This window comes from Kitasatospora sp. NPDC040550, assembly GCF_055594965.1.
Window position 1 is genome coordinate 1 of the sequence record NZ_JBVIWC010000047.1, and the last position, 42,371, is coordinate 42,371.

Sequence of the window (42,371 nt, forward strand, 5' to 3'; positions counted from 1 at the left end):
ACCCCGATCGGACGATCGAGGCCGGGGATGTCAACATATCTGGCGTTGACTTTTGGCACGCTGTTGAGTTCTCAAGGAACGGACGCTTCCTTCGGGCCGCCTTCCAGCGGGCCCTCCGGGCGCTTCGTTCTTTCGTGTTTCCAGCTTACCAGATGTTTTCCGCTCCGTTTTCCGGAGTTTCATTCATCCGATTCCCACTGGCGGGATTTCCTGCGAACTTCGTTCCGAAGCCTATCAAAGCTTTCGGAGCGTTCCGTCCGTGGGATTTGCTTCGTCGGAGGGCGCGCATTTCGTGAAACGCGCTCGCCTCGATTTCGGCGGTGTCGTAGACACTAACGCCCGGGGCCGACCGTTGTCCAGTCGGTCCCAACCGTTCAAACCTACTAGCCCACCCACACCACGTCAATGGTTTGGTCGGGATGCGAGAAGACTAGCAGGTCAGCGGCCTGTCGATCACATCGACTCAGGCCGCGACGGGCTGCAGGTCCGCCCGGTCGGCCGCATCCACATCGCCGAACTCCCCGCTCGCCGCGGCCTTCCGGCCCAGTACCAGCGCATAGGTGAGGAACGCCGCCTCCGCCACGACACCGATGGAGATCCGGGCCCAGGTCGGCAGGCCGGACGGGGTCACGAAGGCTTCGAGCACTCCGGCCACCGCCAGCACGGTCGCCAGCCCGATTCCCATGCCGATGATCGAGCGGCCCTGTTCCGCCAGCGCCACCCCGCGGGTGCGCGGGCCGGGGTCGATGAGGGTCCAGCCGAGGCGCAGGCCGAGGCCGCCGGACACGAAGACCGTGGTCAGCTCCAGCAGGCCGTGCGGGATGAGCAGGCCCAGGAAGATGTCGAGCCGTCCGGCCGAGGCCATCAGTCCGACGCCGAGGCCGAGGTTGACCACGTTGACCCACATCACGACGAGCACCGGTATGCCCAGCGCGATACCGAAGAGCAGGCACTGCACGGCGATCCAGGCGTTGTTCGTCCAGACCTGGGCGGCGAAGGAGCTGGCCGGCCGGTCCGAGTAGTACGCCTCGTACTGTCCGCCGGGGCGGGTCAGCTCGCGCAGCTCGTCCGGCGCGATCAGGCTGTTCCGGACCTCGGGGTGGGTGGCCATCCACCAGGCGATCAGCACGGTGAGGACCATCGACACCGCCGCGACCGGCATCCACCAGCGGCGCGCGCGGTACAGCGCGGCCGGGAAGCTCACCGTGTAGTAGCGGGCGACGTCCTGCCAGCCGTTGGTGCGGGCACCGGTCACCGCGCTGCGGCCCCGCGACACCAGGCCGGTCAGCCGGCCGATCAGGGCCGGGTCCGGTGCGGCGGCCTGCACCTTGGCCAGGTGGCCGGTGGCGCGCTGGTAGAGGGTGACCAGCTCGTCGGCCTCGTCCCCGTTGAGCCGGCGCCTACGGGCGAGGGCGTCCAGCCGGGCCCACTCCCCCTGGTGGGTTGCGACGAAGACGTCCAGGTCCATTCGGCGGCTCCATGGTCGGCGATGGCGCGAGGCGCGCGTGCGCGGGTCGGGCGGGTACGTGCGGACACGTGCGGGCCCAGCATGCCAGGAGCCGTCGCCGCCCCGGCCGCCGGGATCTCACTTCCCGTGCGACCACCGGGCGCCGTATGTTGGCCGCTGCGGATCAGACTGCGGAGAGCGGGCAGTGGGGGCCGGTCCAACCGCGCTCCCACCTGCTCGCATGAGCGTGAACGGACAGGTGTCTTGAGCGACCTGGTGACGGGTGAGGCGGTCGTCCTCGACCTGCAGACGGCGAAGCTTCCGAGCAGGGCGTTGGCGATCGTGCTCGACCTGCTCATCGAGTTCGCCGCCCTGTTCGTGTCGACGCTGGTGCTGAGCGTGGCCCTGTCCGACCTGGACAGCGCGGCGCTGGCCGCGACGATGCTCGGGATGACGGTCTTCTTCCTGGTCGCCCTGCCGGTGATGATCGAGACGTTCAGCCACGGTCGCTCGGTCGGCAAGGCCGCGCTCGGCCTGCGGGTGGTGCGCACCGACGGCGGCCCGGTCCGGTTCCGGCACTCGCTGGTGCGGGGGCTGGTGGGCTTCTTCGAGCTGATCGCGATAACCGGCGCCCCGGCCGTGATCACCTCCACGCTGAACTCGGACGGCAAGCGGCTCGGCGACATCTTCGCCGGGACGGTCGTGGTCCGCGAGCGCACCCCGGCCGGAGCCGGGGCCGCCGGCCCGATGCCCCCGGTGCACCCGCAGCTGCTGCACGACATGGGTCGTGAGCTGGTCGCGATGGACCTGTCCGCGGTGCCCGAGCCGCTCTGGCTGGCGATCCGTCAACTTCTCGTCCGGGTCGGCCAGTTGGAGCCCAGCGTGACCTTCCGGATGGCCACCGGGCTGGCCGAGGACCTGGCCGCCCGGATCGGGAACCCGATCCCGCCGGGGCTGCACCCGGCCGCCTACCTGGGCGCGGTGCTCACCGAACGGCAGCGCCGGGAGTGGATGCGCGCCCAGCAGCGGTTCGCGGCCGCGGCCCCCGTCCAGGCACCCGCCCCGCACCCGGCCGCCGCCCCCGTCCCCACGGCCGACGGCCGCCCCCACCGCGTCCTCGGCGTGCCCGCGGCGTACGCACCCGCGCCCGTACCGACGCCCCCGGTCCCGGTCCCGACGCCGGCCGCCCCCGCCGCCCCGTCCTTCGTCAAGCCCTCTCAGCCGACCCCGCCCGCCCCCGACGCAGGCTTCGCCCCGCCCGCCTGAGCCCGCCCGCCTGGGCCCACCCCCCCCTGAGCCCGCCCGCCCGAACCGCGCGCGCCTGAGCTGCGCCGGCCCGAGCCGAGCCCAGGCCCCGCCGCTACTCCCCCGCCGACCAGGTGTTCGGCGGCGACTGGAGCTCCTCCAGCTCGATCCCCGCCGCCGCCAGCACCACGTCCCCGGCGAGGTGCACCACCTGCTGCTCCCCCGTCTCCAGGTCCGCCACCTGGTACCGCTCGACCAGCAGCGGCCCCGAGTCCGTCCCGTGGGTGTCCACGCCCTCCAGCAGCCACCCCTGGTCGAAGGTGCGCGGCGCCAGCACCGGCTCGGTGAACGCCACCAGCCGCACCCGCGCACTCGCCCCCTCCCGCAGCCGCAGCATCCGGGCGGTGGCGACCAGGAAGCCCGGCGAGCGCCCGGCGAAGCCGTGCGCCCGGTCGTGCCCCTCCGCCGCGTGCTCGCCGCCCGGGTCGGCCGCGTCGGTGCGGACCCAGGCCACCCCGTCCACCGCACCGCCGCGCACCTGCCAGCCGCCGGCCCGCAGCTCCATCCGCAGCGGCCGGGCCCGCGAGTCCAGCGTCAGGTCGACGCTGCCGATCACCCGCCCGTCCGGCGCGTAGGTCTTGGAGACGTACCGCCACCCGGCCGCCCCGGGCGCGCAGCTGAACCGCTCCTCGCCGAGCAGCACGTGGTCATGGGTGTCATGGAGCGAGTACCGACCGTTGGGCATGCCCGAAGCCTACGCACCGGCGTCCGCTGCAACGTTCCGGGCCGGTGCCCGCATCAGAGGGTCGGGCGGCGCGGGAGACGCCGCCCCGACCACGAAAGCCGGACCACGGGAGCAGGACGACGAGAGGGGGTGCGGATGGCGAAGCAGACGCGCGACGAGGAGTTCACGGAGTACGTGGCCTCCAGGGGCGGCTGGCTGCGGAAGGTCGCCTATCTGCTGTGCGGGGACTGGCACCGGGCCGACGACCTGGTGCAGGAGACCATCACCAAGCTGTACGTGCACTGGTCCAAGGCGAGCCGGGCGGACAACCGGGACGGCTACGCCCGCCGCACACTGGTCAACACCTTCCTCGCCGAGCAGCGCACCTCCTGGTGGCGCCGCACGGTGCGGACGGACCTCGACCCGGACACCGCGGCCGCGGTCCTCGACCTGGACGCCTCGCTCGACCTGCGCCGGGCGCTCGCGGCCCTGCCGCCCCGGCAGCGGGCCACCGTCGTCCTGCGCTACTACTGCGACCTGTCGATCGACCAGGCCGCCGAGGCCCTGGGCTGTTCGGCGGGCAACGTGAAGAGCCAGAGCTCACGGGCCCTGGAGACCCTGCGCAGCAGTCTCGTCCCCGTTCCCACGACCGTGGAGAGGACCTCATGAGCATCCTCGAGAATGCTGAACTTGCCTTCCAGCTCCGTGACTTGGCCGAGGAGTCGGCCCCGCCTCCGGCCTTCGACGCCACCGTGTCCATCGCCCGGGGCCGCGCCCGGCTGCGCGCCCGGCAGGGGGCGGCGATCGGTGCGGTGGCCGTCGCGACGGCGCTCACCATCGGCATCACGGCGATGGCGCCCCGGACCGGGAACACGACACCCGCCGTGTCCCCGGCCTCCGCCACGACTGCGGCCGACCCGGACCCGTCCCCCGCCGACAAGGCCGTCGACGGTATCCCCGCACTGACCTCCGAGCTCAAGGTCGGCTGGCTGCCCGACTGGGTGGACCGCGAGCACGGTATCGGCTACTCCGCGGGCACCTTCGGTTCCAACCTCACCGCCGTCGAACCGAAGCCGGCCTACCGGCGTCTCTTCATCGTCCTCCTCGCCCCCGGCCCCGAACCGGCCCTCGGGACCCTTCCGGACGAGGCCAAGGTCCCTGCTCCCCCGATCAACGGACGGACGGCGTACTGGGTCGAGCACCCGTCCGAGCCCCGCTACGACAGCAGCGACCGGGTCCTCCGCTGGCAGACCGCCGACGGCCGGTGGGCGGTGGTCAGGGCGACGCACCTCGAGAACAAGGTCATCCCGGACGGGGACCTGATCCGGATCGCGGAGTCCGTCACGGGCGGCAGCCGGGACGTCCCGATGCCGCTCTGGCTGAGCGGGCTTCCGGTGTGGATCCGGCCGGACTCCGCCTCCGTGCTCCGCTACACGGGGTCGGTCCCCTGGGAGGCGCGGATCGCCCTCGCGGTCGACGGCAAGATCGTCACCGTCACCGCGGCCCCGGAGGGAGAGCTGAGGGACCTCCCGCCCCTCGCCCAGTGCCGGCACGAAGGCGGCCTGCAGGTCTGCGCGTCCACGGGGCCCGACATCCTGCCCCGACTCGACCCGATCGGCGGCCTGGCGGGCCTGTTGAAGCTGGCGCACGTCACCGGTGCGGACGAGAGCACCTGGACGACCAGCAACCTGCGCTGAGCCCGGACGCGCCGGTGGCCGGCACCCACGGGGGTGCCGGCCACCGGCGTCAGCGGGAACTCTCCCGCGTCGCGGAACTCACCGCATCAGTAGCGGTACTGCTCCGACTTGTACGGGCCCTCGACCGGGACGCCGATGTAGTCGGCCTGCTCCTGGCTCAGGGTGGTCAGCTTCACGCCCAGCGCGTCGAGGTGCAGGCGCGCGACCTTCTCGTCCAGGTGCTTCGGCAGCACGTAGACGCCGATCGGGTACTCCTCGGTCTTCGTGAACAGCTCGATCTGGGCGATCGTCTGGTTCGCGAAGGAGTTGGACATCACGAAGGACGGGTGGCCGGTCGCGTTGCCCAGGTTCAGCAGGCGGCCCTCGGAGAGGACGATGATGGTGCGGCCGTCGGCCTTGCGCCACTCGTGGACCTGCGGCTTGACCTCGGTCTTCACGACGCCGTCGAGCTTGGCCAGACCGGCCATGTCGATCTCGTTGTCGAAGTGGCCGATGTTGCCCACGATGGCCTGGTGCTTCATCCGGGCCATGTGCGAGGCCATGATGATGTCCTTGTTACCCGTGGTGGTGATGAAGATGTCGGCGGTCTCGACCACGTCGTCCAGGGTGGCGACCTGGTAGCCGTCCATCGCCGCCTGGAGCGCGCAGATCGGGTCGATCTCGGTGACGATGACGCGGGCGCCCTGGCCGCGCAGCGACTCGGCGCAGCCCTTGCCGACGTCGCCGTAGCCGCAGACGACGGCGACCTTGCCGCCGATCAGGACGTCGGTGGCGCGGTTGATGCCGTCGATGAGCGAGTGGCGGCAGCCGTACTTGTTGTCGAACTTCGACTTGGTGACCGAGTCGTTGACGTTGATCGCCGGGAACAGCAGCTGGCCGTCACGGTGCATCTCGTACAGGCGGTGGACACCGGTGGTGGTCTCCTCGGTCACGCCCTTGATGGTGGCGGCGACCTCGGTCCACTTGTTCGGGGTGTCCTTAAGGGTGCGGTTGAGCAGCTCCAGGATGATCCGGAACTCGTCGTTGTCCGCGGTGGACGGGTCCGGAGCGGCACCGGCCTTCTCGAACTCGACACCCTTGTGGATCAGCAGGGTGGCGTCACCGCCGTCGTCCAGGATCATGTTCGGGGTCTTGCCGTCGGGCCAGGTCAGCGCCTGCTCGGTGCACCACCAGTACTCCTCCAGGGTCTCGCCCTTCCAGGCGAAGACCGGCACGCCCTGGGGGTTCTCCGGGGTGCCCTCCGGGCCGACCGCGATGGCGGCGGCCGCGTGGTCCTGGGTGGAGAAGATGTTGCAGGAGCACCAGCGGACCTCGGCACCGAGCGCCGTCAGGGTCTCGATCAGCACCGCGGTCTGGACGGTCATGTGCAGCGAGCCGGTGATCCGGGCGCCGGCCAGCGGCTGCGCGGCGGCGTACTCGGCGCGGATGGACATGAGGCCGGGCATCTCGTGCTCGGCCAGCTGGATCTCCTTGCGGCCGAACGGCGCCAGGGAAAGGTCGGCGACCTTGAAGTCACCGGTGATGTCGGTCGACATGCGTCTGCTCCTCGCTGATGGGGTGGGGCACGGGCCGAGGTCCGGATGTGCGATGCGCATGGCGGGCCGTACGGGTGCACGGCTACGCCGGAGCCACCGGATCCCGCGGTGGCGGACCGGCTCCCTGCTGCGCAGCACAAACCGTCGGAGGACCTCTCTCCCTCGACCGGCGCACACCCTACGGGCGCGGACCGCCGATCGACCGCCATCAGCAGCGACGTTCTGGCTCTGGTGACGAATCTACACCGATGGCCCCATCGGGCGTCCGCGGATGACTGATTTGGGCCGCCGGATCCGGCCGTCGCCCGACCGCCCCGCCGGACGCCCGTCAGTGCGCGGCGCCCGGCCCGGGGCCGCCCGGGGTGGCCGCCGGGTCCTCGCCCGCGGCGGCCTTCTCGGCGCTGTAGACGTCCGGTTCCAGGTAGATCGCGCGGGCGATCGGGACGGCGGCGCGGACCCGCTCCTCGGCCGCGTCGATGGCCCGCGCCACCCGGTCGGCGCTGTCCTCCGCGTTGACAGCGATCTTGGCGGCGACCAGCAGCTCCTCCGGGCCGAGGTGCAGGGTGCGCATGTGGATCACCCCGGTGACCGCCTCGCCGTCCACCAGGGCGGCGCGGATCCGCCGCACCGAGTCCTTGTCGGCGGACTCGCCGAGCAGCAGCGACTTGGTCTCCAGCGCGAGCACCACCGCGATCACCACCAGCAGCACGCCGATGCACAGGGTGCCGACGCCGTCCCAGACGCCGTCGCCGGTGATCACGGTGAGCGAGACGCCGAGCAGCGCGAGCACCAGGCCGATCAGTGCGCCGGTGTCCTCTAGCAGCACCACGGGCAGCTCCGGCGCCTTGGCGGTGCGGATGTACTGCACCCAGCCCTGGCCGCCCTTGGCCTTGGCGGACTCGCGCACCGCGGTCAGGAAGGACCAGCCCTCCATCGCGACGGCGAAGACCAGCACGCCCACCGCCCAGCCCCAGGAGTCCAGCGCCTCGGGGTGGTTGACCTTGTGCCAGCCCTCGTAGACCGCGAACAGGCCGCCGACGCTGAACAGCACGATCGCCACCAGGAAGCCGTACACGTAGCGCTCGCGCCCGTACCCGAACGGGTGCTCCTCGTCCGCCGCCCGGCGCGCCCGCTTGCCGCCGATCAGCAGCAGCACCTGGTTGCCGGAGTCGGCCACCGAGTGCACGCCCTCGGCCAGCATCGAGGAGGAGCCGGTGAAGCCGAAGGCGGTGAACTTGGCCGCCGCGATCGCCAGGTTGGCGGACAGCGCCGCGACCAGTGCCTTCGTCCCGCCCTCTGTGCTCATGGGCAGAGACTAGCGGCCTCAGGACTGCGCGGCGGCCAGCCCCAGGTAGACGGCGGCGAAGTCGGTCAGCGCGATCAGGTCGGCCAGCGCGTGCAGCGGGTCCGCGAGGGTGCTCGCGTACTCGGTGAGCCGTACGTCGTGGGCGGCGGCCAGCCGGTGGGCGCGGCGCACGCCGAAGCTGCGCGGTCGTTCGTCGTCCTCGGGCACCTCGGCGGGGCCGTCCTGCTCCTGCGCCGGGTCCGGCGTGCCCGTCCCGGGGACGTGCCGCAGCAGCAGCACCTGGAGGTGCAGCGGGTCGGGCTCCTCGACCCGGTCGCGGAAGAAGTCGTCCGGGTCAGCGCCCGCGCCCAACTGGCCGGTGAACATGCCGCGGTGGACGGTGAGCGCCTGCGGCAGCAGGCCGGTCAGGGCCGGGCGGCCGGCCCGCTCGGCGAGCTGGGCGGCGAACCGGCCGGCGGCGGCGCCGGCGACCGGGCCCTCGGCCCACAGCAGCGGGACCGTCCCGGCCAGCCGCGCGGCCAGGCCCTTGGCCGGGTTGGTGTACGCGGCGGCGTCCGGGCGGCAGCGCACGGCGGCGGTGTCCAGCAGGTCGGCGACGGCCGGCAGCGCGTCGTAGGGCAGCTGGGTGAGGCCGAGCTTCTGGGCGAGCGCCAGCAGCGGGGTCAGGTGGGACCACAGCGCGGCCGGGTCCTCGGCCGGCAGGTCCGGCTCGGCGGCCGGTGCGGCGGGCAGGCCCTCGTCGGGCAGCACCGTGCCGATGTAGGGCAGCGGCAGCGCGCGCACCTGCAGCGCGGCCTCGGCCAGCGGGCTGCCGGGCGGGGCGGTGACGACGACGGAGCAGCCGCGGGCGTAGGCCTGCTCGGCGAGGCCGATCAGGCCCTGCTCGCCGCCGTCGGCGGAGCTGATCACCAGCAGGTCGAGCGGTCCGGCCCAGCCGGGCAGCTGCCAGCCGAGCCCGGCTGTGAAGGCGGGCGGGGCGCCGGCCCGGTCGGCGCGCGGGGCGACGGCCTCGGTCGGCGGCAGCGGGACGACGAGGGTGGCGGTCCCGGCCAGCGCGGCGAGGATCTCGGCGGCGGTCAGGGCGCTGCCGTGCCCGGCGACCAGGACGGCGCGCGGGCGGCCGTCGGGGCGCAGCCGGTCGAGGCCGGCCGCGTCGGCCTGCCGCAGCGCGGTGCGGACCCGGGCGCCGGCGCCGGCCAGGGCCAGCAGGGCGCGGTCGTGGTCGGCGCGCTGGAGGGCGGCCGGGTCGTCGAGCAGGGTGTCGTCGAGCATGCGGCGGGCCTCCGGCTGTCCTGTGGTCGGCGGGCGCGGGTGGGGCGTCGGCCCCGGGGCGGGTGGACCCGCCCCCCAGGATCAGGCCGGGCGGCGGGCCTCGTCCACCAGGAGGACCGGAATGCCCTCGCGGACCGGGTACGCGAGGCCGCAGTCCGCGCCGGTGCAGATCAGCTCGGGCTGCTCCTCGGTGCCGCCCTCGGCGAGCGCGGCCCGGCACTGCGGGCAGACCAGGATCTCCAGCAGGAAGGATTCGAGCTTCATGGGGGCTCTCCAAAGTTCGGTGGTGGCACGGAGGTGCCCCGGCCGATAGGCAACCCTACCGGCCGGGGCACGGTGCGCTCCGGTCAGGCGCGGTCCGGTCAGGCGCGCACGAGGGCCAGCACGCCGTCGCGCAGTTCGGCCATCCGCGCCGGGTCCTTGGCCTCGACGTTCAGGCGCAGCAGCGGCTCGGTGTTGGAGGCGCGCAGGTTGAACCACCAGTCCGGGCCGGCCACGGTGAGGCCGTCCAGCTCGTCCACCGTGGTGCCCTCCAGGCCGGCGTAGGCGGCGCGGACGGCGGCGGTGCTGGCGGCCTGGTCGGCGACGGTGCTGTTGATCTCGCCGGAGGCGGCGTAGCGGTCGTACTCGGCGGTCAGCTCGGAGAGGGTGCCCGGCTGCCCGCCGAGCGCGGCCAGCACGTGCAGCGCGGCCAGCATGCCGGTGTCGGCGCGCCAGAAGTCGCGGAAGTAGTAGTGGGCGGAGTGCTCGCCGCCGAAGACGGCGTCGGTGACGGCCATCTCCTGCTTGATGAAGGAGTGGCCGACCCGGGTGCGCACCGGGGTGGCGCCGAGCTCGCGGACCACCTCGGGGACGGTCCAGGAGGTGATCAGGTTGTGGATGACGGTCGGCTCGGCCTCGCCGGCAGCCTGGGCGCGGGCGATCTCGCGGGCGGCGACCAGGGCGGTGATCGCGGACGGGGAGACCGGCTCGCCGCGCTCGTCGACGACGAAGCAGCGGTCGGCGTCGCCGTCGAAGGCCAGGCCGATGTCGGCGCCGACCTTGCGGACCTCGGCCTGGAGGTCGACCAGGTTCTTCGGGTCGAGCGGGTTGGCCTCGTGGTTGGGGAAGGTGCCGTCCAGCTCGAAGTACATCGGGACGAGCTCGATCGGCAGGCCGTCGAAGACGGTCGGCACGGTGTGGCCGCCCATGCCGTTGCCGGCGTCCACGGCGACCTTCAGCGGGCGGATCGCGCTGAGGTCGACCAGGCCCAGCAGGTGGTCGGCGTAGCCGCGCAGGGTGTCCTGGGCGGAGAGCCCGCCGGGCTTCACGTCCTTGGCCGGGACGGTGACGGTGTCGTCCTCGGCGGTCCAGGACTCGACCAGCTCGCGGATCTCGGACAGGCCGGTGTCCTGGCCGACCGGGGCGGCGCCGGCCCGGCACAGCTTGATGCCGTTGTACTGGGCCGGGTTGTGGCTGGCGGTGAACATCGCGCCGGGCAGGTCGAGCTTGCCGCTGGCGTAGTAGAGCTGGTCGGTCGAGCAGAGGCCGATCTCGACCACGTCGGCGCCGTAGGCCGCGGCGCCCTCGGCGAAGGCCCGGCTCAGCGACGGCGAGGAGGGGCGCATGTCGTGCCCGACCACGATCGCGGTCGCCCCGGTGACCTGCACGAACGCGGCGCCGAAGGCCCGGGACAGGCTCTCGTCCCACTGGTCCGGGACGACACCTCGGACGTCGTACGCCTTCACGAGCTGCTTGAGGTCGCGCACTGCGGCTCCACCCTGGTTCTGTGCTGATCGATACGTCGGGCCACCGACGCGTCCGGTCGACGGATCGCGGTGGTGTCAGACGGGCAGCGTACCCGGGCCGGGCGGACGCACCGTGCGGGGCGAGGTCCTAGTTGTCCGGCGAGCGCAGGACCCGGAGGTGGCCGCGGCGGCCGCCCTCGGTGGACTCGCCCTCGGGGCCGCGGCCTTGACGGGGGGTCTGCGGGCGGGCGGCCTCGCGGACGGCGTTGGCGAGGGCCTCCAGGTCGTCGCTGCTGCGGCGCAGCGGTCCGGCCTCGGCGGCGAGCCGGACGACCTCCCAGCCGCGCGGGGCGGTGAGCCGCTCGGCGTGCTCGGCGCACAGGTCGTAGCAGTGCGGCTCGGCGTAGGTGGCGAGCGGGCCCAGTACGGCGGTGGAGTCCGCGTAGACGTACGTCAGCGTCGCGACGGCCGGTCGGCCGCACGCGGTCCGCGAACAACGACGTACAGAGCTCACGAGGGTGGACGGTACCGCACTCCCCGCCGGGGAGCGAAGACCGCCTGTCCGGCGGGGGTGCCGTGTCGCGGTCCGGGTGCCCGCCGGCGCCCGCTCACCGGGGCTCCGCCGGGCCGTGGGGGCGCCCCGGGCGCGCCGCCCGGCTCCTGTCGCGCGGCTCGCTCCGGCCGCTCGGGCACGCGCCGTCGCACCGGCGATTCCCCCGTCGGAGTGGTCCACTTCCGACCCGCCAAGGACTACTCTCGGCAGTGATATGGACAGCTCCGCACCGCAGTCATCGACAGGCCCCTCGCGCCGCCCCCGGCACCGCGACCGGCACGGCAGGGGGCTGCGCGGCCCGCTGGCCCCGCCCCAGGTGCCGATCTCGCTCACCCGCTCCGAACTGTTCGACGACTACGTGCGCGAGTCGGTGGAACGGCTGGAGCGGCGGTGGCCGCAGCTGATCGAGGTGGAGTTCGCCGTGCAGGAGGTGCCGCTGCACGAGCCGGACGGCGCCGACACCGAGGACGGCGTGCCGCTGGGCCGGGTGTCGCCGGGCCAGAAGGGCCACAAGAGCCAGATCGTGGTGTACCGGCGGCCGGTGGAGATCCGGGCGAAGACCCGGGAGGACCGGGCGGCGCTGGTGCACGAGATCCTGATCGAGCAGGTGGCCGAGCTGCTGGGGCTGTCGCCGGACGCGATCGACCCGCGCTACGACGAGGATTGACCTTCCGGGGCCCCGCGGGGCCCCGGAAGGGTTGTTCAGCGCAGCACCACGCCCGGGTCCTGGGTGGCCTGCGGGACCTGCACGGTGCTGTGGTCGTCCCGCAGTGCCTGGACGGTGAACATCGGCACGTCCTTGGCGGGCAGCGAGAGCATCCGGGCGGCGACCACCGGGCCGCCGGACTCGGTCTCCACGGTGACCGCGAAGACGCCGTTCAGCCCGGCGGGCTCGGGTGCCGGGATGGCGACCGTCCCGCCGGCCGGGAGCTGGACCTCCTTGGTCGCCGGGGTGCCGCCGCCGCTGCCGGCCGAGCCGGTGACCTTGACGGTGGCCGCGTCGCCGGCGGAGGTCAGGAAGATCGTCGAGGCGCCGGCCCGGTTGTCGGCGACGGTGGCGCGGGCGCCGACCGGGGCGCTGCCGGTGAGCCAGGCCGCGTCGCTCTTGCCGTTGCCGCCCGTGCGGTCGACCCGCAGGCCGGCCACGATCTTGGTGGGGTGCCGGTCGTCGGTGGGCGACAGCCGCAGCCCGGCGACCTCCTCCCGGGTGACCTTGCCGAGGTCGACGGCGGCCACCATGCCCGCCTTGACGTGGATCGACTCGTTGCCGGCCGGGGTGAACCAGCCGTTCTTGCCGGACAGCTGGATCTTGAGGTCGGCGTCGTCCTCCGGCGGCGCCCAGACCACCAGCCGGGCCGCGGTGGTGTCGGCGGGCAGGCCGGGCAGCACCTGGGTGGCGGCCGGCTCGGCCGAGGCGGGGACCCAGTCGGCACCCTTGGCGCCGTCGGCGGCGTGCAGCGCGGCGCTGATCCGCCCGGAGCGCACCACCACGTGCACGGCGAGGTCGGTGACGGCGCCCTTGCTGATCGTCGACAGCAGGACGGACTGCGAGCTGCCGGGGGCGACGGTGATGCCGTTGGCGGCGTCGTTGTCGATCAGGCCCTTGTCTCCGTACAGCTTGATGTCGACCACCGCGGCGGAGGACTCGGGGTTGACCAGGCTGACGTAGTCGACCCGGTCGCCGGCCGTGCTGGCCCCGGCGAACCAGAAGCTGGTGCTCTCCGGGGTGCAGGTCAGGCCGGACAGGCCGGTGCCGCGCTGCTCGGTGACCACGGTGGTCTGGGTGACGGTGAAGCCGGGGGCGAGCGCGCCGGTGGCGACCGCCCCGGTGCCGGGCGCGGCGTCGCCGTTGCTGGCCGGGCCGGTGGCCGGGGTGCCGGGCTTGCTCAGGGTCAGCTTGGCGTCTGCGGGCGCGGCGTTCTTGTCCGGGACCGGGGTGGCCGGGGCGCCGGAGCCGCTCGGGGCCGCGCTCGGCGCGGCGGTCGGCGATCCGCTGGGCGCCGGGGCCGCGCTCGGCGGGGTGGCCGGGGCCGCCTGCTCGGAGAGCCAGCCGGCGCCGCCGGTGGCCGAGCCGGTGCCGGGCGGGGTGTAGGCGGTGAGCGTGGTCGAACCGGTCAGGCCCTGGAAGGGCTGCGGGCAGACCGCCGCCGTCCGCTCGACCTGCGCGGTGCTCGGGGCGGCCCCGCCGTCCGCCTTGGCCGGGCCGGCCGGCGGGCGCACCTCGGCGATCCCGAACACGGCCGCCAGCACCACGGCCGCGGCCAGCAGGGACTGGGTGGTCTTCCCCGCGGACCGGCCGGGGGCCGTCCCCGGCGCGCCGGCGGGCTCCGCGGCCCCGGCCGGAGCGGCGGCGGGCTCGACGGGCTGCTCGGCCCGGGCGGCGGACTTCTTCCCGAATGCGGGCTTCTTCATGGCGGGTCAGCTCCCCGATCCGTGCTGGTGGGGGCTGTAGTTCCCGGAAGGGTGACCGGTGCCGCCCGGTTCGTTGGGGTCGTAGTACGGCTCGCCCTGCTGCTGGCCCGGCAGCCAGGTCTGCTGGGGCTGCCCGGGCTGCTGCTGGTAGGGGTCGTAGCCGTACTGCTCCTGCGGGTACTGCTCGTACCCCTGCTGGTCGTACCCCTGCTGCGGGTAGCCCTGCTGGTGGCCGTCGTACCCGTGGCCCTCGTAGCCCTGGGTGGTGTACGGCCCGGCCACCGGCTGCTGGGCCGCGTACTGGTCGTAGCTGTACGGGTCGGCCTGCTGGTACGTCTGGTACGGGTCGGTGTACGGCTCGGCCTCCTGGACGGCGGCGGCCGCCTGGACCGCCCCGGTCACCGGCACGCCGGTGGGCTGCGCCGGGATCGCGCCCGGCGGGCCGTCGTACACCCCGGGCTCCTCGGCGCCGGGCTCGCCGCCCTCGCCCCGCTCGGCCATCCGGCGGGCCCGGCGGCTGCCGGGGGCGGGGGTCTGCGCCTGGGCGGCGGCCAGCGCGGCGGCGGCGACCACCTCCTCGGGCAGGTCGTCGTCCTTGTGGCTGCGGCGGCCGGGCAGGGCCAGCACCAGGATGGTGAGGCCGACCAGGACCTGGGCCCAGATCCAGCCGGTGTGGACGAGGCTGCCCTCGCGGGTGACGCTCAGCTTGCCGCCGGCGGCCGGGAGCTTGAAGCCCTGCGCCCAGCCGTCGACCGTGGTGGGCTCCAGGGCGGTGCCGTCCACGGTGGCCTTCCACTCGGGGGCGGCGGCCTCGGCCAGTCGCAGCACCCGGCCGTCCGGGCCGGCCGGGACGGTGGTGGCGAGGTCGCGCTCGCCGGACGGGACGACCACCGGGTTGGCACCCGGGGCGGTGATCACCGCGCGCACCGCGGGCGCGCCGTTGACCTGCCAGAGCGCGGCGTCGCCGTCCTGGTTGGCCTTCACCAGGCCGGGGGTGGTGTCCAGGACGTCCTTGAACGCGTCCACGGCCTGCCGCTCGACCAGCACGTAGGCGATGCCGTAGCCGGCCAGGGCGTTCGCCTGGTCGGCACCGGAGCCGGCCAGCAGGCTGCCGACCATCCGGTCCAGGCCGCCCTGGGTGCCGGTGGCCGGGTCGACGGTGGACTCGGCCTGGCCGAGGGTCAGGCCGGCGCCGCGCACCACGGTGTAGCGGACGGCGCCCTTCTGGCCGGTGACCACGAGGGTGCGGGAGCGGTCGCTGGTACCGGCCTCCTCGGCGATGAAGGCGGGCACCTGGCCGGCCGCGGCCCGGTGCAGCGGGCCGCCGGCGCCGGTCAGCGCCCACCACAGGCCGGTGCCCAGCGGGGCCAGCACGGCGGCGGCCACCACCAGGGCGGCCACCGGCTGGCGCCAGCCGAAGGCGATCCCGGCGACCCGGGTGTTGGCGCCGTCGGCGCCGATCGCGGCGGCGGCGAGCAGGGCGATCCCGGCGATCAGGGTGGCCGGGCCGGCCCAGGCGGGCACCGGCTGGCCGCCGGAGGCCGGGGTGACGGAGGTGCCCGCCACCGCGACCGCGAAGACCAGCCCGGCACCGGCCGCGCCCCAGGCGGCGAGCACCGCGCGGCGGCGGTCGGCGCGCAGCAGCGCGGCCAGCGCGGCCAGGACGACACCGGTGGAGAGCCAGACCGGCGGCACCCCGGCGCCGCCGGGGTTGACCAGCAGCAGGCCGGCCGCGCTCGCCCCGGCGCCGTGCAGTCCGGGCAGCCCGGCCTCCAGCAGCAGCCACTGCGGGTGCGACAGCACCTTCAACGACCAGGGGGCGAGCACCGCGACCGGCACCGCGAGGATCACCAGGACGCGCAGGCCGAGCAGCCGCAGCGCCGTGCCGCCGGAGCCGAGGGCGCCGCCGCGCAGCACCGCGAAGACCAGCACGGCCAGGCAGAGCGGTACCGCGAGCGCCCAGGTCAGCGGGACGAAGGCGGTGGCCAGGGTGAGCAGCAGGACGGTCATCCAGACCGGCCGCCAGCCGGGGCGGGCGCCCTTGGCGGCGCTCTCCTGGCGGATGCCCAGGCCGGCCGCGATCGCGGCGGCGCGGGCCAGCGGCGGCAGCAGCACGGCGAGGACGGCGGTGCCGATCCGGCCCTGGGCGAGCGCGCCGGTGGCGGCGGGCAGCAGCGCGTAGGTGGCGCTGGCCCAGGCGCGGACCAGCTTGGAGTCCAGCAGCGGCCGGGAGACCAGGTAGGCGCTGACCGCGGCGAGCGGGACGGTGAGCACGACCAGCAGGGTGAGCGCGAGGTCGGCGTGGCCGAACAGCAGCCAGGAGAGCACCGAGAGCACGCCGAGGTACGGCGGTGCGGCGGCGGCCGAGCCGGTGCCGACCGGGTGCCAGGCGTCCGCGTACATCGCCCACAGGCCGCCCGCGCCGTCGGAGGCGGGCAGCAGGGCGCCGCCGAACAGCTCACCGCTGCCGAACAGGCTGCGGCAGGCGACCAGGGCGAACACCAGCAGGGCGGCGAACAGCACCGGCGCGGGGCGCCGGGCCAGCTTCTTGATCAGCGCGAACTGCTCGACGACGAGGTCCTCGCCGTCCTCGTCGCCGCCGGCCTCGACCGAGCCGTGCCGGCTGCCGGTGTCGTCGCCGCCCCCTATCCCGAGCGAGCCGATGACGCCCTCGACGGCCAGCCGGGTGGTGGCGCCGGGCGCCGGGAAGAGCGTGCGGTCGTCCAGGGCGTCCGCGGCGCGGGTCCGGGCACGGTGTTTGCGCGCGGCCAACAGCCGTGGGAAGCGGACGAGTTCGTGGCCGAGGCCGGCCAGTTCGTCGACCGCCTGGCGCGGGTCCTTGCCGAGCAGGTTGGTGACGGCCCGCACCAGGGTGCCGAGCACCAGGCGCAGCAGCACGTACGGGAAGAGCGCGCCCTTGCAGTTGGCGAGCAGGGTGTAGACGGCGCCGGACTTGTCCACCCGGTGCGGGTGGGAGGGGCCGCAGTCGATCGCGCGGCGCTCGCGGCTGGCCGCCTCGGCGTGCCGCAGCACGGCGTCGGGGGCGACCACCACGCGGTGGCCGGCGGCGTTGACCCGCCAGCAGAAGTCGGTGTCGTCCCGCATCAGCGGGAGGGCCCGGTCGAAGCCGCCGAGCTCCTCGAAGACGTCCCGGCGCACCAGCATGCCCGCACTGGAGACGGCGAGCACCGGGCGGACCTGGTCGTGCTGGCCCTGGTCCTGCTCGCGGCGGTCGAGGCCGGTCCAGCGGCGGCCGGAGCGGGCGATGGTGACGCCGATCTCCAGCAGCTGGCGGCGGTCGTACCAGCTGCGCAGCTTGGGGCCGACGACGCCGGCGCTGGGGGTGGAGTCGGCGACCTGGAGGAGCCGGCGCAGCGCGTCGGTCTGCGGCTCGCAGTCGTCGTGCAGCAGCCAGAGCCACTCGACCGGCTGGGTCTCGCGCGGGCCGCCGCGGCCGAGGTCGTCCTCCTGGGCGAGCGGGTCGCCGTAGTCGTCCCAGCCGCCGGTGACCGGGTCGTAGCCGGAGGGGTCGAGCCGGTACGGGAGGTCCTCCGGGCGCAGGGGCGCGCTGCTCGCGACGGCCTCGGCGACGGCGGTGCCGAAGCCGGCCCGGCGGCCGAGCATCAGCGGGCCGCTGTCGGGCAGCCAGTCGGCCAGGGTGTCGGCGAGCAGCTGCGGGGAGTTGTCGGTGGATCCGGTGTCGACCGCGAGGATCCGCTGGACCTGGCGGTCCTGGCCGAGCAGTCCGGCCAGGGCCTGCGGCAGCCAGCGGGCGCCGTCGTGCGAGACGATCACCGCGGTGACCAGGTGGCGCGGGTAGGCGGGCGGCCTGGAAGCGGTGAAGCCGCTCTGGTGGCTGTAGACGGTCATCGAGTGCGCGGGCCCCAGTTCTCGGTGGACACAGCCGGTGAACGGCAACCGGATGGCGCACCACACTAACGGCTCCGGATGGCCGCTTCGTGCCCGGTGCCGGTGCGGAGGCGGTGAAGAAGGGGACCCGGGATCGGCAAGAACCGCTCCGGGAACACGAAAGCGCCCCACCGTCGCGGTGAGGCGCTCGTACAGCTGTGCGGCCGTCCGCCGGTGGCGGAGGGTCAGCGGAATCGGTCGGGGCCGCCCCGGTCAGACGGCGCTCTTCTTGAGCCGGCGGCGCTCGCGCTCGGAGAGGCCGCCCCAGATGCCGAAACGCTCGTCATTGGCGAGGGCGTACTCCAGGCACTCCGAGCGGACCTCGCAGGCGAGGCAGACCTTCTTCGCCTCGCGGGTCGAGCCGCCCTTCTCGGGAAAGAAGGACTCCGGGTCGGTCTGGGCGCACAACGCGCGCTCCTGCCAGCCGAGTTCCTCCTCTTCCTCCGCGATGCCGTCCCCGATCAACAGCTCAAAGAGCTCGCTCATGTGGCGCGCCTCCTCTGCCCCTACTTGGCGTCCCCGTGGTTGCCGTTGCCTCGTGCGGCTGACGACACGAGTGAAATTACAGTTGCGTCACTCTGGCCCAGTCAAGCCGAGCTCTGGTATTGAGGCCGGGATTCACTCCCTGGCACCAAGCCGTTACGAATAGTGTACATATCCGGACACATCAGACTTTCGATCCGAAAGCCCCGGGCGACATCGAAACGCCCGCAATCACTCGCGGAATGACGCTCGGTCACCGTGACAGGCCGGTCATCGGCCTGCCTTCCCGGCGATCTTCCCATCGAAACATAGAGAGTGATGAATCACCCCATCCGGGCAAGATCCGGACCTAATCCACTCGAATGCCGCATCCTTCGGTTTGACACCGCCCCAGGCGATGCGGTCTCCTTTCCCCCATGTCAGAGTTCGCCAGCCCCCGGAGCGGTTCCACGCTCCGCCGTGCCGTGAACTCCTGTTGTCGCCTCTGTTCCTGCTGTATCTAGGCGCCCGCGTCCCACCGCGCGCCGCCCAGGAAGCACAGAGGCCGCCCGCGACTCCCGCCCCAGGACATCCCGGATCCGGCTGCTCCCCGACCAGCCGAGCCATCCGAGGACGACTCCCGTGCGCATGATCCGCATCCGCAAGCGGAACCGCGACCGCAACAAGCACGCCCGCCGCGGCCTCGCCGCCACCCACGCCCCCCGCCGCGACCACCGGCACCGCTGGGCCGACGGCCTCAGCGACGTCTCCATCGCCGGCGACCCGCTCGCCTTCCCGCACCTCGCCCGCACCGACCTGCCCGGCCACCCCACCACCGTCGCCGGGTACGCCCGGCTGGTCCGCGAGATCGCCGCCGACCGCTCCCGCTGGGAACCGCTGGTCCGCTACGACGCGCTCACCCGCTGGTACGCCCGCCTGGAGACCGGCCCCGGCTACGAGGTCTGGCTGCTCAGCTGGCTGCCCGGCCAGAGCAGCGGCTTCCACGACCACGGCGAGTCCTCCGGCGTGATGACCGTCGTCCGGGGCGAACTGACCGAACGCTCGCTCACCCTCCCCCAGCCTTCGGCCGGGGGGACCCCCAGCGGCTCGGCCGCCCGCACCCTGCGCCCCGGCGGGCAGCGGGTGTTCTCCTCCGGCTACCTGCACGAGGTGGTCAACGGCGCACTCGAACCCGCCGTCTCCATCCACCTCTACGCCCCGGGCCTGACCGCGATGAACCAGTACGGCACCGCCACCGCCGTCCCGGAGCAGCACGCGCACGCGGCGGAGTCCGAGCGGCGTTGACCGAGGCCTGACGAAGAGTCCGACCGTGGCAGGATGACCCCATGCGCATCGTGGCACTGGCAGGCGGGATCGGCGGGGCGCGCTTCCTGCGCGGACTCCTCGCGGCGGTCGGACCGCAGGACGAGATCACCGTCATCGGCAACACCGGCGACGACATCCACCTCTACGGACTCAAGGTCTGCCCCGACCTCGACACCGTGATGTACACCCTCGGCGGCGGCATCCACGAGGAACAGGGCTGGGGCCGGACCGACGAGACCTGGTCGATCAAGGCCGAGATGAAGGAGTACGGCGTCGGCCCCGAGTGGTTCGGGCTCGGCGACCGGGACTTCGCCACCCACCTCGTGCGCAGCCAGATGCTCACCGCCGGGTACAGCCTCAGCCAGGTCACCGAGGCGCTGTGCGTGCGCTGGAAGCCCGGCGTGCGGCTGCTGCCGATGAGCGACGACCGGGTCGAGACCCACGTGCGGATCACCGACGAACAGGGCACCCGGGCCGTCCACTTCCAGGAGTACTGGGTCCGGCTGCACGCCGCCGTCGACGCCGAGGCGATCATCCCGGTCGGCGCGGACACCGCCAAGCCCGCGCCCGGCGTGCTGGAGGCCCTCGCCGAGGCCGACGTCATCCTCTTCCCGCCGTCCAACCCGGTCGTCTCGATCGGCACCATCCTCGCCGTCCCCGGCATCCGGGACGCCGTCGCCGCCGCCCCGGCGCCGGTGGTCGGGCTCTCCCCGATCATCGGCGGGGCGCCGGTACGGGGCATGGCCGACAAGGTGCTCGCCGCCGTCGGCGTCGAGGCCACCGCCGAGGCGGTCGCGCTGAACTACGGCTCCGAACTCATCGACGGCTGGCTCGTCGACACCGCCGACCAGGGCGCGGTGGCCGCCGTCGAGGCGGCCGGGATCGCCTGCCGGGCCGTCCCGCTGCTGATGACCGACGTCGAGGCCACCGCCGAGATGGCCCGCGCGGCGCTGGCGCTGGCCGAGCAGGTCCGCACGTGACGATCGAGATCCTTCCGGTCCGGGGCATCCCCGAGGTCGAGGCCGGGGCCGACCTCGCCGGGCTGATCGCCAAGGCCGGGACCTACCGCGACGGCGACATCCTGCTGGTCACCTCGAAGATCGTCAGCAAGGCCGAGGGCCGGCTGCTGCACGCCGCCGACCGGGACGCCGCGATCGACGCCGAGACCGTCCGGGTGGTCGCCCGGCGCGGACCGGCCCGGATCGTCGAGAACCGCAACGGCTTCGTGATGGCCGCCGCCGGGGTCGACGCCTCCAACACCGCCCCCGGCACCGTCCTGCTGCTGCCCGAGGACCCGGACGCCTCGGCCCGCGCGCTGCGCGCCCGGCTCCAGCAGCTCACCGGCCACCGGATCGCCGTCGTCGTCACCGACACCTTCGGCCGGCCCTGGCGCAACGGGCTCACCGACGTCGCGATCGGCGCCGCCGGACTGTCCGTCCTGGAGGACCACCGGGGGCGCACCGACAGCCACGGCAACGAACTGGTGCTCACCGTCACCGCGACCGCCGACGAACTCGCGGCCGCCGGCGACCTCGTCAAGGGCAAGGCCGGCGGCGTCCCGGTCGCCGTCGTCCGCGGACTCGGCCACCTGGTCACCGCCGAGGACGGCGCCGGCACCCGGCCGCTGGTACGGCCCGCCGCCGACGACATGTTCCGGCTCGGCACCTCCGAGGCGCTGCGCCAGGCCGTCACCCTGCGGCGCACCGTCCGGTCCTTCACCGCCGACCCGGTCGACCCGGCCGCCGTCCGGCGCGCGGTGGCCGCCGCCGTCACCGCGCCCGCCCCGCACCACACCACGCCCTGGCGGTTCGTGCTGCTGGAGTCCGCCGAGACCCGGGTGCGGCTGCTGGACGCGATGCTCGGCGCCTGGCAGCGCGACCTCCGCGAGCTCGACGGCTGGGACGAGGCCCGGATCGCCCGCCGCACCGCCCGCGGGAACGTGCTGCGCGACGCGCCGTACCTGGTGGTGCCGTGCCTGGTGATGGACGGCTCGCACGACTACCCGGACCCGCGGCGGGCCGCCGCCGAACGGGAGATGTTCACGGTGGCCGTGGGGGCCGCCGTGCAGAACCTGCTGGTCGCGCTCACGGGTGAGGGGTACGGCTCCGCCTGGGTCTCCTCCACGATGTTCTGCCGCGACACCGTTCGGGCGGCTCTGGACCTGCCGGAGGGGTGGGACCCGATGGGGGCCGTCGCGGTCGGGCGGGCGGCGGAGGCGCCGAAGGTCCGGGCGGAACGGAGCGCCGAGGCGTTCGTCGCGGTGCGGTGACGCGTCAGAGCCCGCGGTAGACGTCGCGGCGATTGCCGACGTGGACGACGAGGATCAGCAGCACATCGCTGCGGACCTGGTAGACCACCCGGACGTCGCCGACCCGGAGCCGGTAGAGGCCGTCGTTACCGGTCAGCTTCTTGACGTCCGGTCCGACCGCGAACGGGTCGTCCCCCAACGCGGTGAGTGCCGTGAGGATCCGCATCGCCTCGAGCCGGCCGATCGCGCGCAGCTGCCGTCGGGCGTGCGAGGTGAAGCCGAAGGCGTACTTCACGCAGCGCTCCCCGCGGAGTCCGCGGGCGGTCCGAACAGGTCCGCCATCAGCTCGGCCATGGTGACGGTCGGCTCGTCCAGGTGCTTGCGCGCCTCCCGGGCGAGGAGCTCGTCCTCCGCCTCCTCTATGGCGTCGAGGATCTCGATCGGCACGAACGCCCCGACGCGCTCGCCCTTGCGCGTGATCACGGTGATCTCGCCGTCCTCCGCCCGGCTGACCACCTCGGCAAGGTGGGCACGGGCCTCACGGATGCTCATTGCGTCAGCCATGAATCCAGCGTACACATCACTGCGTACACCGGGTCGGGCTTCGGGTCAGCGGTTTCGGTGGTCGTTGGGGGTGAGTCGGGGGCCGTAGCGGGGGGCGTGGGTGCCGGTGGCGAGGAGGAGGCGGCAGAGGCGGTGGCGGTGGGGGCGGTAGGGCTCCAGCAGGGCGAGCATCTGGGTGTCGTCGCTGCGGGGGCGGCCGGCCAGGGCCCAGCCGACCAGGTTGGGGAGGTGGAAGTCGCCGACCGAGACGGCGTCCGGGTCGCCGTTGCTGCGCTGGAGGGTTTCGGCGGCGGTCCAGGTGCCGATGCCCGGGACGGCCGTCAGGCGGGCGAAGGACTCCTCGTGGGCCATGGTGGAGGCCTCTTCCAGGCGGGGGGCCAGCCGGACGGCGCGCTGGATCGTGGCCGAGCGCTTGGGGTCGACGCCGGCCCGGTGCCACTCCCAGCTCGGGATCATCGCCCATTCGCGGGCCGACGGGGCCACCCGCATGCCCTCGGCCGGGCCGGGGGCCGGGGTGCCGAAGTCGCGTAGCAGGGTGCGCCAGGCGCGGTAGGCCTCGTCGGTGGTGACCTTCTGTTCCAGGATCGCGGGGACGAGGGACTCCAGGACCAGGTCGGTCCGGGTGAGCCGCACCCCGATGGTGCGGCGCTGGGCGTCCCGGAGCGGGCCCGGGGGCAGCACCAGCGCCTCCGGGTGGTCCTCGGCGCCGAGCAGGGCGGGCAGCCGGTCGAGCAGCCACTGGGCGCCCGGGCCCCAGGCGGTCGCCTCCACCTCGCCCGCGCCGGGGTGCGGCAGCACCCGCAGGGTGCCGACGCCGGCGGGGGTGCGGGAGGCGCGCCAGACGGCGCCGTCGCCCGCGGTGCGGTACGAGGGGTCGGCGGGGCCCCGGCGCAGCGGCAGCAGGGTCCGGACCGGGTCGAGCGGGAAGCCCGGCCGCCAGCGCCGTACCGCTTCGCCGCCCGTCACCGCTGTCGCCTCCTGGGGTGCCTGAGGCCATGAACGATACGTGGGGCGGGGGCAGGAGTTCGAGGGCGGACGCTAGGAGGCCTGGAGCCGGGCGGCGGCCGTGCGGAGTTCGGGGAGCCGGGCGTAGAGGGCCTTGCCGGGGCATTCGGTGGTGAAGGCGTCGCGGTGGCCGGAGATCGCGTCGAAGTCGACGACCGTGCCCTTGGGGTAGCGGCTGGCGTCGGAGGCGGAGGTGAGTTTGGTGCGGCCGTCGGCGGGCCGGTCGGTGAGGCCGAGCTTCCAGGCGGCGATCGCGGCGAGGCCGTCGAGGAGGGGCTGGGGCGGGGTGGCGTCGACGTAGGTGCCGATCGCGGCGACGCCGGAGGAGTCGGTGTTGAAGCCGAGGGTGTGGGCGCCGTGGACGGGCCGGTCGACGCCGCCGGCCCGGCCCTCGTAGACGGTGCCGCAGCGGTCGACCAGGAAGTTGTAGCCGATGTCCCGCCAGCCGCTGGTCTTGACGTGGTACTGGTAGATGCCCCTGATCACCCGGGGGGCGTCGGAGCAGGCGTAGTCGGTGGCGGTCGCGGTGTGGTGGATGAACACCTCGCGGACCGGGCCGGTGTACTCGGAGCCCGGGTCGCGCAGGGACTCGTCGGCGCCCCAGCCGGCCCGGGTGACGATCGCCGGGCGCGGCGCCTGGTGGCCGTCCTCGGCGGCGGGTGCCGCGGGCACCGTCCGGGTGGCGGCCGGGGCGGGGGCGCCGGCGCCGGGGTCGACGAGGTCGAGCCGCAGTCCGGGCGGCGGTCCGGCCGGGCCGGGCCGGAACTCGACGGCGACGCCGTCGCTGCGGCCGGTCCACAGCGGGGCGGTGGCGCCGCGCGGGGCGCGGTCGGGGCCGTCGTCGGTGTCGGTCTCCAGGGTGTGCCAGTCGCTCCAGCGGCCGGTGCTCGCGTCCCGGGTGCGGACCCGCAGGCTCCCGCCGTCCAGTGCTCCCGCCGGTCCGTCCCAGCCGACGCCGAGGAGTTCGAAGGGGCCGGTCGTGCTCGGCGGGAGCCCGTGCCCGTCGGGGAGCCGGAGCGAGACGGTGCGGCCGCCGCCGGGGAAGTCACGGTGCTCGCCGCCGGGGGCACGGGGCACGGCGGAGGCCGCGGATGCGGGCTGGAGCAGCAGGGCGGCGGTGCAGCCGGCGAGCAGCGCGGCCGGGAACGGGAGGCGCGCGGCCTTGGTCGAGAGGTGCATAAGGGGGATCGTCGCCGCAAACCGGACCGCCCGCCACGCCGCCCCGCGCCCGCTCGGCCGCCCCTCCCGACCTGCCACCCGAAGGCCGTAGGCTGGGGCGCACCATGACTGCGCCATTCGCTGCCGATGCCCGCACCCCCGTCGAGCTGCTGCACGCATACCTGCGCGGCGGCACCCCTTCGGTCGATCCCGCGGCCCCGCTGGTCACTTTCTACGACGACGCCACCGGCGAACGGGTGGAGCTGTCCGCCCGGACCTTCGACAACTGGGTCGCCAAGACCGCCAACCTCCTCCAGGACGAGCTGAACGCCGGTCCGGACGACCGCGCCGCGCTGCTGCTGCCCGCGCACTGGCAGAGCGCCGTCTGGCTGCTGGCCTGCTGGTCCGTCGGTGTGACGGCGGTGCCGGCCGGCGACCCGGCCGACGCCGACCTGGTGGTGAGCGGCCCGGACGGCCTGGAGGCCGCCCAGGCCTGCGGGGGCGAGCGGGTCGCGCTCGCCCTGCGCCCGCTCGGCGGCCGCTTCCCGCACCGCCCGGACGGCTTCCTCGACTACGCCGCCGAGGTGCCCGGCCAGGGCGACCGCTTCGCGCCGTACTCCCCCGTCGCCCCGGACGGGCAGGCGCTGGAGACCTCGGTGGACGGGCTGCCGCTGAAACTGACCGGTGAGCAGACCGTCGCGCTGGCCCGGGAGGGCGCCGCGCGGATCGGCCTCAAGCCCGGGGACCGGGTGATGTCCACCCTCTCCTTCGACGACTGGGCGGGCCTGGAGGCCGGCCTGCTGGCCCCGCTGGCGGCCGGCGCCTCGGTGGTGCTGTGCCGCAACTCCCAGGGGCTGGACGCCGGGCAGTGGGAGAAGCGCTCCGAATCCGAACGGGTGACTGTCCGCCTCGGCTGACCCCGGGACGGTCCCGGCGGGTAGGGATCCCTGCCATGGCCGAGGACGACACCGAGCACCCCCCGACCGACCAGACTCCCCCGGAGCACGCTCCCCCGAGCGGACCGGGACGCCCGCGACGGCGCCGGCGGTGGCTGATGATCACCGCCGGCGCCGTCGCGTTCCTCCTGGTCGCCACCGGCGTGCTGCTCTGGATCGCCTACCGCAAGCTGGACGGCAACATCAGGACGGACTCGGCCACCGACCGGCTGCTCGCCGAACTGGAGGCCGAGCGCCCGAGCCGGGCGGCGGGGGCCAAGGGCGCCGAGAACATCCTGCTGATCGGCAGTGACGACCGCTCCGGCACGAACTCCTCCTACGGCGGCGAGACCGGCACCCAGCGCTCGGACACCACGATCCTGCTGCACCTGGCCGCCGACCGGAAGCGCGCGACAGCGGTCTCCGTCCCGCGCGACGTGATGGTCACCGTGCCCTCCTGCGAGAAGCCGGACGGCAGCCGCAGCAAGCCGGGGACGATGCAGTTCAACTGGGCGTTCGAGCTGGGCGGTCCGGCCTGCTCGATCCGCACCGTCGAGCAATTGAGCGGCATCCGGATCGACCACTACGTGATCCTCGATTTCAGCGGCTTCAAGACGATGGTGGACGCGATCGGCGGGGTCGAGGTGTGCGTGCCGCAGCCGATCCACGACAAGGACGCCAAGCTGGACCTCCCGGCCGGCCGTCAGCTGCTGCGCGGCGAGCAGGCGCTCGGCTACGTCCGGGCCCGGGAGAGCCTGGGCGACGGCAGCGACACCCAGCGGATGGGCCGCCAGCAGCAGTTCCTGGCCTCGCTGATCCGCAAGGTGCAGTCGCAGGGGGTGCTGCTGAACCCGGCCAAGCTGTGGCCGGTACTGGACGCGGCCACCTCCTCGGTGAAGGCGGACGGCGGGCTGTCCTCGCTCGGCGCGCTGTACGACCTCACCCAGGACCTGCGCGGCATCCCCTCCGCGGACGTGGTCTTCCTGACGGCGCCGCGCCGCCCGTACCGCTACGACTCGGACCGGGACGAGTTCGTCCAGCCGCAGACCACCCAGCTGTTCGACGCGCTGCGGGCCGACCGGCCGCTGGCCCTCCGGCCTCCCGGTTCGGCGCCCGCGCCGGACGCGGGGTCGGGCCCTGGAGCGGCAGCGGGCTCCGACGGGGCCACGGCGTCACCCTCGGCGAGCGCCTCGCCCACCTTCGAGGGACGTACCGCCGACGTGGACGCCTGCGCCCAGCACTGAACTCGCCGCTGGGCTTTGCTTTTTCATTGCTCAAACATGACTGAGATCACACTCGGAACAATTCCCCCGTTCGGCTCGTCTAGTGTGTCCGGATCGACCCGTCACCCGGCGGGTCGGCCTCCGTGACCGGCCGGACGTAGGGGATCCCCGTGCAGCAGGACGAAACGAACACCGGTCGGTTCAGCGGGGGGAGCCGGCGGGAGGCCAAGCGCCGGGCCGAGGCCGCCAAGCGGCAGCGGCGGCGCCGGGTGCTCAAGTGGACGGCGGGGACGGGCGCCCTGGTGATGGTCGCCGGCTGCGGCGGGGCCTACTACCTGTACCAGCACTTCAACAACAACCTGACCTCGGTCAAGGTCCAGCTGGGCAACGAGGAGGAGCGGCCCAAGGCCGCCGGGGACGCGCTGAACATCCTGGTGATCGGCACCGACAGCCGGCAGGGCCTCGGGCGCGAGTACGGCGACGCGGGCAGCACCGGGCACGCCGACACCACCCTGCTGTTCCACGTCGCCAAGGACCGTTCCAACGCGACCGTGGTCAGCATCCCGCGCGACCTGATGGTGCCGATACCCGAGTGCCAGAACGACAAGGGCAGGAAGATCCCGGGCGCGGCACGGGACATGTTCAACAACAGCCTCGGCCAGGACGGCCGCGACGCGGGCTGCACCTGGAAGACCGTGGAGAAGCTGACCGGCATCCGGGTCGACCACTTCGTGCAGGTCAACTTCGAGGCGGTGAAGACGCTCTCCACCGCCGTCGGCGGGGTCGAGGTCTGCGCGGCCAAGGACATCGACGACAAGGACTCGCACCTCAAGATGTCCAAGGGCCGCCACGTCGTCCAGGGCGAGGAGGCGCTGGCCTTCGTCCGCACCCGGCACGCGGTCGGCTTCGGCGGTGACCTCACCCGGATCCCGCTCCAGCAGCAGTTCATCAGCTCGATGATCCGCAAGATCAAGAGCGACGACACCCTGACCAGCCCGAGCAAGCTCTACCAGCTCGCGGACGCCGCCACCAAGGCGCTCACCGTGGACTCCGGCATCGGCAGCGTCGACAAGCTCAAGAACCTGGCGCAGGACATCAGCAAGGTGGACACCAAGAACATCACCTTCACCACCGTCCCGGTGCTGGACGACCCCAGCAACAAGGACCGGCTGGTCCTGCACCAGCCGGACGCCGGACAGGTGTTCTCGATGATCGCGGGCGACCGCTCGCTGACCGAGACGGCCGCTCCGGCCGCCGCCCCGGAGGCCTCGGCCGCGCCGACCACCACCGCCCCGGCGGTGGACACCAAGGGCGTCCAGGTGACGGTGCGCAACGGCAGCGGGACCCGCGGACAGTCCGGGCCGACGGTGGAGAAGCTCAAGGGGAAGGGCTTCGCCAAGGCCGCGGTCGGCTCCGACGCGCCCCCGGCCGCGACCACCACGGTGTCCCACCCGGCCGGCCAGGAGGCCGAGGCCGCGGCGCTGGCCGCCGCCCTCGGGCTGCCCGCCGACGCCGTGAAGCCCAACCCGAAGGCGGGCCCGAAGGACCCGCTGCTGGTGGTCCTCGGCAAGGACGCCCTGACGGCCCCCGCGCAGCAGCCGACCGAGGCCCCGAAGGACCTCCAGCGGGTACAGGCGGACGACGTCGACGTGTGCGCCAAGTAGCTACACCGGGGCGAGGGTTCCGTCCGTCTCGCGGTACCGCTCGCCGGTCCGCGGGCAGGTCCAGAGCCCCGGCCCGGCCGGGCCGAGCGGCTCACCGGCCCGGCCGACCCAGCCGATCCGGCGGGCGGGCACCCCGGCCACCAGGGCGAAGTCCGGGACGTCCCGGTGCACCACGGCGCCGGCCGCGACCAGCGCCCAGCGGCCGACCGTCACCCCGGCGACCAGCACCGCGCGGCCGCCGATCGAGCAGCCCTGACGGAGCGTCACCGGCTCGGCACGCCAGTCGAGTTGGCCCTTGGGGCGGCCGTCGGGGGTGACCGCGCGCGGGTAGCGGTCATTGGTCAGCACGGCGGCCGGGCCGATGAACACCCCGTCCTCGACCACCGCCGGCTCGTACACCAGCGCGTGGTTCTGGACCTTGACCCGGTCCCCGATCCGCACGCCCGGCCCGAGGTAGGCGCCACGGCCGATCACGCAGTCCGCGCCGACCACCGCGTCCTCGCGGACCTGGGCGAGGTGCCAGACCCGCGTGCCGGCGCCGAGCGCGGCCCGTTCGTCGACGTCCGCGCCCGGCTCGATCCGGGCCGTGCCCGCACCGTCCTCAACTGTCCCCATGCGGACCGACGGTAGCCGGTCCGGGCGTCAACGTGCCCGGGAGAGCACGTCCTTCGAGGACGGGCCGACGCTCCTTATCACCCGGCGGGCCAGCGAGCGGGGTGAGGTGATGAAGCCGAAGCCCCAGCTCAGGTGCATGGTCGCGAGCGCCACCGGCAGCAGCGCCCTGGCCCGGAACGACAGGCCGCGCCCCTCGACCGCGGCACCGCCGAGGATGCCCAGCAGGTAGACGCCGGGCACCGCGAGGAAGGCCGGGTGGACGGCGGCGCCCAGCACCAGACCGAGCACCACCGCGAGCAGCGCGCTCGGTGGGGCCAGGTAGCGCAGGTTGACCGAGCCCCGGTGGTAGCGGGTGACCACCCGGCGCCACCGGCCGTAGTCCTTGTACTGCTTGGCCAGCGCCTTGACGGACGGCCGCGGCCGGTACGTCACCTTCAACTGCGGGGTGAACCAGACCAGCCCGCCGTCCTGGCGGATCCGGTAGTTCAGCTCCCAGTCCTGGGCGCGGATGAACTCCTCGTTGTAGCCGCCGAGCCGCTCCAGCACCTCGCGCCGGAACACCCCGAGGTACACGGTGTCCGCCGGGCCGGCCAGGCCGCCGGTGTGGAAGGCCGCGTTGCCGACACCGATCTTGGAGGTCATCGCGGCCGCGACCGCGTTCTCCCACTCGGTCTCGCCCTCGGCGTGCATGATGCCGCCGACGTTGGCGGCGTCCATCTCGCCGAGCAGCCGGACCGCGGTGGCGATGTAGCCGGGCGTGAGCAGCCCATGGCCGTCCACCCGTACCACTATCGGGTACTGCGAGCCCCGGATCGCGGCGTTCAGCCCCGCAGGAGTGCGGCCGGTGGGGTTCTCCACCGTACGCACCCGCGGATCCTCGGCCACCAGCTCGGCCGCGATCTCGGCGGTGCGGTCGGTGGAGGGGCCGAGGGCGATCACCACTTCCATCGGTCCGGGGTAATCCTGGTCCAGGATGCGCCGGACCGCCGTGCGCAGGTGTCGTTCCTCGTTGAGCACCGGCATGATCACGGAAACAGCCGGCAGCTCCTCAGCAGCCTTGGTGTTCATCGGGGCCAACCGTACCGGTGTCGACGCATATCCGTCTTGTCCCGGTCCGGTGGCTCCGGGCACCCCTGGAGGGCCACACCGGTGCCGTGATCGGGATCACCGTACCGCCCCGGGCGCCCGGGCCCGAATCGGCGGGGGAACCGTGCAGATTCGGGGTGGGTTCGGCGGGCCAGGTGAACGACGGACGGCACGTACGGCGCGGGGGCCGGGTGCTCGTGCGCACCCGGCCCCCGTCCCCCGTTCCCCCGTTCCCCCGTTCCCCCGTTCCCCCGTTCCCCCGTGGGGTGACCCGACGTCCCCCGTCGCCGGGTCAGTCCGTCGCGATGGCCGCGAGGACGTTCATGCGTCCGGCCCGGAAGGCCGGTACGAGGGCGGCGACCAGACCGATCACCACCGAGGAGACCAGCGTCACCACGACCGTGGTGGTCGGGACGGAGAGCGTCCCGAGGCCCTGGTCCCGCAGCACCCGCTGGGCGGTGACACCCCAGGCCAGTCCCAGCCCGGTGCCGAGCACGGCGCCGAACAGGGCGATCACCACGGACTCCAGCCGGATCATCCGGCGCAGCTGGCGGCGGGAGAGCCCGATCGCCCGCAGCAGGCCGATCTCGCGGGTCCGCTCCACCACCGAGAGGGCCAGGGTGTTGACCACGCCGAGCACCGCGACGGTGATCGACAGGCCGACGAGGCCGTAGATCAGGTAGAGCAGGGTGTTGACCTGGGACTGCACGAGCTCCTTGTAGCCGGCCTGGTCCTTGACGGTCAGCTGCGGGTACTGCCGCAGCGCGTCCTCCAGGGCGGTGAGCGTCTTGGCGACGTCGGTGCCCGGGGTGGCCTTGGCGAAGAAGGTTCCGACCGTCTGGTCGGCGGCCGGGACCACCTTGGTGACGGTGTCAAGGCCGACGAAGGAGCCGTCCCCGAACAGCCCGCCCTTCTTGAGGACCACGCCGACCGGGAGCTGCTGGGTGCGGCCGCCGCCGTAGTCGACGGTGACCTGGTCGCCGAGCCGCAGGTCGTGGTCCTTGGCGAAGGTCTCGCCGATGCCCAGCGAGCCGTTCCCGATCGAGTCCACCGAGCCGGCGACGGCCGTGGCGTGGAAGTCGGTGCCGAAGAAGCCGGCCGGCACGGCGGTCAGCCTGGTCCGCGCCTTCTGCCCGTCGGCCAGCCGGATCCGCCCGTTGTCGAACCCGACCTGGGTGGTGACGTGGTCGATGCCCGGGGTCCGCTTCACCGCGTCGATCATCTCCCCGGTGACGCCCGTCGGACCGCCGGAGATGATGTAGTCCACGCCCACCGAGCGGTCGATCTGCTCACTCGCCGAGGTCACCGCCGAGGCGCTGAACACCGAGGAGCCGATCACCAGCGCCAGCCCGATCATCAGCGCGGCGGCGGTGGCACCGGTCCGGCGCGGGTTGCGCATCGCGTTGCGCTGGGCGAGCTTGCCGGAGGGCCCGAACAGGGCCGGGAGCAGGGCGCCGAGCACCTTGATGACGACGGTGGCCAGCAGCGGGCCGAGCACCACGAAGCCGATCAGGGTGAGCAGCAGGCCCAGGCCCAGGAGCTGCCCGCCGGTGCCCGCCTTGTCCGCCTGGCCGGCGAGCACCAGCAGGCCCGCGCCGCCGCCGGTGAGCAGCACGCCGAGGATCGTCCGGACGACGTTGGAGCGGGCCTCGGCCGGGGTGCCGTGGTCGCGCAGGGCGGCCATCGGGGCGATCCGGCTGGCCCGGCGGGCCGGGATCCAGGCGGCGATCACGGTGATCAGGATGCCGACCGCGTAGCCGGCCGCGAAGACGTCGGGCCCGATCACCAGGTCGCTCGCCTTGAGGTCCATGCCGATCGCGTTCATCAGCTTGATCAGGCCGACGGCGACGCCGAGGCCGACCGCCACCCCGAGGGTCGAGCCGAGCACCCCCAGGATCAGCGCCTCGACCAGCACCGAGCCGTTCACCTGGGCGCGGCTGCCGCCGATGGCGCGCAGCAGGCCGATCTCACGGGTGCGCTGGGCGACCAGCATCGAGAAGGTGTTGATGATCAGGAAGCCGCCGACGATCAGCGAGATCCCGGCGAAGCCGAGCATCGCGTACTTCATGAAGTCGAGGCCGCTGCCGATGGACTTGGTGTTCTCGTCCTTCTGCTCGGTCGCGGTCTTGACCTGGTAGCCGCCGCCGACCTTGGCGAGGGCGTCGGCCTTGAGCTGGTCGTCGGTGCGGCTGCCGTCGCCGTAGGCCTCGACGGAGGTGTAGGCCTGCTCGCCGAGCAGCACCTGCTGGGCGGTCGGGGTGTCCAGGAAGGCCAGCGCCGCACCGGGGTTGGTGGTGGTGAAGGTGGCGATGCCGACGATCGTGTACGGGTGCTGCCCGCCCGCGTTGTCGACCCGGATCCGGTCGCCGACGGCCAGGGCGGCCTTCTTGGCGGTGTCCGCGTCCAGCACCAGTTCGCCGGAGTTCTGCGGGACGTGCCCGGAGGTGAGCTTCACCGCGTTGCGCGGGGTGTCGGTCCAGTTGCCGACCAGGGTGGGTGCGCCGCTGGTCGGGCCGACCAGCTTGTTGGTGGCCGGGTTGACCAGGATCGCGTTGCCGACCATCACCTGGCCGACAGCGGTCTTCACCCCGGGCAGCGCGGCGACCTGCTGGGCGAGCGCGGCCGGGACGGTGGCGGGCTTGTCGCCGGCCTGCGGGTCCTCGTCGTCGGCCGGCTTGGGCGGCTGGACCGAGACGTCGGAGGCGGTCGCGGCGAACAGCTTGGAGAAGGTGCTGGTGGCGGTGTTGGAGAACACCAGGGTGCCGGAGACGAAGGCGACCGACAGTACGACGGCGATCAGCGAGAGCGCCATCCGGCCCTTGTGGGCGAAGAAGCTCCGCAGTGAGGTCTTGAGCAGCATGGTTTCGTCGTCCCGCCGCTCAGCTGGTGCGCTTGCCGTCGAAACGGCGCATGCGTTCGAGGACGGAGTCGGCGGTCGGCGCGTGCATCTCGTCGACGATCACGCCGTCGGCGAGGAAGAGCACGCGGTCCGCGTAGCCGGCGGCGACCGGGTCGTGGGTGACCATGACCATGGTCTGGCCCAGTTCGTCCACCGAGCGGCGCAGGAAGGTCAGCACCTCGGCGCCGGCCCGGGAGTCCAGGTTCCCGGTGGGCTCGTCGCCGAAGATGATCTCGGGGCGGGCGGCCAGGGCGCGGGCCACCGCGACGCGCTGCTGCTGGCCGCCGGAGAGCTGGGTGGGGCGGTGCTTGAGCCGGCCGGCCAGGCCGACGGTCTCCACCACCTGGTCCAGCCAGGCCTGGTCGGGTCTGCGGCCGGCGATGTCCATCGGCAGCGTGATGTTCTCCAGCGCGTTCAGGGTCGGCAGCAGGTTGAACGCCTGGAAGATGAAGCCGATCTTGTCCCGGCGCAGGCGGGTCAGCTGCTTGTCCTTGAGGCCGGTGATCTCGGTGTCGCCGATCCGGATCTGCCCGCTGGTGACCGTGTCCAGCCCGGCCAGGCAGTGCATGAGGGTCGACTTGCCGGAGCCGGAGGGGCCCATGATCGCGGTGAAGCGGCCGCGCTGGATGTCCACGTCGACCGCGTCGAGCGCGGTGACCCTGGTCTCGCCCGAACCGTAGGCCTTGGTCACCTGGCGGGCCGAGGCGGCGACGGCGGACGGTCCGCCGGGAAGCTGGGGGTCGTACACGGCTGCTGCCGTCGTCACTGGAGTCTCCTAAGAAGTGGCCCACCCGTCGACCCCCACCCTCCCGACGCGGTCGGTCGGCGGACCCGATCGGATCGGGCCGCGCTGTGTGGGGCGGGGATGTAGGAACCACGTTAGGAGCCGGTCCCGGACGGCTCGTCCTCCGTCGGAATGAAGCGCTGCAACCAAGGTTCTACGGGTGCGGCGCCCCCTCCCCCTAGGGGGTGCCGCGGGCCGCCTCGGGGACGCCCCGTACGGGGCCGGGCCGCCGGCGGCTCAGCCGGCCAGCACCGGTGCCGCCAGCCGTTCCAGGGCGTCGGCGAACCCCTCCACGACGGGGACGAGTTGGGCGTCGGTCTCGCACTCGACGAGGGTCCGGCCGTCCTCCCCGGCGGTGATGTGGCGGTCGAGCACGAACCAGCCCTGGGTGATGTGGCCGGCGCCCATCGAGCTGAGCACCGGGCGCAGCGCGTAGTCCACGGCGAGGACGTGCGCGGGCGAGCCGCCGGTGGCCAGCGGCAGCACGGCCTTGCCGGCCAGCGCGTACTGCGGGAGCACGTCGAGCAGGGCCTTGAGCAGGCCCGAGTAGGCGGCCTTGTAGACGGGGGTTCCGATGACGACGCCGTCGGCGCGGGCGAACAGCTCGGTGACGGCGACGATCCCGGGGTGGTCGAAGTCGCCGGACAGCAGGGCCTGCGCGGGCAGGCTGCGGGCCTCGAAGGGGATGACGTGGTGGCCGCGGTCCACCAGGCGCGCGTCGACGTGGCGCAGCAGCCGGGTGGTGCGGGAGGTGGCGGACGGGGAGCCGGAAACGGACAAGACGGTGGCCATGGGTTCACCTCTGGCTGGAAGCGGGTCGGTGGTCTCGACGGGCGCGCTTCAGCGGCGACAGAGCGAACCGGACACACGCTGGAGGTCGACGTGGCGCCGACGCGTGAGTGCCCAACTCTGATCCATGTCGAAATGCAAACACGGTGCGTTCGAACCGGTCAAGAATCGTTTCAGCAGCCGGAACGACGGTGACGGGCGCGTTTCACACCGGAACGATCCGGTACGTGCATCAAAACTGCTACAAGAGGCCTGGCCGGGACCCCGGGGGGAGTCAGCCGGACCGGGGTCGGGCATCCTCGACGGCATGAACACGTGGCAGGAGGGCCGCCCGGGCGGCGGAGGCAACCCCTACGGAGGCAACGGCGGCGGCGCGGCGTCCGAGCGACCGCTGCCGGCCTCCCTCAACCCGCGCGGGGCCGGCGCGCCCGCCCCCCGGCAGCCGGAACCGCCGCACCGCCTGGGCGGCGTCCCGCCGCAGGGCGCCCCCGGCGGTCCCGGACGGCCGGGCCCCGGCGGACCGGGCGGACCGGGTCGGCCCGGCGGTCCGGGCGGCCCCGGCGGTGCGCGGCCGGGCGGTGCGCAGGCCCGGCGCTGGCCGCGGCGGCGGATCGTCAAGTGGACGGTCTTCGGCCTGCTGATCGCCGTCATGGTGACCGGCGTCTCCACCTGGTTCTGGGCGGACTCCAAGCTCAACCACGACAACGTGCTGGCCGACTACCCGGGCCGCCCGGCCGCCGGCAAGGGCACCAACTGGCTGATCGTCGGCTCCGACAGCCGCGAGGGCCTCAGCGAGTCCCAGATGGACACCATGCACACCGGCCACGACGTCGAGGGCAAGCGCAGCGACTCGATGATGATCCTGCACATCGGGGACCACGGGAACACGCTGATGAGCATCCCGCGCGACTCCTGGGTGCCGATCCCCGAGTTCAGGACGAGCGCCGGGAAGACCGTCAAGGCCACCACCTCGAAGATCAACTCGGCCTTCGCCACCGGCAACGGCCGGCTCCTGGTGCAGACCGTCGAGCTGAACACCGGGATCCGCATCGACCACTACGCCGAGATCGGCTTCGCCGGGTTCGCCGGCATCGTCGACTCCGTCGGCGGCGTCCAGCTGCACATCGACCAGGACATCAAGGACAAGGACTCCGGCCTCGACCTCAAGGCCGGCGACCAGACCCTCAACGGCACCCAGGCCCTGGCCTTCGTCCGCCAGCGCCACCAGATGGCCGACCAGGACCTCGGCCGGATGCGCAACCAGCAGAAGTTCCTCGGCGCCCTCGCCCACCAGGCCGCCTCCCCGGGCACCGTGCTCAACCCGTTCACCTTCTACCCGCTGGTCGACTCGGCGCTCGGCACCCTGATCGTCGACGACGACTGCGGACTGACCGACCTGGGCTCGCTCTTCCTCGCCATGAAGGACGTCAACGGCGGCGGCGGCAGGAGCATGACCGTCCCGATCGGCAACGCCGACTACCACACCAAGACCGGCGAGTCGGCGGTGCAGTGGGATGCGGCCAAGTCCAAGCAGGTCTTCGAGGCCTTCAAGAACGACACCGCGGTGCCGGAGTTCAAGTAGCCGCCCGGGGCCTGTCCGGCGGACAGGCCCCTGCGGCCGTCAGGCGGGGCCCGTCGGGCTGCCGCCCGTTCGGGCGGAGGCGGCCACCGGCAGCCGGTCGAGCGCGATGCCGAAGTGCTCGCGGTACGCGGACAGCGCGGCGGCGTCGGTGAGTTGCTCCTCGGTGCGGGTGCCGTCGGGGGCGGTGCGGACCAGCCGGGTGCCGTTGAGGGTGGTGCGGCCGCCGTCCGCGGCGAGCATCGAGCAGGTGGTCCCCCGGGCGAACGGGGACTGCGGCGAGGTGGCGTGCCACCAGCAGGTCGGCACGAAGTCGGCCAGCGGGTACGGGCGTCGGCCGATCCGGTACTGCGGCGCCCCGTCCAGCAGGACGTCCAGGTCGCCGTCGTCGCCGCACGGCCGCAGCAGCGCCGTGCCGTGCGGGTCGGACTGCTCGTCGCGCCTGTCCAGGCGCACCGGGAGCCGGGTGAACCGGCCGAACCCCACGTCGACCAGCCAGGGTTCGTCCAGGTCGACCCGCAGCGCCAGGTGGTCGAACGGCGGCCCGGGCTGCTCCCCGCCGAAGACCCGGGCGGCCAGCAGGCTCACCCGGTACCCCATCGAGCGCAGCAACTCGGCGAAGGCACCGTTGAGTTCGTAGCAGAAGCCGCCGCGCCGCCGGTCCACGACCTTCGCCACCAGCGCCGCCGGGTCCAGCACGATCGGCTCGCCGAGGTGGACGCTCAGGTTCTCGAACGGGACGGCCCGCAGATGGGCCTCCTGCAAGCGCGCCAGGCCCGCCGCCGACGGCGCCCCGGGATTCGGCACCCCGATCCGCTCCAGGTAGGCCGCTCGCGCGGCCGGGGTCAGCCCCTCGTACGCCTTTTCATGATCCACCCGCCCATTCTCCACCCGGTCGACGGGCGTCCGGCATCGGTCCTTCGGCCTAGGACGTGTCCGACGGTCCCCGGCCGCACCCCCAGGAGACACCACCGCCCCGGAGCGGGAGATCGGCAGATCCGACTCCCCGCTCCGGGGCGGTGGCGTGCGTCAGGGCCCAGGAGGGCTGCGGTCAGACGGACTCGACCTCGCCGGACTTGGCGATCTTGATGGCGGCCGAGGTGCGGCCGCTCTGCGAGCCGAGGCCCTCGATCTTCTTCACGATGTCCATGCCCTCGACGACCTCGCCGAAGACGACGTGCTTGCCGTCCAGCCAGTCGGTGACGATGGTGGTGATGAAGAACTGCGAGCCGTTGGTGTTCTTGCCGGCGTTGGCCATCGACAGCAGGCCCGGGCGGGTGTGCTTGATGTTGAAGTTCTCGTCCGCGAACTTCTCGCCGTAGATGCTCTTGCCACCGGTGCCGTTGTGGTTGGTGAAGTCACCGCCCTGCAGCATGAAGGCCGGGATCACGCGGTGGAAGCCGGAGCCCTCGTAGCCGAAGCCGTTCTGGCCGGTGGCCAGCTCGCGGAAGTTGCGGGCGGTCTTCGGGACGACGTCGTCGTACAGCTTGAAGACGATGCGGCCCGCCGGCTCGTCGTTGATGGTGATGTCGAAGAAAACGTTGGAACCCATGCAGGGATCATGGCACGAGCGGCCGCGCGTCGCGCGCCACCCCCGTAGGGCGCGAGGTCACGGCGGCGTGTTATCCGGCTCGTCCGTCCAGCGTGGGGTAGTCGGTGTAGCCCTCGGGGCCGCCGGAGTACATCAGCCCGTCGCGGAGCGGGTTGAGCGCGGCGCCGGTGCGCAGGCGCTCGACCAGGTCGGGGTTGGCCAGGAAGCCCCGGCCGAAGGAGATCAGGTCGGCGCCGGCCGCGAGCAGCGCCTCGGCGGCGGCCCGGCCGCCGTCCTCGGGCAGCGGCCCGCCCCAGCCGAGCGCGGGGTTGGCGATCAGGACACCGGGCCAGGTCTTGCGGATCTCCTGGAAGACGGCGTCCGCCGGGTCGGCGAAGACCAGGTGCAGGTAGGCCAGGCCGTCCCCGGCGAGTTCGCCGACCAGGGCGCGGTAGAGCTCGGCGGTGTCGCCCTCGGCGATGCCCTGGAGGGTGCTGCCGGGCGAGAGCCGCAGGCCGACCCGCTCGGGGCCGATCTCGGCGGCGACCGCCCGGACCACCTCGGCGACGAAGCGGATCCGGTGCGGAACCGGGCCGCCGTAGGCGTCGGTGCGCCGGTTGGTGTTCTGCGCGAGGAACTGGTGCAGCAGGTAGCCGTTGGCGCCGTGCACCTCGACCCCGGCGAAGCCCGCCTCGACGGCGTTGCGGGCGGCGGCCGCGAAGTCGGCCACGGTCTGCCGGATCTCCTCGACGGTGAGCTCCCTCGGGACGACGGACTCGCGCGACCCTCCCGGGGTGTGGATCGGCTCCGGCAGGGCGACCGGTGAGGGCGCCACCGGGTGCAGCCCGCTGTTGTCCGGGTGGCCGATCCGGCCGCCGTGCTGGAGCTGGAGGAACATCCGGCCACCGGCCCCGGCCACCGCGCCGGTCACGCCGCGCCAGCCGGCGACGTGCTCGGGGGCGTACACGGCGGGGATGTTGGCGTAGGTCCGGCCGACCGGGTTCGGGGTGGCGGCCTCGGCGATGATCAGCCCGGCGCCGGCGCGCTGCCGGTAGTAGGTGGCCATCAGCGGGCCGGGAACCCCGTCGGCGTCGGCCCGGGTGCGGGTCATCGGGGCCATCACCAGGCGGTTGGGGAGCGACAGCGGGCCGAGGCGGGTGGGCTGGAAGAGGCTGCTGGTTTCCGTGTTCGTCGTCATGCCGGAACGGTAGAAGCTAACATCGGTGTCAGGTTCAAGGCTTCGGCTCTCAGGCCCTCGACAGGAACGGCGGGGTGACGGCATGCGGATCGGCGAACTGGCCCGGCGCACCGGCGTCAGCGAGCGCTCGCTGCGCTACTACGAGCAGCAGGGCCTGCTGGTGGCCCGGCGCACCACGGGCGGCCACCGGGAGTACCCGGAGATGGCGGTGGACCGGGTGGTGCACATCCAGGAGCTGTTCGCCGCCGGGCTGAACAGCCGCACCATCCAGAAGATCCTCCCCTGCATGCGGGACTCCGACGGCGGCCCGAACGAGATCGCCACCCCGCTGCTGGTCGAGGAGCTCGCCTCGGAGCGGGACCGGATCGACCGGATGATCACCGATCTGCTGCGCTCCCGCGAGGTGCTGGACGAGGTGATCGCCGGCGCCGCCGGGCGGTCCGCCGCCGCGTAGCCGCCCACCCCCGGCGGGGCTCAGGCCTTGAGCTTGCGCCAGACCGTCTCCAGGGCGGCGACGTCCGCCGCGTCCAGCCGGTCGGTGAACACCGGGGCCAGGGCGGCCCGCCGGGTGGCGTCCGCCTCGGCGAAGAGCGCCCGGCCCTGCTCGGTCAGCTCGATCCGCACCGAGCGCGCGTCCGAGGCCGAGGGCGTGCGGTCCACCAGCCCGCGCCCGGCCAGGGCGTCCACCACCCGGGAGACCTGGCTGCGGCTCAGCATGGTCTTGGCGCCGAGGTCGGAGGCCGCCACCGGCTCCCGCTGCCCCGCCAGCCAGAGCATCACCTCGAACCAGGACAGCGGCAGCCCGTGCACCCGGGCGAGCTCCCGGTCCACCCGGGCGGCCAGCGTGGTGCCGGCCCAGACCAGGCCGTAGAAGGCGTGGTCCTGCTCCGACAGGGGGCCCAGGGAGAGATCGGCGCGGTCCATGCCGTTCATCCTACCGAGATTGCGTGCGTGTGCACACAGTACCGGGGGCAAAGGGCGCCCCGCAGGCCGCGACCGGACCGGCCGGCCAGTAGCATCGGCCTCCAACCAGCCTGAGGGGGGCGGAACATGAACCGCATCGGGGTCTACCTGGCGCATCCGCGGCCGGGCAGCTTCAACCACGCGCTGTACCAGGCCGTGGTGGACGAACTGCGCGGGCGCGGCTGCGAGGTGCGGGCGCACGACCTGTACGCCGACGGCTTCGCACCGCTGCTCACCGCCGGGGAGACCGGCACGGTCGACGACGCCGGGGCCGCCGCCGACCCGCAACTCGCGGCGCACCGCGCCGAGGTGGCCACCCTGGACGCCCTGGTGCTGATCCACCCCAACTGGTGGGGCATGCCGCCCGCCGTCCTGGCGGGCTGGGTGCAGCGGGTGCTGGTCCCCGGCGTCGCGTACAAGCTCGGCACCGCGGACGGCGAACCCGCCGGACTGCTACGCGCCGGGCGGGCCCTGGTGCTGAACACCTCGGACACCCCCGAAGCCCGGGAGCGCGAGGAGTTCGGCGACCCGCTGGAGCGGATCTGGGCGGCCTGCGTGCTGCCGTACGTCGGCGTCACCGACGTACGACGGACGGTGTTCCGCACCGTCACCGGCGCCCCCGCCACCGAGCGCGCCGAATGGCTGCGGCAGGCCCGGGAGCAGGCGGCCGCGCTGCTCGACTGAGCCGGCCCGGGCGAGGGGGCTCGGACGAGCCGGCCTGGGCGAGGGGGCCCGGGCGAGGGGGCCCGGACGAGCCGGCCTGGGCGAGGGGGCCCGGGCGAGGGGGCCCGGGCGAGGGGGCTACAGCTCGACCTCCGCCACGGCCTGGTCGCCGCTCTGCTCGCCGGTCGGACGGAAGCCCAGCCGGGCGTAGAACCCGGCGGGGCCGTCCGGGCCCGGGTGGTAGGTGACCGTCGCCCGGGTGCCGCCGCGGCGACGGATCTCCGCGCAGACCTGCTCGACCGCGAACCGGCCGTAGCCGCCGCCCTGCCGCCCGGCGTCGACCAGCAGGCGCCACAGGCCGGAACGGGGAAGGTCGTCGGGCCGCTCGGGGTGGAAGCGGAGGTCGAAGAAGGCCATCACGAAGCCGACCGGCCGGCCGCCGTCCACGATCAGCCGGGGCCAGGCCGTGTCCCCGTACACGTACGCCTCGGCCAGCGACTTCGCCACCGGGGCGACCAGGCCCTCCTGGTCGGGGCGGACCCGCAGGGCGAGGGCGGCGTCGATGTTCTCGGGGGTGAGCCGGGCGAGGCTGATCCGGTCGGACATGGCGGGCAGCCTAGGCAGCCGGGCTGCCCGCCGTCGCCCGGATTTCCCCGGTGGGCCGCCGGGGCGGGGATCCAGACCCGGCGCGCGGCCCGGGCGGGCGCGCGCCCGGGGCGGGGATCAGGCCCCGGCCGGGAAGTCGGTGCCGCGGCCGACCGCCGCCCAGGCCTCGGCCTCCCGGCGGGCGCCGTCCAGGTTGCCGAGGACGGCGTCCACCGCGTCGGTGCCGAGCGCCAGCCGCAGCGGGGTCCGCTCGGCGGCCAGCGCGGTCAGGATCGCCGCGGCGGCCTTCGCCGGGTCGCCCGGCTGCTTGCCGTCGGAGTCCGGCAGGCCGGTGCGGACCGGGCCCACCAGCGGCTCGTAGGCCTCGATCGGGGCGGAGTGGGCCAGCGCGCCGCCGCCGGCGAAGCCGGTCCGGAACGCGCCCGGCTCGACGACCAGCACCTTGATCCCGAAGCCGGCCACCTCCTGGGCGAGCGCCTCGGACAGCCCCTCCAGGGCGAACTTGGTGGCCGAGTAGGCGCCGACGCCGGGGAAGGAGAAGCGGCCGCCCATGCTGCTCATCTGCACCACGGCACCGGTGCCCCGGGCCCGCATGTGCGGCAGCACGGCCCGGGTGAGCGCGGCCGGACCGAAGAAGTGCAGCTCCATGAGGTCGCGCAGCTCGGCGTCGGTGGTCTCCTCGACGGCGCCGATCACGCCGCGCCCGGCGTTGTTGACCAGCACGTCGATCCGCCCGTGCCGCTGCACGGTCTCGGCGACCACGGCGGGGATCCGCTCCTGGTCGGTGACGTCCAGCCGCACCGGGACCAGCCGGCCCGGGTGGGCGGCGGCCAGTTCGGCCAGCGTCTCGGGGCGGCGGGCCGCCGCGACGACGGTGTCGCCGGCCGCCAGCGCGGCCTCGGCGATCGCCTGGCCGAAGCCGGAGTTGGCGCCGGTGATCAGCCAGACCTTGCCGTCGGCGCGCTGCTCGGGGGTGCTGCTCATGATCCGTGGTCTCCCGCAATGATCGTGCTCGGCAAACGAGTTGACGATCATTTATGACATTCGGCGGCCCGTTCGTCCAGGAAAGTTCGATGCCGGACGACAGCCGACGACGAACGACCCCCGACCGCACGGCGGCGGTCGGGGGCCGTTGCGAAGTACCGGACGGCTACGGCAGGTTGCGGGCCATGACGATCCGCTGGACCTGGTTGGTGCCCTCGTAGATCTGGGTGATCTTCGCGTCCCGCATCATCCGCTCCACCGG

The 42,371-nt window shown here is 73.7% G+C and carries 41 protein-coding genes; 13 read left to right on the forward strand and 28 right to left on the reverse strand.

Annotated elements, in window-relative coordinates; genetic code table 11:
* Positions 1-463 precede the first annotated feature (463 nt).
* Positions 464-1,468 (reverse strand): stage II sporulation protein M, encoded by a 1,005-nt coding sequence (locus tag ACZ58X_RS38790; protein ID WP_470338272.1) that lies wholly within the window; start codon positions 1,466-1,468, stop codon positions 464-466.
* A gap of 243 nt (positions 1,469-1,711) precedes the next feature.
* Here ACZ58X_RS38790 and ACZ58X_RS38795 point away from each other — a divergent pair, with 243 nt between their 5' ends.
* Entirely contained in the window at positions 1,712-2,713 is a 1,002-nt protein-coding gene (locus ACZ58X_RS38795) for an RDD family protein (RefSeq protein ID WP_470338273.1), read from the forward strand.
* A 94-nt stretch (positions 2,714-2,807) separates the two neighbouring features.
* On the opposite strand, the gene ACZ58X_RS38800 is transcribed toward ACZ58X_RS38795, so the two are convergent.
* The gene (locus tag ACZ58X_RS38800) at positions 2,808-3,437 is read right to left on the reverse strand and encodes a hypothetical protein (protein WP_470338274.1); all 630 of its coding nucleotides are present in this window, start codon (positions 3,435-3,437) and stop codon (positions 2,808-2,810) included.
* Positions 3,438-3,572: 135 nt separating this feature from the next.
* Here ACZ58X_RS38800 and ACZ58X_RS38805 point away from each other — a divergent pair, with 135 nt between their 5' ends.
* Together ACZ58X_RS38805 and ACZ58X_RS38810 are read left to right on the forward strand one after the other, a co-directional pair.
* Positions 3,573-4,085 carry a SigE family RNA polymerase sigma factor gene (locus tag ACZ58X_RS38805; protein ID WP_470338275.1) on the forward strand — a complete coding sequence of 171 codons (513 nt, stop codon included), beginning with the start codon at positions 3,573-3,575 and terminating at the stop codon, positions 4,083-4,085.
* Positions 4,082-5,113: a hypothetical protein gene (locus ACZ58X_RS38810; RefSeq protein WP_470338276.1), complete on the forward strand. Its 1,032-nt coding sequence runs from the start codon at positions 4,082-4,084 to the stop codon at positions 5,111-5,113. The genes ACZ58X_RS38805 and ACZ58X_RS38810 overlap by 4 nt, the downstream gene beginning before the upstream one ends.
* An 86-nt stretch (positions 5,114-5,199) precedes the next feature.
* Here the strand turns inward: ACZ58X_RS38810 and ahcY are convergent, their stop codons facing one another.
* The 6 genes from ahcY to ACZ58X_RS38840 all read right to left on the reverse strand — a co-directional run bounded on the left by ahcY (position 5,200) and on the right by ACZ58X_RS38840 (position 11,467).
* Positions 5,200-6,648 (reverse strand): adenosylhomocysteinase, encoded by a 1,449-nt coding sequence (gene ahcY, locus ACZ58X_RS38815; protein ID WP_470338277.1) that lies wholly within the window; start codon positions 6,646-6,648, stop codon positions 5,200-5,202.
* A 328-nt stretch (positions 6,649-6,976) separates the two neighbouring features.
* Positions 6,977-7,954, reverse strand: coding sequence for a cation diffusion facilitator family transporter (locus ACZ58X_RS38820; protein WP_470338278.1), 978 nt, complete (start codon positions 7,952-7,954; stop codon positions 6,977-6,979).
* A gap of 18 nt (positions 7,955-7,972) precedes the next feature.
* A complete protein-coding gene (locus tag ACZ58X_RS38825; protein ID WP_470338279.1) occupies positions 7,973-9,226 on the reverse strand; it encodes an SIS domain-containing protein in 1,254 nt (417 codons plus the stop codon).
* An 81-nt stretch (positions 9,227-9,307) separates the two neighbouring features.
* Positions 9,308-9,490 carry a Trm112 family protein gene (locus tag ACZ58X_RS38830; RefSeq protein ID WP_470338280.1) on the reverse strand — a complete coding sequence of 61 codons (183 nt, stop codon included), beginning with the start codon at positions 9,488-9,490 and terminating at the stop codon, positions 9,308-9,310.
* A gap of 98 nt (positions 9,491-9,588) precedes the next feature.
* The gene (locus tag ACZ58X_RS38835; RefSeq protein WP_470338281.1) at positions 9,589-10,974 is read right to left on the reverse strand and encodes a phosphomannomutase/phosphoglucomutase; all 1,386 of its coding nucleotides are present in this window, start codon (positions 10,972-10,974) and stop codon (positions 9,589-9,591) included.
* Positions 10,975-11,101: 127 nt separating this feature from the next.
* Complete coding sequence (locus tag ACZ58X_RS38840; RefSeq protein ID WP_030289946.1) at positions 11,102-11,467, reverse strand: DUF3499 domain-containing protein; 366 nt, start codon at positions 11,465-11,467, stop codon at positions 11,102-11,104.
* A 253-nt stretch (positions 11,468-11,720) separates the two neighbouring features.
* Between ACZ58X_RS38840 and ACZ58X_RS38845 the strand changes: the two genes are divergently transcribed.
* The gene (locus ACZ58X_RS38845; RefSeq protein WP_470338282.1) at positions 11,721-12,173 is read left to right on the forward strand and encodes a metallopeptidase family protein; all 453 of its coding nucleotides are present in this window, start codon (positions 11,721-11,723) and stop codon (positions 12,171-12,173) included.
* Between the two features lie 35 nt (positions 12,174-12,208).
* On the opposite strand, the gene ACZ58X_RS38850 is transcribed toward ACZ58X_RS38845, so the two are convergent.
* The 3 genes from ACZ58X_RS38850 to ACZ58X_RS38860 form a co-directional block, all read right to left on the reverse strand.
* Positions 12,209-13,918, reverse strand: a complete 1,710-nt coding sequence (locus ACZ58X_RS38850; RefSeq protein ID WP_470338283.1) for a DUF5719 family protein — start codon at positions 13,916-13,918, stop codon at positions 12,209-12,211.
* Between the two features lie 6 nt (positions 13,919-13,924).
* A complete protein-coding gene (locus ACZ58X_RS38855; RefSeq protein ID WP_470338284.1) occupies positions 13,925-17,788 on the reverse strand; it encodes a glycosyltransferase in 3,864 nt (1,287 codons plus the stop codon).
* Positions 17,789-18,040: 252 nt separating this feature from the next.
* The gene (locus tag ACZ58X_RS38860; RefSeq protein WP_063349134.1) at positions 18,041-18,313 is read right to left on the reverse strand and encodes a WhiB family transcriptional regulator; all 273 of its coding nucleotides are present in this window, start codon (positions 18,311-18,313) and stop codon (positions 18,041-18,043) included.
* Between the two features lie 618 nt (positions 18,314-18,931).
* Here ACZ58X_RS38860 and ACZ58X_RS38865 point away from each other — a divergent pair.
* The 3 genes from ACZ58X_RS38865 to ACZ58X_RS38875 are packed head-to-tail and all read left to right on the forward strand — an operon-like array spanning position 18,932 to position 21,884.
* Positions 18,932-19,594, forward strand: coding sequence for a cysteine dioxygenase (locus ACZ58X_RS38865; RefSeq protein ID WP_470338285.1), 663 nt, complete (start codon positions 18,932-18,934; stop codon positions 19,592-19,594).
* A gap of 41 nt (positions 19,595-19,635) precedes the next feature.
* Entirely contained in the window at positions 19,636-20,595 is a 960-nt protein-coding gene (gene cofD / locus ACZ58X_RS38870; RefSeq protein WP_470338286.1) for a 2-phospho-L-lactate transferase, read from the forward strand.
* Positions 20,592-21,884, forward strand: a complete 1,293-nt coding sequence (locus tag ACZ58X_RS38875; protein ID WP_470338287.1) for a coenzyme F420-0:L-glutamate ligase — start codon at positions 20,592-20,594, stop codon at positions 21,882-21,884. The genes cofD and ACZ58X_RS38875 overlap by 4 nt, the downstream gene beginning before the upstream one ends.
* 4 nt (positions 21,885-21,888) lie before the next feature.
* On the opposite strand, the gene ACZ58X_RS38880 is transcribed toward ACZ58X_RS38875, so the two are convergent.
* The 4 genes from ACZ58X_RS38880 to ACZ58X_RS38895 form a co-directional block, all read right to left on the reverse strand.
* Positions 21,889-22,158, reverse strand: coding sequence for a type II toxin-antitoxin system RelE family toxin (locus ACZ58X_RS38880; RefSeq protein WP_470338288.1), 270 nt, complete (start codon positions 22,156-22,158; stop codon positions 21,889-21,891).
* Positions 22,155-22,427: a type II toxin-antitoxin system Phd/YefM family antitoxin gene (locus ACZ58X_RS38885; RefSeq protein WP_470338289.1), complete on the reverse strand. Its 273-nt coding sequence runs from the start codon at positions 22,425-22,427 to the stop codon at positions 22,155-22,157. The genes ACZ58X_RS38880 and ACZ58X_RS38885 overlap by 4 nt, the downstream gene beginning before the upstream one ends.
* Before the next feature lie 45 nt (positions 22,428-22,472).
* Positions 22,473-23,393 carry a DNA-3-methyladenine glycosylase family protein gene (locus tag ACZ58X_RS38890; protein ID WP_470338290.1) on the reverse strand — a complete coding sequence of 307 codons (921 nt, stop codon included), beginning with the start codon at positions 23,391-23,393 and terminating at the stop codon, positions 22,473-22,475.
* 72 nt (positions 23,394-23,465) lie between these two features.
* Complete coding sequence (locus ACZ58X_RS38895; RefSeq protein ID WP_470338291.1) at positions 23,466-24,611, reverse strand: peptidoglycan recognition protein family protein; 1,146 nt, start codon at positions 24,609-24,611, stop codon at positions 23,466-23,468.
* A 104-nt stretch (positions 24,612-24,715) separates the two neighbouring features.
* Between ACZ58X_RS38895 and ACZ58X_RS38900 the strand changes: the two genes are divergently transcribed.
* The 3 genes from ACZ58X_RS38900 to ACZ58X_RS38910 all read left to right on the forward strand — a co-directional run bounded on the left by ACZ58X_RS38900 (position 24,716) and on the right by ACZ58X_RS38910 (position 28,412).
* Positions 24,716-25,507, forward strand: a complete 792-nt coding sequence (locus ACZ58X_RS38900) for a TIGR03089 family protein (protein ID WP_470338292.1) — start codon at positions 24,716-24,718, stop codon at positions 25,505-25,507.
* Positions 25,508-25,542: 35 nt separating this feature from the next.
* Positions 25,543-26,769 (forward strand): LCP family protein, encoded by a 1,227-nt coding sequence (locus tag ACZ58X_RS38905; RefSeq protein WP_470338293.1) that lies wholly within the window; start codon positions 25,543-25,545, stop codon positions 26,767-26,769.
* A 149-nt stretch (positions 26,770-26,918) separates the two neighbouring features.
* Entirely contained in the window at positions 26,919-28,412 is a 1,494-nt protein-coding gene (locus ACZ58X_RS38910) for an LCP family protein (RefSeq protein ID WP_470338294.1), read from the forward strand.
* Here ACZ58X_RS38910 and ACZ58X_RS38915 read toward each other — a convergent pair whose 3' ends face one another.
* The 6 genes from ACZ58X_RS38915 to ACZ58X_RS38940 form a co-directional block, all read right to left on the reverse strand.
* Positions 28,413-29,027: an acyltransferase gene (locus tag ACZ58X_RS38915; RefSeq protein WP_470338295.1), complete on the reverse strand. Its 615-nt coding sequence runs from the start codon at positions 29,025-29,027 to the stop codon at positions 28,413-28,415.
* Positions 29,028-29,054: 27 nt separating this feature from the next.
* Positions 29,055-30,095 carry a glycosyltransferase family 2 protein gene (locus ACZ58X_RS38920; protein WP_470338296.1) on the reverse strand — a complete coding sequence of 347 codons (1,041 nt, stop codon included), beginning with the start codon at positions 30,093-30,095 and terminating at the stop codon, positions 29,055-29,057.
* Between the two features lie 310 nt (positions 30,096-30,405).
* Positions 30,406-32,973 (reverse strand): ABC transporter permease, encoded by a 2,568-nt coding sequence (locus ACZ58X_RS38925; RefSeq protein WP_470338297.1) that lies wholly within the window; start codon positions 32,971-32,973, stop codon positions 30,406-30,408.
* A 19-nt stretch (positions 32,974-32,992) separates the two neighbouring features.
* On the reverse strand, positions 32,993-33,778 hold the full coding sequence (locus tag ACZ58X_RS38930; RefSeq protein ID WP_350509632.1) for an ABC transporter ATP-binding protein: 786 nt from the start codon (positions 33,776-33,778) through the stop codon (positions 32,993-32,995).
* Between the two features lie 255 nt (positions 33,779-34,033).
* Complete coding sequence (gene ssuE / locus ACZ58X_RS38935; RefSeq protein ID WP_470338298.1) at positions 34,034-34,588, reverse strand: NADPH-dependent FMN reductase; 555 nt, start codon at positions 34,586-34,588, stop codon at positions 34,034-34,036.
* Between the two features lie 48 nt (positions 34,589-34,636).
* The gene (locus ACZ58X_RS38940) at positions 34,637-34,894 is read right to left on the reverse strand and encodes a putative leader peptide (protein WP_470338299.1); all 258 of its coding nucleotides are present in this window, start codon (positions 34,892-34,894) and stop codon (positions 34,637-34,639) included.
* Between ACZ58X_RS38940 and ACZ58X_RS38945 the strand changes: the two genes are divergently transcribed.
* Positions 34,893-36,167, forward strand: coding sequence for an LCP family protein (locus ACZ58X_RS38945; protein WP_470338300.1), 1,275 nt, complete (start codon positions 34,893-34,895; stop codon positions 36,165-36,167). The genes ACZ58X_RS38940 and ACZ58X_RS38945 overlap by 2 nt on opposite strands.
* 39 nt (positions 36,168-36,206) lie before the next feature.
* Here ACZ58X_RS38945 and ACZ58X_RS38950 read toward each other — a convergent pair whose 3' ends face one another.
* The 3 genes from ACZ58X_RS38950 to ACZ58X_RS38960 all read right to left on the reverse strand — a co-directional run bounded on the left by ACZ58X_RS38950 (position 36,207) and on the right by ACZ58X_RS38960 (position 38,893).
* The gene (locus ACZ58X_RS38950) at positions 36,207-37,040 is read right to left on the reverse strand and encodes an arylamine N-acetyltransferase family protein (RefSeq protein WP_470338301.1); all 834 of its coding nucleotides are present in this window, start codon (positions 37,038-37,040) and stop codon (positions 36,207-36,209) included.
* A 175-nt stretch (positions 37,041-37,215) separates the two neighbouring features.
* Entirely contained in the window at positions 37,216-37,716 is a 501-nt protein-coding gene (locus ACZ58X_RS38955; RefSeq protein ID WP_470338302.1) for a peptidylprolyl isomerase, read from the reverse strand.
* Positions 37,717-37,786: 70 nt separating this feature from the next.
* Entirely contained in the window at positions 37,787-38,893 is a 1,107-nt protein-coding gene (locus tag ACZ58X_RS38960) for an alkene reductase (RefSeq protein ID WP_470338303.1), read from the reverse strand.
* A gap of 82 nt (positions 38,894-38,975) precedes the next feature.
* On the opposite strand from ACZ58X_RS38960, the gene ACZ58X_RS38965 reads away from it, so the two are divergent.
* Positions 38,976-39,347: a MerR family transcriptional regulator gene (locus tag ACZ58X_RS38965; RefSeq protein WP_470338304.1), complete on the forward strand. Its 372-nt coding sequence runs from the start codon at positions 38,976-38,978 to the stop codon at positions 39,345-39,347.
* 20 nt (positions 39,348-39,367) lie between these two features.
* Here ACZ58X_RS38965 and ACZ58X_RS38970 read toward each other — a convergent pair whose 3' ends face one another.
* Positions 39,368-39,817, reverse strand: coding sequence for a MarR family winged helix-turn-helix transcriptional regulator (locus ACZ58X_RS38970; RefSeq protein WP_470338305.1), 450 nt, complete (start codon positions 39,815-39,817; stop codon positions 39,368-39,370).
* Between the two features lie 126 nt (positions 39,818-39,943).
* Here ACZ58X_RS38970 and ACZ58X_RS38975 point away from each other — a divergent pair, with 126 nt between their 5' ends.
* Positions 39,944-40,540 (forward strand): NAD(P)H-dependent oxidoreductase, encoded by a 597-nt coding sequence (locus tag ACZ58X_RS38975; RefSeq protein ID WP_470338306.1) that lies wholly within the window; start codon positions 39,944-39,946, stop codon positions 40,538-40,540.
* 117 nt (positions 40,541-40,657) lie between these two features.
* Here ACZ58X_RS38975 and ACZ58X_RS38980 read toward each other — a convergent pair whose 3' ends face one another.
* The 3 genes from ACZ58X_RS38980 to ACZ58X_RS38990 all read right to left on the reverse strand — a co-directional run.
* A complete protein-coding gene (locus tag ACZ58X_RS38980) occupies positions 40,658-41,125 on the reverse strand; it encodes a GNAT family N-acetyltransferase (RefSeq protein WP_470338307.1) in 468 nt (155 codons plus the stop codon).
* A 117-nt stretch (positions 41,126-41,242) separates the two neighbouring features.
* Positions 41,243-42,109 carry an oxidoreductase gene (locus tag ACZ58X_RS38985; protein ID WP_470338308.1) on the reverse strand — a complete coding sequence of 289 codons (867 nt, stop codon included), beginning with the start codon at positions 42,107-42,109 and terminating at the stop codon, positions 41,243-41,245.
* Positions 42,110-42,275: 166 nt separating this feature from the next.
* The coding region (locus ACZ58X_RS38990) for an acyl-CoA dehydrogenase family protein (RefSeq protein ID WP_157849844.1) at positions 42,276-42,371 on the reverse strand (96 nt) is incomplete at its 5' end.

Excerpts from the sequence above, each read along its gene's own strand:
- ACZ58X_RS38970 (WP_470338305.1), bottom strand. The coding sequence starts at position 39,817 with ATGGACCGCGCCGATCTCTCCCTGGGCCCCCTGTCGGAGCAGGACCAC.
- ACZ58X_RS38805 (WP_470338275.1), top strand. The coding sequence starts at position 3,573 with ATGGCGAAGCAGACGCGCGACGAGGAGTTCACGGAGTACGTGGCCTCC.
- ACZ58X_RS38790 (WP_470338272.1), bottom strand. The coding sequence starts at position 1,468 with ATGGACCTGGACGTCTTCGTCGCAACCCACCAGGGGGAGTGGGCCCGG.
- ACZ58X_RS38980 (WP_470338307.1), bottom strand. The coding sequence starts at position 41,125 with ATGTCCGACCGGATCAGCCTCGCCCGGCTCACCCCCGAGAACATCGAC.
- ACZ58X_RS38900 (WP_470338292.1), top strand. The coding sequence starts at position 24,716 with ATGACTGCGCCATTCGCTGCCGATGCCCGCACCCCCGTCGAGCTGCTG.
- ACZ58X_RS38820 (WP_470338278.1), bottom strand. The coding sequence starts at position 7,954 with ATGAGCACAGAGGGCGGGACGAAGGCACTGGTCGCGGCGCTGTCCGCC.
- ACZ58X_RS38895 (WP_470338291.1), bottom strand. The coding sequence starts at position 24,611 with ATGCACCTCTCGACCAAGGCCGCGCGCCTCCCGTTCCCGGCCGCGCTG.
- ACZ58X_RS38920 (WP_470338296.1), bottom strand. The coding sequence starts at position 30,095 with ATGAACACCAAGGCTGCTGAGGAGCTGCCGGCTGTTTCCGTGATCATG.
- cofD (WP_470338286.1), top strand. The coding sequence starts at position 19,636 with ATGCGCATCGTGGCACTGGCAGGCGGGATCGGCGGGGCGCGCTTCCTG.
- ACZ58X_RS38885 (WP_470338289.1), bottom strand. The coding sequence starts at position 22,427 with ATGGCTGACGCAATGAGCATCCGTGAGGCCCGTGCCCACCTTGCCGAG.
- ACZ58X_RS38955 (WP_470338302.1), bottom strand. The coding sequence starts at position 37,716 with ATGGGTTCCAACGTTTTCTTCGACATCACCATCAACGACGAGCCGGCG.
- ACZ58X_RS38975 (WP_470338306.1), top strand. The coding sequence starts at position 39,944 with ATGAACCGCATCGGGGTCTACCTGGCGCATCCGCGGCCGGGCAGCTTC.
- ACZ58X_RS38960 (WP_470338303.1), bottom strand. The coding sequence starts at position 38,893 with ATGACGACGAACACGGAAACCAGCAGCCTCTTCCAGCCCACCCGCCTC.
- ACZ58X_RS38965 (WP_470338304.1), top strand. The coding sequence starts at position 38,976 with ATGCGGATCGGCGAACTGGCCCGGCGCACCGGCGTCAGCGAGCGCTCG.
- ACZ58X_RS38925 (WP_470338297.1), bottom strand. The coding sequence starts at position 32,973 with ATGCTGCTCAAGACCTCACTGCGGAGCTTCTTCGCCCACAAGGGCCGG.
- ACZ58X_RS38830 (WP_470338280.1), bottom strand. The coding sequence starts at position 9,490 with ATGAAGCTCGAATCCTTCCTGCTGGAGATCCTGGTCTGCCCGCAGTGC.
- ahcY (WP_470338277.1), bottom strand. The coding sequence starts at position 6,648 with ATGTCGACCGACATCACCGGTGACTTCAAGGTCGCCGACCTTTCCCTG.
- ACZ58X_RS38825 (WP_470338279.1), bottom strand. The coding sequence starts at position 9,226 with ATGCTCGACGACACCCTGCTCGACGACCCGGCCGCCCTCCAGCGCGCC.
- ACZ58X_RS38915 (WP_470338295.1), bottom strand. The coding sequence starts at position 29,027 with ATGGGGACAGTTGAGGACGGTGCGGGCACGGCCCGGATCGAGCCGGGC.
- ACZ58X_RS38800 (WP_470338274.1), bottom strand. The coding sequence starts at position 3,437 with ATGCCCAACGGTCGGTACTCGCTCCATGACACCCATGACCACGTGCTG.
- ACZ58X_RS38855 (WP_470338284.1), bottom strand. The coding sequence starts at position 17,788 with ATGACCGTCTACAGCCACCAGAGCGGCTTCACCGCTTCCAGGCCGCCC.
- ACZ58X_RS38810 (WP_470338276.1), top strand. The coding sequence starts at position 4,082 with ATGAGCATCCTCGAGAATGCTGAACTTGCCTTCCAGCTCCGTGACTTG.
- ACZ58X_RS38945 (WP_470338300.1), top strand. The coding sequence starts at position 34,893 with ATGAACACGTGGCAGGAGGGCCGCCCGGGCGGCGGAGGCAACCCCTAC.
- ssuE (WP_470338298.1), bottom strand. The coding sequence starts at position 34,588 with ATGGCCACCGTCTTGTCCGTTTCCGGCTCCCCGTCCGCCACCTCCCGC.
- ACZ58X_RS38905 (WP_470338293.1), top strand. The coding sequence starts at position 25,543 with ATGGCCGAGGACGACACCGAGCACCCCCCGACCGACCAGACTCCCCCG.
- ACZ58X_RS38985 (WP_470338308.1), bottom strand. The coding sequence starts at position 42,109 with ATGAGCAGCACCCCCGAGCAGCGCGCCGACGGCAAGGTCTGGCTGATC.
- ACZ58X_RS38940 (WP_470338299.1), bottom strand. The coding sequence starts at position 34,894 with ATGCCGTCGAGGATGCCCGACCCCGGTCCGGCTGACTCCCCCCGGGGT.
- ACZ58X_RS38845 (WP_470338282.1), top strand. The coding sequence starts at position 11,721 with ATGGACAGCTCCGCACCGCAGTCATCGACAGGCCCCTCGCGCCGCCCC.
- ACZ58X_RS38860 (WP_063349134.1), bottom strand. The coding sequence starts at position 18,313 with ATGAGCGAGCTCTTTGAGCTGTTGATCGGGGACGGCATCGCGGAGGAA.
- ACZ58X_RS38850 (WP_470338283.1), bottom strand. The coding sequence starts at position 13,918 with ATGAAGAAGCCCGCATTCGGGAAGAAGTCCGCCGCCCGGGCCGAGCAG.